The 57,649-nt window shown below is 63.2% G+C and carries 43 protein-coding genes; 23 read left to right on the top strand and 20 right to left on the bottom strand.

The window, feature by feature from the left end:
• The first annotated feature begins 139 nt into the window (after positions 1–139).
• The 5 genes from OXI69_08210 to dgoD all read left to right on the top strand — a co-directional run bounded on the left by OXI69_08210 (position 140) and on the right by dgoD (position 4,773).
• Positions 140–1,348 carry a type II secretion system F family protein gene (locus tag OXI69_08210; GenBank protein MDE2666119.1) on the top strand — a complete coding sequence of 403 codons (1,209 nt, stop codon included), beginning with the start codon at positions 140–142 and terminating at the stop codon, positions 1,346–1,348.
• An 87-nt stretch (positions 1,349–1,435) separates the two neighbouring features.
• Positions 1,436–1,834, top strand: coding sequence for a hypothetical protein (locus OXI69_08215; protein MDE2666120.1), 399 nt, complete (start codon positions 1,436–1,438; stop codon positions 1,832–1,834).
• A 195-nt stretch (positions 1,835–2,029) separates the two neighbouring features.
• A complete protein-coding gene (locus tag OXI69_08220) occupies positions 2,030–2,257 on the top strand; it encodes a cold-shock protein (protein MDE2666121.1) in 228 nt (75 codons plus the stop codon).
• Positions 2,258–2,755: 498 nt separating this feature from the next.
• Entirely contained in the window at positions 2,756–3,424 is a 669-nt protein-coding gene (locus OXI69_08225) for a uracil-DNA glycosylase (protein MDE2666122.1), read from the top strand.
• Positions 3,425–3,501: 77 nt separating this feature from the next.
• The gene (gene dgoD / locus OXI69_08230) at positions 3,502–4,773 is read left to right on the top strand and encodes a galactonate dehydratase (protein MDE2666123.1); all 1,272 of its coding nucleotides are present in this window, start codon (positions 3,502–3,504) and stop codon (positions 4,771–4,773) included.
• 116 nt (positions 4,774–4,889) lie between these two features.
• Here dgoD and OXI69_08235 read toward each other — a convergent pair whose 3' ends face one another.
• From OXI69_08235 to OXI69_08245, 3 genes are all read right to left on the bottom strand, one after another.
• Positions 4,890–7,067 carry a glutamine synthetase III gene (locus OXI69_08235; protein ID MDE2666124.1) on the bottom strand — a complete coding sequence of 726 codons (2,178 nt, stop codon included), beginning with the start codon at positions 7,065–7,067 and terminating at the stop codon, positions 4,890–4,892.
• 324 nt (positions 7,068–7,391) lie between these two features.
• Complete coding sequence (locus OXI69_08240) at positions 7,392–8,774, bottom strand: replication-associated recombination protein A (protein ID MDE2666125.1); 1,383 nt, start codon at positions 8,772–8,774, stop codon at positions 7,392–7,394.
• 1 nt (position 8,775) lies between these two features.
• Positions 8,776–9,609, bottom strand: coding sequence for an RNA methyltransferase (locus OXI69_08245; protein MDE2666126.1), 834 nt, complete (start codon positions 9,607–9,609; stop codon positions 8,776–8,778).
• Between the two features lie 193 nt (positions 9,610–9,802).
• Here OXI69_08245 and OXI69_08250 point away from each other — a divergent pair, with 193 nt between their 5' ends.
• Together OXI69_08250 and OXI69_08255 are read left to right on the top strand one after the other, a co-directional pair.
• On the top strand, positions 9,803–10,441 hold the full coding sequence (locus OXI69_08250; protein MDE2666127.1) for an L-threonylcarbamoyladenylate synthase: 639 nt from the start codon (positions 9,803–9,805) through the stop codon (positions 10,439–10,441).
• A 4-nt stretch (positions 10,442–10,445) separates the two neighbouring features.
• Positions 10,446–11,078 (top strand): YdcF family protein, encoded by a 633-nt coding sequence (locus OXI69_08255; protein MDE2666128.1) that lies wholly within the window; start codon positions 10,446–10,448, stop codon positions 11,076–11,078.
• 473 nt (positions 11,079–11,551) lie between these two features.
• Here OXI69_08255 and OXI69_08260 read toward each other — a convergent pair whose 3' ends face one another.
• On the bottom strand, positions 11,552–12,430 hold the full coding sequence (locus OXI69_08260) for a hypothetical protein (protein MDE2666129.1): 879 nt from the start codon (positions 12,428–12,430) through the stop codon (positions 11,552–11,554).
• Between the two features lie 85 nt (positions 12,431–12,515).
• On the opposite strand from OXI69_08260, the gene OXI69_08265 reads away from it, so the two are divergent.
• From OXI69_08265 to OXI69_08275, 3 genes are all read left to right on the top strand, one after another.
• Entirely contained in the window at positions 12,516–13,433 is a 918-nt protein-coding gene (locus OXI69_08265; GenBank protein MDE2666130.1) for a Fe-S cluster assembly protein HesB, read from the top strand.
• A gap of 126 nt (positions 13,434–13,559) precedes the next feature.
• A complete protein-coding gene (locus OXI69_08270) occupies positions 13,560–15,158 on the top strand; it encodes a PfkB family carbohydrate kinase (protein MDE2666131.1) in 1,599 nt (532 codons plus the stop codon).
• The gene (locus OXI69_08275) at positions 15,136–16,140 is read left to right on the top strand and encodes a bifunctional ADP-heptose synthase (protein ID MDE2666132.1); all 1,005 of its coding nucleotides are present in this window, start codon (positions 15,136–15,138) and stop codon (positions 16,138–16,140) included. Before OXI69_08270 ends, OXI69_08275 begins: the two co-directional genes overlap by 23 nt.
• Here OXI69_08275 and OXI69_08280 read toward each other — a convergent pair.
• Positions 16,117–16,833: a sulfite exporter TauE/SafE family protein gene (locus tag OXI69_08280; protein ID MDE2666133.1), complete on the bottom strand. Its 717-nt coding sequence runs from the start codon at positions 16,831–16,833 to the stop codon at positions 16,117–16,119. The two genes, OXI69_08275 and OXI69_08280, sit on opposite strands and share 24 nt — an antisense overlap.
• A 264-nt stretch (positions 16,834–17,097) precedes the next feature.
• Here OXI69_08280 and OXI69_08285 point away from each other — a divergent pair, with 264 nt between their 5' ends.
• Positions 17,098–17,313, top strand: a complete 216-nt coding sequence (locus tag OXI69_08285; protein MDE2666134.1) for a BrnT family toxin — start codon at positions 17,098–17,100, stop codon at positions 17,311–17,313.
• Positions 17,282–17,587, top strand: coding sequence for a BrnA antitoxin family protein (locus OXI69_08290; protein MDE2666135.1), 306 nt, complete (start codon positions 17,282–17,284; stop codon positions 17,585–17,587). The genes OXI69_08285 and OXI69_08290 overlap by 32 nt, the downstream gene beginning before the upstream one ends.
• Positions 17,588–17,681: 94 nt before the next feature.
• Here OXI69_08290 and OXI69_08295 read toward each other — a convergent pair whose 3' ends face one another.
• Positions 17,682–18,656 carry a type II CAAX endopeptidase family protein gene (locus OXI69_08295; GenBank protein ID MDE2666136.1) on the bottom strand — a complete coding sequence of 325 codons (975 nt, stop codon included), beginning with the start codon at positions 18,654–18,656 and terminating at the stop codon, positions 17,682–17,684.
• A gap of 160 nt (positions 18,657–18,816) precedes the next feature.
• Here OXI69_08295 and OXI69_08300 point away from each other — a divergent pair, with 160 nt between their 5' ends.
• The 4 genes from OXI69_08300 to OXI69_08315 are packed head-to-tail and all read left to right on the top strand — an operon-like array spanning position 18,817 to position 23,448.
• A complete protein-coding gene (locus tag OXI69_08300; GenBank protein ID MDE2666137.1) occupies positions 18,817–20,922 on the top strand; it encodes an alkaline phosphatase family protein in 2,106 nt (701 codons plus the stop codon).
• A 54-nt stretch (positions 20,923–20,976) separates the two neighbouring features.
• The gene (locus OXI69_08305) at positions 20,977–21,183 is read left to right on the top strand and encodes a hypothetical protein (GenBank protein ID MDE2666138.1); all 207 of its coding nucleotides are present in this window, start codon (positions 20,977–20,979) and stop codon (positions 21,181–21,183) included.
• Between the two features lie 53 nt (positions 21,184–21,236).
• Entirely contained in the window at positions 21,237–22,058 is an 822-nt protein-coding gene (locus OXI69_08310; protein ID MDE2666139.1) for a hypothetical protein, read from the top strand.
• Between the two features lie 13 nt (positions 22,059–22,071).
• On the top strand, positions 22,072–23,448 hold the full coding sequence (locus OXI69_08315) for an alkaline phosphatase family protein (GenBank protein ID MDE2666140.1): 1,377 nt from the start codon (positions 22,072–22,074) through the stop codon (positions 23,446–23,448).
• Between the two features lie 30 nt (positions 23,449–23,478).
• Here OXI69_08315 and OXI69_08320 read toward each other — a convergent pair whose 3' ends face one another.
• The 5 genes from OXI69_08320 to egtB all read right to left on the bottom strand — a co-directional run bounded on the left by OXI69_08320 (position 23,479) and on the right by egtB (position 29,523).
• Positions 23,479–24,537, bottom strand: a complete 1,059-nt coding sequence (locus OXI69_08320) for a dihydrodipicolinate synthase family protein (protein MDE2666141.1) — start codon at positions 24,535–24,537, stop codon at positions 23,479–23,481.
• Between the two features lie 21 nt (positions 24,538–24,558).
• Positions 24,559–25,596: an NAD-dependent epimerase/dehydratase family protein gene (locus tag OXI69_08325; GenBank protein MDE2666142.1), complete on the bottom strand. Its 1,038-nt coding sequence runs from the start codon at positions 25,594–25,596 to the stop codon at positions 24,559–24,561.
• A gap of 458 nt (positions 25,597–26,054) precedes the next feature.
• Positions 26,055–27,074, bottom strand: coding sequence for a GNAT family N-acetyltransferase (locus OXI69_08330; GenBank protein ID MDE2666143.1), 1,020 nt, complete (start codon positions 27,072–27,074; stop codon positions 26,055–26,057).
• Positions 27,075–27,163: 89 nt separating this feature from the next.
• The gene (gene egtD, locus OXI69_08335; protein ID MDE2666144.1) at positions 27,164–28,231 is read right to left on the bottom strand and encodes an L-histidine N(alpha)-methyltransferase; all 1,068 of its coding nucleotides are present in this window, start codon (positions 28,229–28,231) and stop codon (positions 27,164–27,166) included.
• An 11-nt stretch (positions 28,232–28,242) separates the two neighbouring features.
• Positions 28,243–29,523 (bottom strand): ergothioneine biosynthesis protein EgtB, encoded by a 1,281-nt coding sequence (egtB, locus tag OXI69_08340; GenBank protein ID MDE2666145.1) that lies wholly within the window; start codon positions 29,521–29,523, stop codon positions 28,243–28,245.
• A gap of 781 nt (positions 29,524–30,304) precedes the next feature.
• Between egtB and OXI69_08345 the strand changes: the two genes are divergently transcribed.
• A complete protein-coding gene (locus OXI69_08345; GenBank protein MDE2666146.1) occupies positions 30,305–31,738 on the top strand; it encodes a deoxyribodipyrimidine photo-lyase in 1,434 nt (477 codons plus the stop codon).
• A 7-nt stretch (positions 31,739–31,745) separates the two neighbouring features.
• Here OXI69_08345 and OXI69_08350 read toward each other — a convergent pair whose 3' ends face one another.
• The 7 genes from OXI69_08350 to OXI69_08380 form a co-directional block, all read right to left on the bottom strand.
• Positions 31,746–32,216, bottom strand: a complete 471-nt coding sequence (locus OXI69_08350; protein MDE2666147.1) for a tryptophan-rich sensory protein — start codon at positions 32,214–32,216, stop codon at positions 31,746–31,748.
• 3 nt (positions 32,217–32,219) lie between these two features.
• Positions 32,220–33,746: an SDR family oxidoreductase gene (locus OXI69_08355; protein MDE2666148.1), complete on the bottom strand. Its 1,527-nt coding sequence runs from the start codon at positions 33,744–33,746 to the stop codon at positions 32,220–32,222.
• A 20-nt stretch (positions 33,747–33,766) separates the two neighbouring features.
• Complete coding sequence (locus OXI69_08360; GenBank protein ID MDE2666149.1) at positions 33,767–34,213, bottom strand: SRPBCC family protein; 447 nt, start codon at positions 34,211–34,213, stop codon at positions 33,767–33,769.
• 287 nt (positions 34,214–34,500) lie between these two features.
• Positions 34,501–36,042 (bottom strand): ABC transporter permease/substrate-binding protein, encoded by a 1,542-nt coding sequence (locus tag OXI69_08365; GenBank protein MDE2666150.1) that lies wholly within the window; start codon positions 36,040–36,042, stop codon positions 34,501–34,503.
• Positions 36,039–36,818: an ATP-binding cassette domain-containing protein gene (locus OXI69_08370; protein MDE2666151.1), complete on the bottom strand. Its 780-nt coding sequence runs from the start codon at positions 36,816–36,818 to the stop codon at positions 36,039–36,041. Before OXI69_08370 ends, OXI69_08365 begins: the two co-directional genes overlap by 4 nt.
• Positions 36,815–37,684: a sugar phosphate isomerase/epimerase gene (locus tag OXI69_08375; protein MDE2666152.1), complete on the bottom strand. Its 870-nt coding sequence runs from the start codon at positions 37,682–37,684 to the stop codon at positions 36,815–36,817. The genes OXI69_08370 and OXI69_08375 overlap by 4 nt, the downstream gene beginning before the upstream one ends.
• A gap of 54 nt (positions 37,685–37,738) precedes the next feature.
• Entirely contained in the window at positions 37,739–39,970 is a 2,232-nt protein-coding gene (locus tag OXI69_08380) for a phospho-sugar mutase (GenBank protein ID MDE2666153.1), read from the bottom strand.
• Positions 39,971–40,205: 235 nt separating this feature from the next.
• Here OXI69_08380 and OXI69_08385 point away from each other — a divergent pair, with 235 nt between their 5' ends.
• Entirely contained in the window at positions 40,206–41,846 is a 1,641-nt protein-coding gene (locus OXI69_08385; protein ID MDE2666154.1) for a thiamine pyrophosphate-binding protein, read from the top strand.
• 264 nt (positions 41,847–42,110) lie between these two features.
• Here the strand turns inward: OXI69_08385 and OXI69_08390 are convergent, their stop codons facing one another.
• The gene (locus tag OXI69_08390; protein MDE2666155.1) at positions 42,111–42,962 is read right to left on the bottom strand and encodes an SDR family NAD(P)-dependent oxidoreductase; all 852 of its coding nucleotides are present in this window, start codon (positions 42,960–42,962) and stop codon (positions 42,111–42,113) included.
• A gap of 484 nt (positions 42,963–43,446) precedes the next feature.
• On the opposite strand from OXI69_08390, the gene OXI69_08395 reads away from it, so the two are divergent.
• On the top strand, positions 43,447–44,874 hold the full coding sequence (locus OXI69_08395; GenBank protein MDE2666156.1) for an MFS transporter: 1,428 nt from the start codon (positions 43,447–43,449) through the stop codon (positions 44,872–44,874).
• A 27-nt stretch (positions 44,875–44,901) separates the two neighbouring features.
• Positions 44,902–46,485 carry an amidohydrolase family protein gene (locus OXI69_08400; protein MDE2666157.1) on the top strand — a complete coding sequence of 528 codons (1,584 nt, stop codon included), beginning with the start codon at positions 44,902–44,904 and terminating at the stop codon, positions 46,483–46,485.
• Between the two features lie 64 nt (positions 46,486–46,549).
• On the opposite strand, the gene OXI69_08405 is transcribed toward OXI69_08400, so the two are convergent.
• Positions 46,550–47,548, bottom strand: a complete 999-nt coding sequence (locus tag OXI69_08405; protein MDE2666158.1) for an SMP-30/gluconolactonase/LRE family protein — start codon at positions 47,546–47,548, stop codon at positions 46,550–46,552.
• Positions 47,549–48,464: 916 nt separating this feature from the next.
• Here OXI69_08405 and OXI69_08410 point away from each other — a divergent pair.
• The 3 genes from OXI69_08410 to OXI69_08420 all read left to right on the top strand — a co-directional run.
• Entirely contained in the window at positions 48,465–52,457 is a 3,993-nt protein-coding gene (locus OXI69_08410) for a leucine-rich repeat protein (GenBank protein MDE2666159.1), read from the top strand.
• Positions 52,458–52,469: 12 nt separating this feature from the next.
• Complete coding sequence (locus OXI69_08415; GenBank protein MDE2666160.1) at positions 52,470–56,435, top strand: S8 family serine peptidase; 3,966 nt, start codon at positions 52,470–52,472, stop codon at positions 56,433–56,435.
• Between the two features lie 436 nt (positions 56,436–56,871).
• Positions 56,872–57,649, top strand: a 778-nt coding sequence (locus OXI69_08420; protein MDE2666161.1) for a hypothetical protein, incomplete at its 3' end; no start/stop codon positions are given.

The following is a 57,649-nucleotide window of genomic DNA, read 5'->3' on the forward strand; positions in this document are numbered from 1 at the left end:
CTCGACCGTAGTGACCGCTACGCTCTTCGCTCCCGAGCACGCGCTGAGGGGAAAATTCCTGCGCCAGGATCACACCCCCTGGTGAGAAATGCGGGCTAACCGGCCTGGACGAAAGCGCCCGGGCCCTCTGGAAGGGTCAATGCCGGTATACCTCTATCGCGGAAGATCCCGGACCGGAACCGAAGTACGCGGCCGGCGCCGGGCAGCTTCCAGGCAGGCGTTGGCCAATGTGCTGCGAAGAGAGCAGGTCAGGCCGGTGATGATCAAGGAAGAGGTCGACCGCCGCTTCTTTTCCCGAAGCCGGGGCCGTGTCAAACCCAAGGAGCTCGCAGTCTTCACCCGGCAATTCTCGGTCATGATCGACGCCGGATTGCCTCTGGTGCAGTGCCTGGATTCCTTGGGACAGCAGCAGGAAAACAGTGCCTTCCAAAGCGTGTTGCAGGCGGTGAGGGAGGACGTAGAGAGTGGGACTTCCCTGGCGTCGGCACTGGAACAACACCCCAGGGTCTTCGATCCCCTCTACAGCAGCATGGTGGCCGCAGGAGAGGCCGGAGGCATCCTGGACACCATTCTCCGGAGGCTGTCCACCTACATTGAGAAGGCGGTCAAGTTGAAGCGCGCGGTGGTGTCAGCCATGGTCTATCCGGCCGTGGTTCTGGCGGTCGCCATGGCAATCGTGCTTCTGGTCTTGTGGAAGGTGGTTCCGATGTTCACCACTCTCTTCGTCAGCCTCCAGGCCGAGCTTCCCTTGCCGACCCGGGTGGTTATAGCCATCAGCCAACTGGTCGGCCACACCATTCCTTTCCTCATGCTCGGCGCCATCGGGCTTGCTTACACCTTCCGGCGTTACTACGCGACCCCGGGCGGCCGCCATGCCATGGACCGGGCCCTGCTGAGGATTCCCGTCCTGGGAGGCGTGATGCGCAAGATCGCCATCTCCAGGTTCTCCCGAACTCTGGCCACGCTCCTTTCCGGCGGAGTGCCGATCCTGGAATCTCTGGCCATCACTGCCGGAACGGCAGGCAACGCGGTGGTGGAGGAAGCCGTCCTCAAGACTCGCGGCGCCGTCCAGGAGGGGAAGGCCATGGCCGAGACTCTTCGGTATTCCCGGATATTCCCTCCCATCGTCACTCAGATGGTGAGTGTAGGGGAGCAGACGGGCGCCCTGGACGCCATGTTGACCAAGCTGGCCGAGTTCTATGAAGACGAGGTCGACGCCGCCGTATCCGATCTGTTGACCGCCTTGGAGCCTCTGCTGATCCTGCTGTTGGGACTGCTGGTCGGCGGGATTGTCATCTCCATGTACCTGCCGCTATTCTCGCTGATCTCCAAGCTGTCGGTACTGTAGGGTGTCGAGAAATCCGGTTTTTCGTTGACACGGGAACCCGCGTCATATATTCACCCGAAGACCCTTGCTGGGAGGCTGCAGATTCCTATGTTCTTCACATTACTGATCATCACTTTCCTGATTGCCTTGGCGGTATCCTATGGCGTGGTGCGACTTTTTGACCGGCCCATCGCTTCAATACTCGATCGGATCGTAGCCGAGGACCTGGGCGGGGCGTGGCACCGCTACATCAAGTTCGCGGCCTACGTTGTCGGTATCTCGTCAGGCGTTCGCATCCACCAGTTGGAACGCTACATCTCGGCATCCCGGAAGGACGAAGAGATTCTGGTCCTGACGTCGGAGCGGTGGACGCTGGAGGTCTATCGAACCATCATCGAGACGCTCCAGGGCATTGCCTGGATGCTCCTGGTGGTCTTTGTGGTGGCGCTGGTGGCGTACGTATTTGCGAAGGGTTTCGAGTTGAAGCAGTCTCGATCAAAATCTTGACAGTTTGGGTGGTTTCCGTATACTTTCGCATCCGTTGTAATGTTTTTAGGGATTTGAGTTGTAAGCATGTCGAAAATGAGGTTGCTCCCCTTGGCGGTCCGATTGTCTGTAGGCTCCCCTTTTTTTCGAGGCTTCTTCAAGTTGTAAAAACATCTACGACACCTCCCACACGATGCGAAAGGAGTCTCGAAGTCCATGAGTAGAGAGACCGGAAAAGTCAAATGGTTCAACAATTCCAAGGGTTACGGCTTTATTGAGCGCAGTCAGGGCGGTGACGTCTTCGTCCATCACACTGCGATTCAGTCCGAGGGCTACCGCACCCTGGAAGAAGGACAGTCGGTGGAATTCACGGTTGTGCAGGGACCCAAGGGTCTGCAGGCACAGGAAGTGGTCAAGTCCGACGAAGAAGAGACGGCCATATAGACTGGTTTCCGTCACAACGTTCGTTTCCCGGCCCTGAAGCTGATTCAGCTTCAGGGCGTTTTATTTTGGGCGGACCTTGCGGGCAACCCATGTCCCTCTCACCCAAGCAGGGGATCCAGCCGCGCTTCACCTCGCCTCCCTCGACGCCGTTGCCGCGGCTATTCCTTGATTTCCCAATTTTTCGCATCTAGCCCGCATTTCTCACCAGGTCGCTGGTAGCATGACGAAAGGGAGTCTATCTTTCAGTACTTTGATTGGCTCCATGTAAAGGGCTTGCGGGTACCAGACGGCGCTGGGCATGCCCTGGCTTGTCCTTTCCCCTTCAGCGCGCACAGGCTCCCTCGACCGTAGTGACCGCTACGCTCTTCGGTCGCGAGCACGCGCTGAAGGGGAAATTCCTGCGCTATGATCATGCCGCCTGGTGAGAAAATGCAGGCTAGGAGCCGCGACCTTGCCGAGTTCTTGGTGTTGACACCGAATCTTTCCGAGATCGGCGACCTGAACCGCCTGCAGGTGGAGATTCCCGGTTGCCGCCTGTGCCCTCGGCTGAATGCCTGGCGAGAGCAGACCGCCCGGGAGAAGGTGGCCAGATTCCGGCAATGGGATTATTGGGGTCGGCCGGTGCCCAGCTTCGGGCAGGAGGACGCCCGCCTGTTGGTGGTCGGACTGGCTCCGGCCGCTCACGGAGCCAACCGAACCGGACGCATGTTTACCGGGGACCGAAGCGGAGAGTGGCTCTATGGCGCCCTCCATCGACACGGCTTCTCCAGCCATCCGGAATCCACCCACCGCCAGGATCGGCTGAGACTGATCGACTGCTACATCACCGCCGTCATCCACTGCGCCCCTCCGGCCAACAAGCCCAGCCCGGAGGAGATTCGCAGTTGTCGTCCCTACCTGCAATTCGAATGGGAGCGTCTGACGAGGGTTCGGGTGGTGCTGGCGCTGGGCCGAATCGCCTTCGATAACGCCTGGGACCTTTACCGAGGAAACAGCCGCACCAGGCGTCCCCGCTTCAAGCACGGCCTCGAGGTCGCCCTGAGCGGCGACCGCCTGCTGCTGGCCTCCTATCACCCCAGCCAGCAGAACACCTTTACGGGAAAGCTCACTCAGCCCATGTTCGATTCCGTCTTCCGTAGAATTCGGCAGGTGATCGACGTCCGCTGAGGTGGCCAAGTGATAGAATGGCGGAGTTTCTCCTGCGACCTCCAATCTGAAGCTGTCCCTCCCACGGAGATGGAGCCTTGAAGAAAAATTCGCTCGACGACCAAAAACTGCCGCGGCGGTCTCTGCTCAAGGGCACTGCCGGGATGATCGGGTTGGGTGCGGCCCAGGCGACCGGGTCGGGAGGAGCGCCCTCAGCGGCCGCTGCCTCTCCCCCGGAACCCCGGCGAACACGAGCCCGGGAGCTCATGCGCATCACCAGGTTGGAGACCTTTCTGGTGAGGCCCCGCTGGCTGTTCCTGAAGATCCATACCAACGCGGGAATCGCGGGCTGGGGAGAGCCGATCCTGGAGGGCCGGGCCCGGACCTGCGCCACCGCCGTCCAGGAGTTGGAATCCTACCTGATCGGCAAGGATCCGCGGGCGGTGGCCCACCACTGGCAGGCGATCTACCGTCACGCCTTTTACCGTGGAGGACCGATTCTCACCAGCGCACTCAGCGGCGTCGATCAGGCGCTTTGGGACATCAAGGGCCAGGCGCTGCAGGTCCCCGTCTACGAGTTGCTGGGAGGTCCGACCCGACAGCGGATTCGAGTGTATGCCCATGCCGGTACCCCGGAGGCAGTGAAGGACAAGATGCGGCAGGGGTTTACGGCCTTCAAGACGGGACCGGCCAAGAAGCGCCCCGCCCGCCCGGTGGAAACACCGCAATTCGTGGATTACGCGGCCGAGAAATTCGCCGAGCTGCGCCAGGCCGCCGGACCGGAAGGGGACATCGGCATCGACTTTCACGGAGCCATTTCCCCCCAGACGGCCAAACTGCTCATCAAGGCGCTGGAACCCTACCAGCCCATGTTCATCGAGGAACCGGTCAATTGCCAGAACGTGGAAGTCATGGCCGACATCGCCAGGGGCACCCACCTGCCGATCGCCACCGGCGAGCGCATTTTCACCAAGTGGGGCTTCAGAGAAATTCTGGAAAAGGGAGCGGCCTCGATCCTGCAGCCCGACCTGTGCCACGCCGGAGGAATTACCGAAGTCCGGCTGATTGCGGGAATGGCGGAGGCCCACTATGCCACGCTGGCCCCCCACAACCCCCTGGGACCCATTTCGCTGGCCGCCGGACTGCAGATGGCGGCCTCGATCCCCAATTTTCTTTGCCAGGAACAGGTAAGCCTGGGAGAGGGCTACCTCAAGAAACCCTTTCAGGTCAAGGAAGGCTACATTGATCTGCCGACGGGACCGGGGTTGGGGATCGAAATCGACGAGGAGGCCCTGGCCTCAAAGATCGGCCACGACTGGCACAATCCGGAAACCTACGACGCCGACGACGGATCTGTAGTGGATTGGTAGTGAGACCCTCGGCAGTTCCGGATCACTGCTCCCTTAACGGGATGTGGGAGAAACCGGGCCGCCCGGTTGCCGCTGTCGCACACGGTACCCGCGTCTTTGCCGGGACCTGACCCCGCCTATCTCACGAACAGCATGTCCCGATAGTTGGGCAGCGGCCAGAGATCGTCCGGAATCACCTTCTCCATCCGGTCTGCCACTACGCGCACCGCGTTCATCGCGGGAATCACGTTGTTGCGCATGTGGACCACCTTCGACGACACCTCGTCGCCCCCGAGTTCCTCGTTCTGAGCGTCGAGCTCGTCCAGCGCCGCCGTCAGTTCGTCGATGAGTCCCGAAACGCGCTCGATGTTGCTGTCGAGGCCACTCGTTCCAACCTCCGCCGCCCGAGATCCTCCCCGAGCCGAAACCAACTGGTTCAGGTAGTTGACCGCCGCCGGCAGGATCGTGCAGCGTGCCATGTGGGCGGCCGTCTCGCCCTCGATGTTGATCTTGATGAAATACTGCTCGGTCAGCACCTCCAGCCGAGCCTCGAGCTCGCGGGGAGTCATGACTCCGTACTTGTCGAAGAGACGCTGATTCTTGGGCGAAGCGAGCGCGGGAAGCGCCTGCACTGTATTCCCCGTATTGAGCAGTCCCCGCCGCTCGGCCTCCTCCACCCACTCGGGAGCGTAGTTGTCGCCGTTGAAAATGATCCGCTTGAACGAGGGGACCTCGTTGGAGAGCAGCTTCCACAGCGCGGTCTCGACGGATGCCCCGGCCTCGACCACCGCTTCAAGCACGTCGGTCCAGAGGTCGATAGACTCGGCCACGATGGTGTTGAGCACCGTTGCCGGCAGCGAAATGCTCGCCGACGAACCCACCGCGCGGAACTCGAACTTGTTTCCGGTGAAGGCGAAGGGCGATGTGCGGTTGCGGTCGCCGAAGTGGCGCGGCAGGTCGGGCAGCACCGAGACACCCAGAGCAAGGAGGTCTTTCCGTTCCGTCTCCTCCGCCGAGCCCGACTCCTCGATCTGCTGGAAGATGTCCTGCAACTGGTCGCCCAGAAAGACCGAAATGATCGAGGGCGGGGCTTCGTTTGCGCCCAGACGGTGGTCGTTCCCCGCGCTCGAAACGCACGCCAGCAGCAGATCCTGGTGCTTCTCCACCGCGCTCATGACCGCGGTGCAGAAGAAGAGGAACATCAGGTTGTCGTGGGGAGTGTCCCCCGGGTCCATCAGGTTTCGGTCCGCGGTCCCGAAGGACCAGTTGAGGTGCTTGCCGCTCCCGTTGATCCCCTGGAAGGGCTTCTCGTGCAGCAGGCACACCAGTCCATAGTCGCGCGCGTTCCGCTCCAGGATCCGCATCATCAACTGTTGATGGTCGGAGGCCACGTTGGCGTTCTCGTAGACCGGCGCCACCTCGTACTGCCCCGGCGCCACCTCGTTGTGGCGCGTCTTCATCGGGACACCCAGCCGGTAAAGGTCCATCTCGACCGACTGGATGTAGGCCATCACCCGATCGTGGATTGAACCGAAGTAGTGGTCGTCCAGCTCCTGTCCCTTCGGCGGCTTGGCTCCGAAGAGGCTGCGGCCGCAAGTCATCAGGTCCGGGCGGCGGTAATAGAACTCGCGGTCCACCAGGAAGAACTCCTGCTCGGGACCCAGGCTGGCCGTGACCCGTCCGGCCTCCACACCGAAGATCTTGAGCGCGCGGCGCGTGACCCGGTCAAGCGCGTCCATCGACCGCAGCAGGGGAATCTTGGCATCGAGACTTTCGCCCGCCCAACTGGAGAAGGCAGTGGGAATGCAGAGGTAAGTGGCCGACTCGCCGCCCAGAATGAAGGCCGGCGAGGTCGGATCCCAAGCCGTATAGCCGCGAGCCTCGAAGGTGGCGCGGAGCCCCCCGGAGGGGAACGAAGACGCGTCGGGCTCGCCCTGAACAAGCTCGTCGCCCCCGAATTCAGTGATGGCGCGCCCATCGCGATCGACCTTCAAAAAGGAGTCGTGCTTCTCGGCGGTGCTCCCCGTGAGCGGCTGGAACCAGTGTGAATAGTGGGTGGCGCCCCGCGAGAGGGCCCAGTCCTTCATCGCTGCGGCGATCGTGTCGGCACTCTTTGTGTCGAGCGCTTCCGCGTGCTCAATGGTCCTGAATAGCTGCTTGAAGACGTTGTCGGGCAGCCGCGCGCGCATCTCCTTCACCCCAAAGGTGTCTTCCCCGAAGATTCGAGGGAGGAGATCGCGGTCACCCGACCGGGATTCCGATCTGCCGCTCCAGGTATTCACTGCGCTGACGGAGTCGAAGCGTTTCTGTGTCATCGCGGGGTATCCTCTTCTCTAAAGGTTGGGGCTATCCGCAAGCGGCGGCGACACTCCGAACCGGGAACCCATTGGGCCGCAGCCACTCGATGCACACCCACACCGGTGATGCGAAGGGCCGGCTGCATTCTAGAGGTTTCTCAGGGGGAGAGCAAAAGATCTCCAATCGACCGAATAACCCTGTCCCTGGTCTTTGAACCGCAACTCGAAGGAATTCTACCGCATCACGCGTCATATTTTCGACTTTTGTGAGCTATCAGTGATCTTTGGGAGAATATCCAGCACACAATAGTCCCTCTACAATTCGGTTCCCCCAGATTCACTTCAAACCGAGCTCGAACCCTCGTCTTTTTCCGTCCGGCGGAGCCTGGCGATCTTCTCCCGCCAGGTTTGCAGTCGCTGTCGGATGACCTCCTCGAATCCCTCCCCCGAGGGCCGGAAGTACCTTCGACCCTTCAGCGATTCCGGAAGGCAACTCATGGCGGTCAACCGATCGGCGAAATCGTGGGCGTACTGGTAGCCTTTGCCGTAACCCAGAGTCTTCATGAGCTGGGTGGGGGCATTGCGCAGGTGCACGGGGACCGGCTCGGCAAGGGTGTGCTTCACGTCCGCGACGGCCGCGGCATAGGCCTTGTCCAGGGCATTGGACTTGGGAGCAGTGGCCAGGTAGACCGCTGCCTGGGCCAGGGCCAGGGTCCCCTCGGGGAGTCCGATGAAGTGGAAGGCTTCCTTGGCCTGCACGGCCACCGTCAGGGCGTGAGGGTCGGCCATGCCCACGTCCTCGGAGGCGAAGCGGACCATTCGCCTGGCGATGTAGAGGGGGTCCTCGCCGGCCTCCAACATGCGTGCCAGCCAGTAGATTGCAGCGTCCGGATCGCTGTTGCGAAGCGATTTGTGCAGCGCCGAAATGAGATTGTAGTGTTCCTCGCCAGCCTTGTCGTAGAGAAGCACCCGCCGCTGCATCGCGTCTCTGACCAGTTGCTCGCTGATGCTTCTCTGGCCGGCCTCCTCGGCTGGAGCCATCTGAACGGCAATCTCCAGGGTGTTGTAGGCCACCCGGGCGTCTCCATTGGCTAATTGGGCGATAATGGCCAGGTGGGTATCCTCAATCTCGATCGGGTCGGCCCCCATTCCATGCTCCCGGTCGCTCAGAGACCGCCGAAGCAGTTGGACCACCTCCTCGGATGACAGCGGTTCCAGTTGGTAAACCTTGCAACGGGAAAGCAGGGCGGGATTCACCTCGAAGGAAGGATTCTCGGTGGTGGCGCCGATCAGGACAATGGCGCCGGTTTCGACAAAAGGCAGGAAAGCATCCTGCTGGGCCTTGTTGAAACGGTGAATCTCGTCGATGAACAGCAGGGTCCGGCGCCCGGAACGCCGGTTCCGTTCCGCCTCCTGCATCACCGAGCGGATCTCCTTGATTCCCGAAAGGACCGCACTGAAGGGGACGAAGTCCATCCGGGTACCCTGGGCGATGATGCGGGCCAAGGTGGTCTTGCCGGTACCCGGAGGACCCCAGAGGATGAGGGACCCGATACGGTCCTTTTCCAGGAGCAGGCGCACCGGCTTGCCGGGACCGACCAGGTGCTGCTGGCCCACGAAATCTTCCAGCCGGGTGGGCCGCATCCGGTCCGCCAGCGGCGCCCCCTCCCCTGCCGGGACCTGCCGGGGCGAGGCGAATTCTGGAAAGAGATTCATGGTGCTCATGCTACAACGCCTGACTCCGACCTGTCGATTGGGTGAAGCCTCCACGACAATCTCTTTGCCTGGCGGCTTCGCACAAGACGATGGCGGCTGCAGCCGCCACATTGAGCGAGTCGACCCCTTTGGCAGTGGGCACGCGGATCTCGGCATCGAAGGCGCCCAAACCCGGGGGGATTCCCCCACCCTCGCTCCCTACCACCAGGGCCAGACCGCCTCGGTAGTCGGCCTGCCGGAAATCGGTAGTCCCGTCCGGCACGGCCGCCATCAGACGGATCCGGCTCCGGCGCAGTCGTGGGGCCAGCGATGCAGGGGCCAACGGGCCGGCAATGGGAATTCGGAAGAGGGATCCGGCGGAAGCTCGAACGGCCTTCGGGTTGAGCGGACTGACGGTGCCGGTGGTGAGCAATAGCGCGCTGGCCCCGAAGGCCTCCGCCGAGCGGATCAGAGTTCCCAGGTTGCCCGGGTCCTGCACCTGGTTGGCCACCAGCAGCAGCGGCTCGCCGGTCAACAGGGAATCCAAGCATGCGGCGGGGATGCGCACGACGGCCAGGATTCCCTGGCTGGTCACGGTATCGGAAAGGGAGTGAAACAGCTTGTCCGAGACACCGAAGAGCTCGGCCCCTGCCCGTTCGGACCAGTCTTCGTCCCTGAAGGGAGCCAGCTTGCTGGAGGCCACCAGGATCTCCTCGACCTCGAGACCGCTGTCGCAGGCCTCGCGCACCAGCTTGGGCCCTTCCACCACGGCCAGAGCCTCACCATCCAGGGGAGAGCGACGCATCAGCGCCCTCAACCGCTGGATCCTTCGATTCGAGGACGAGGTGATGGTTTCAGAACTCATCGGTGGTCCTCGCCGGGGAAACCGGTAAAGCCCAAGGCGTCGTCGCGAGGCGCCTGAGGGGCAGGTGGAGAACGTATTCCGAGGGCACCGGTGATGGAGGATTCAGGCCTCTCAAACGTGGGCTCTTCCCGGCTGTTCCACACCCTCTGCGCCCGCGTTGACCCACCAGGGTGTTTATGTTAGTTTCAGCCTGATGCTAACGCAAAGAATCAAACTTCACGGAGCAGGCGCGGACCAGACCGCGCTCGAGACCGCCTCGGCTGCTATTCTCGACGGCAACCTGATCGCCCTCCCGACCGAGACATTCTATGCGCTGTCCGCGGACGTCTATAACCTGCGAGCCGTAGAGCGAATCTTTCAAATCAAGGGAAGGCCGGACTGGAAAGCCCTGCTGGTGCTGATCGATTCGGTGGATCAAGCCGAAGGGATCAGCGACAGCATTCCACCGGTATTCTACGAAATCGCGGCGCGCTATTGGCCCGGCCCACTTACCCTCATCCTTCCGGCAGCCAAAAGGGTTCCCCTGAAGGTGACCGGGGGAACGGGAACGGTGGGCATGCGGATTCCAAACCAACCCTTCACCCGGAGCGTCATTGACAGGGTTCGCCTTCCCATCGTCGGCACCAGCGCCAACCTGTCCGGACATCCCTCCTGTTCCACGGCAGAGGACGTGTTGAGCCAGCTTGGGGGCAAGATCGAGCTGGTGGTGGACGCCGGCGACTCTCCGGGAACGGCCGCTTCGACCGTTCTGGACCTGACCTCGAAACCGGCCCGAGTGGTTCGAGAAGGAGCTATCCCCAACGAAGTTCTGGCGGAATACCTCTCCCATTAGAGTCATGAAAGCCCGACGGAAGCGGTTTGCGTTCAAAGTCCTTGCCGGTTATCTTCCCTCCGCCATCCTGGTCTATGCTCTGGCGATCTTCGCGCTGGTCCGGACCGAGGCCAACCGGGACGACGCCCGGCCTGCCGGCCGCATTATCGTCTTCGGCGCCGCCCAGTACAACGGCCGGCCCTCGCCCGTCTTCAGGGCGCGGCTGGATCACGGCGTGGAGCTCTTCAAGAGAAAGCTCTCAAACCGGATCATCACTACGGGCGGATACGGTATGGACCCTCGCTTTACCGAGGCCGAGGTCGGCAAGGCCTATCTCATCCAGCATGGAGTCCCCGAGGACAGCATTGAGATGGAAGCCAGAGGGCTGACCACGCTGGCCAGCATTCAGCACATCGTGGAAGTCTTGCGTCGTCAGGGAATCCGGCAGGTCGTAGTGGTCAGCGACGGGTTCCACCTCTTCCGGATCAAGCAGATCTTCCAGGACCGCCAGGTCGTCGTCTTCGGATCCCCCGTGCCCAACAGTCCCATCGAGTCGAACTGGAAGCGCCGCCTGCAGGCTTCGCTGCGGGAGGTGGTGGGATACACCGTCTACGCGGCCCGAGAAAAACTCCACCTCCCCATTCCCGCCGGGGCCTGATCTGGGACATCCCTGTTTCCTCCCTTATGAACCGCCCAGTGGTAGGGGACGGTAGCGCGGCCAGGTGAAGAGTGAATAGTGGCGAGTGAAGAGTGAAGAGCTATTTGATCGACACGCAAAGCATCCAGTCGGCCTCGGCGCAATCCTTCAAATTAGTCCCGTCCCTGCCGTGCAGATCATTCGAGGAAGAAACTGCCGATGGTTTTTGAAGACAAACCACGAATGGACACGAATACCGATGGAGCTCCTTTGGTGGGACGCGTCAGGGGATGAAGTCCTCCCATCACTCTTGCTCCTCAAGGCGGCGCGCGCCGGCTTGCCAGGCCGCAGCCCTGCCGATGCGGCAGAGCCGTCACGCTTGGTGGTCCTTCGTGGATCGCTCTTTTTTCGTTTGTTTCAGGTAGGCTCAGTCACGTCATCAGGGGCTTGGCTGTTCCCAAACCCTCGGCTAACAACTTCCCACTCTCCACTCTTCACTCTTTACTCTCCACTGAACCGCCGTCGGTCGGAGGATCCGCCGGCACCATCCGCACACTGGTTCCAAAACGCCGGTAATCGGAGAACTCTCCGGTCATCCTCATGTTGAGTCCCTTGAGCAGAAAAATCCGGCCGTTCATGATCATCTCGAACCGCCGCGGAAACCAGACATCGTCCCGTACTTTCTCCTGTCGCACCCACAGCGTCGATCCCTTGTACAACCTGGCCACCAGACCTCCAGCGATCTTCACGGGCTTGACGAATTCCAACTCGACCTGATTCAACTGCAGGTCCTGCCTGTCGATCCAGACCCGCCCCTTGAGCTTGTCCAGAATCCACAAGTCCTTCTCGGCGGGACGGTATTTCTCGTGGGGCAGCAGATCCACCACGACCACGGGTCGACCATTCAGCACTTCCTCACCCCGGTAGTGAAAATGAAAGGCCCGAACCGCATCCTCCCAGAATAGGGCCTCCTTGCGGCGCCGCTCGGCATGCTTGCGCTCCAGTTTGGCGCGGCCCGCAGGGGAAAGGTTTCTTTGGCGGCGCAGCCGAGCCTCGGCCTTTCTCTCTTGTTTTCGGGCTTCTTTCTCCGAAAGAGGTTCGCCGTTCCTCCGGATCAGCTTTCGGTAGACACCGTCGTCCAGTGGGATCACCTCGTAAGTGGAAGAGGTTCTTTTCTTTTCGCGGCCCTTGCGGTCGAGTATGATTCTGTGATTTTGCAGCCGGTAGAAATAGCCCATCTCCCGAAATCTGTTCTTGCGCTCGTTCTCGGCCACCTGGGCGACCAATCGGCGCAGGTCGTTCTCCCGGTTCAAGTCAACCGCTGCAAGCAGGATCGGGTTGGCCAGCAGAACCGCCAGAACGGTTTTGAACACGTTGCCCTCCAAAGAGTCGTCAAACCCAATTATGCCACGGGTGGCGCACCCCGGTTGAACTTGGTGTCCCTGTGAGAACCCACCCATGACCCAACCGACCTTGATTCTCGACGTGCCGCCGGACTTCAGTTTCTGGAGAACCGTGCTGAGCCACGGCTGGTCTACCCTGCAACCCTTCGTTATGGATCGTCGTCGGCGCCGGCTATTGCGGGTCCTGCAACTCGACTCCCAGCCGGCACTGGCCGAGATGCGGGAACAAACGGATGGCAAAGTCCGGGTGGGCGTACACTCCTCCGGTCCGCTGTCCGGTCGGGACCTGAGATCGGTCAAGGAGGCCGTGGCCCACATGCTGCGGTTGGGAGAATCCCTGGCCGAGTTCCATAGGGAACTGGCACGGCGGGACCGTTCGGGCCGGTTCCACTGGGTCCCCCGGGCCAAGGCGGGGCGGTTGCTGCGGGCCCCCTCCTTCTTCGAGGACATGGTCAAGATGATCTGCACCACCAACTGCTCCTGGAAGGCCACCCAGCGCATGGTGACCGGGATGGTTCAGAAGCTGGGGACACGACTGGATTCCGACTACTGCTGCTTTCCCAGCCCCGAGCAACTGGCGGGGACCACTTCCCGGTTCCTGAGACGGGAGATTGGCTGCGGATACCGCAGCGGCTATCTCATTGAGCTGGCCGAGAGAGTGGCCACGGGCAGGCTGCCGAACGGTGAATGGGAGGATCTGACCGGGGAGGAAGCCTACCGCCGACTGCTGGCCATCAAGGGAATCGGTCCCTATGCCGCCGGGAATCTGCTGAAGCTGCTGGGTCACCACGACCACCTGAGCCTGGATAGCTGGGTCCGACCCCGGTTTGGGGCCGTTTATGGACTGAAGAAGGCCCCCAAGGACTCCGCCATCCAGAGGCACTACCGGCCTTTCGGCCGCTGGCAGGGGCTGGTGCTCTGGCTCGATCTGACCCGGGACTGGTTCGAGGACGGGGATTCGCGGTCTTCCTGATGTACGGTTTGCCCGGCGGCCCCGGGTCCCGGGAATTGCCGGCCCGGGTATAATGGGGCATTCCGCAGAGAGCATGGGCGGCTCGATCGCCAAGAGATGCCGTAACCGGGAATCCTCCGAGGGAACATGCTGCCTTTGTCACTGGTAAGTCAATTCAAGGACCAATGCGTCCTGATCGCCGGCGACACCCACATCGACCGTGAGGTCTACGGGGACGTGCACCGCCTGGCGCCCGAAAGTCCCGTTCCGGTGCTGCAGATCACCTCGAAGCGGGCCATCCCGGGTGGGGCCGCCAATGTCGCCAGGAACATCTCCAGGCTGGGCGGCCAGGCGGCCCTCTACGGCTTCTTCGAAGGGGATGAGGCCAGCCGGGAGATTTTGGGTGAACTGCGGGAGGAGGGCGTTCAGGTGCTGAGCGCCCCGCCGACCGCCCCCTATCGCCTGCCGGAGCGTCGGCGCTTTTTCGCCTCAAACCACCAGCTCATCCAGATCCTTCAGCGGCCGGCCATCGACCACTATGCCGACTCGCTACCCCCCCTTGGCGAGTTCACCTCCGAACTCCCCGGCAGGCCCCGAACCGTAGTGGTCTACGATCAGGGCTACGGCTTCGTGACACGATCGCTTCTGGACTCGGTGGAAGCCCTGGCCCGGGACCAGGGGCTGAAGGTCGTCATCGACGCCCATCCGGAGCATGTCCGCTGGTATCCCCGGGCCGACCTTTTCACCTTCAACGCCGGAGAAATCGTGGCAGCGGCGGCTCAACTGGGGGAGTCCGACTCCAGCCCGGAGCGGGCGGGCCGGCGGGTGGCCGAGAGGCTGGACTCGAATGTTCTGGTTACCCGCGGAAGCCAGGGGATGACCATCTTCCCCACCTCGGGCCGGCCGCAGACCATTCCCGCCGACCCGGTGCCACTGGCGGACCGCGCGGGAGCCGGCGACAGCGTGACCGCCGTTCTGGCCCTGAGCCTGTCTGCCGGCGCCGACCTGAAATCGGCGGCAGCCCTGGCCAACAAGGCCGCGGCCACGGTGGTTTGCAAGCCCGGCATCGCCTACCTGAATCCGGAAGAGCTGCTGAATCTCTTTCACCCCCAGATCAGCAGCCTGCTGCGCGAGAGCGTCGAGGTGAAACAGCGCCTGATCACCGAGCAACTCCCGGAGATCGAACGGGTGGTGAGGGCCATCATTCAGACCTACCGCGACCACAAGACCGTCTACGCCTTCGGCAACGGAGGGAGCGCCGCCGACGCCAACCACTTCATTACCGAACTGGTGGGCCGTTTCCGCATCGAGCGCAAGGGACTCCCGGCCTTCTCCTTTTCCACCAACGAGATCCTGATGACCTCCATCGCCAATGACTACGGGTACGAAAGCACCTTCACCCGCCAGGTGGACACCTTCGTCAAGCCCGGGGACCTGGTGGCGGCCTTTTCGACCAGCGGAAAGTCGGAGAATGTCGTGCGGGCCATCCAGATGGCCAAGGAAAAGGGGGCCACCACGGTCGGCTTCACCGGATCCTCCGCCGGGAGCTTTCCCGAGCTGTGTGATCTCTGCATTCAGGTGCCTTCCGACAACACCCCCCGTATCCAGGAATCCCACCTGGTGGTCGTCCACATCATCTGTGAACTGCTGGAAAAGGAGTTGGCCCTGACGGACCCGATAAAAGACCCCCCTGTTCCCGTCCGGCCTTCAGGCCAAGACCCCCATGGAAACACGAGTCAAGAATAGCCTGGAATGCATCCGGCAGATCTCCGGCGTGCGGGTGCTGGTGGTCGGCGATGTCATGCTGGACACCTACCTGGCTTGCCGGGCCTTGGGCGTGGCCGACGAAGCCCCCGTCCCCCTGCTGGAAGTCCGAAGCCAGTCCCGGGCGCTTGGGGGAGCCGCCAACGTGGCGCGCAACCTGGCCCGGCTGGGTGCCCACACCGCCCTGACAGGAATGGTAGGAGGCGATTCCGAGGCCGAGGCGGTTAAAAGGCTGCTGCGGGAATCGGGTGTGGAGGGGGCCCTGCTCGAGAGTCATAGGCCGACCACTCTCAAGACCCGCGTGCTATCGGGAGATCACTACTACCTTCGGCTGGACGAAGAAGAACTCTCGCCTTTGACCGAAGCCGAACAGGCTGCTTTGGCTGCCCGAATCGAAGCTCGATTGAGCGAGGTCGATCTGCTGGTGGTCTCCGACTACGACAAGGGGTTGCTCTCTCCGAGCCTGGCCGAGCGGATCGAACGCTTGGCCCGGGAGAGCGGCCGCCGGATCGTGGCCGACCTCAAGCCCCGAAACGCCCTCAACTGGCGCCACCTGCACCTGATCGCCCCCAACCTGAGCGAAGCCCGTTCCCTTAGCGCCCAACTCGATTCCGGAGGGGAACCGGGCGATGACGTCGAGACCATTGCCGAAACGCTCAGATGCCGGATGGGCTGTGCTGTAGTTCTGAAGATGGGCAGCCAGGGCATGCTGATTGCGCCACCCTCCGGCTCCACCTGCCGCCTTGATGCCCTCTGCCCTTCCCCGGTGGAGGTCTCGGGAGCCGGCGACACAGTGCTGGCAACGCTGGCCGCCGCTCTGGCCCAGGGCGCCGATCTGCACCAGGCCGCCCGGCTGGCCAACCTGGCCGCGTCCATCTCCGTCTCCAGGCCCGGCACCCACGCCGTCTCGGCAGCCGAGCTGACGGAGGCGGTGACTCAATCAGAAAAGGCACAAGGTGCCTGACACGAGCAGAAAGACCGCTGCCCACCTCCGAAACACCTTCTCCCCAGCCCGGAGATGGACAAAGTGACCCAACAGGGTCGCCGCCACCAGAGCCGGCAGCAGAGTCAGGGCCAACTGCAACCCCTGAGTGTCCAGCAGCCCCTGGTGGGCATACAATCCGAGCCTCCAGGCGTACTCGACGGCAAACAGCACGATCAGCGTCGCCCGAAATGCTGCCTTGTCCAGGGCCTGGCTCGAGAGGAAGGCCACATAGGCCGGGCCGCTGGTTCCGAACATTCCTCCCAGCAATCCTCCCGCAAGCCCCGCCGCCAGCCCCCATCGGCTGGACACGACCGGGGCTGAGGGCGTATTTCGCAGGAAGAACAAACCGACCCCAATGACAGCTACGCCCAGGACAATCTCCATAGGCCGGTTGCCCCAGGAAGCCAGCAAATAGACTCCCGCAAGGCTACCGGGCACCGCCCCGGCCAACAGCCGCAACAGGTTGGCCCGGTCGACCCTGCGAACGGCGCCGGGCACCAGCAGGATGCTGAGAGCCACCTCCAGGCAGGATTCGACAGGAACGATAAACTTCAGGGGAAAGAGCAGCGCCAGCAGGGGAATGCTGAGCAACGCCCCTCCGAACCCGGAAAAGGATCGGAAGAAAAAGGCAAACAGGATGATGGCCTGAGCAGCCAGCAGGGATGGATTCATGGAATTGCGAGTTTTAAGCCGTCATCGACCAGGAAGAACTCCATTAATTCTACCAACCAATAATCGGCGTCGGTTTGGTCATCCCTGTCTTCGCTATCATCCGCCTTGATGTTTCAGTGCGCCGGTAGTGTTGTGGCCGCCTGCTGTAACAGCGGTCGCCCTTGGATGATTGGTATTGAAATATGCATATTCATATGTATAATTTGGGTGATGCGGCTCCTTTGACGCGAACCCAAGCGGCAAGCCAACCTCAAGAAGCATGGACTGGATTTCGTCGACGCTGAGCATGTCTTCAAGGGTCCTCTGTTCACCTTTGAAGACAACCGCGAGAACTACGGCGAACAGCGTTGGATCACGCTTGGGCTTTTGGGCACGAAGGTCGTAGTAATCGTGCATACTGAAACTGAAGATGCACTCCGTGTTATTTCCATGCGTGAGGCAGACAACGATGAAAAGCTTCTCTTCTTCAGCAACCTGTAATGATCGTGATGAATATCCCAAGGTGACACAAACGGACCTGGACCGGGCCACATTCCGCGTCGGACTCAAGCCCGCCCCACGCAAGCAACGCATCACAATCTCGCTGGACACAAACCTCGTCGAATACTACAAGGCAAAGGCAGGGAAGCGCGGGTATCAAACCCTGATTAACGAGACATTGAGGCAGGCGAAGGAACAGGAAGAGTTGGCCGATACGTTACGGAGAGTCATTCGAGAGGAATTGCATCGCGAAAAGCACTACGGCAGCACCTGACGAAAATGTCCAAGCGGTAGTGGTTCCGCCGCCCGTACAGTGACGGCAATTACCTGACAGTTCCCCTTCCAGGGCAGATACAGCAGCCCCCCCATCACCGGAAAAACCCCCGCCAGGCGACGTCGACCAGGGTGTGGAGCAGGGCCGGGGCCATCAGGTTGCGGGTGCTGGCGTAGGCTCGGCCGTAGACCAGTCCGGCCAGGGTGGCCAGCAGGAAGTAGCGCCAGTCGGGGCTGGGACCGTTGTTGAGATGGGCGGCGCCGAAGATGAGCGCGGCCACTCCCAGAGCCACAGTGGGGCGGCCGATCGCTTTTTCCAGCAGGTTCTGAATGATGCCTCGGAACAGCAGCTCCTCGGGAATGCCGATGAAAATGAAAATTCCCAGCGCCATCGGCAGGAGGGCGCCGGGTGAGGCAAACTCCTCGGCGGGCTGGAGGAAGCCGGTCAGAAGGCCCAGCCCGATGGCTACCGGGGCGTACAGCGCGAAATACCCCGCGGCAACCCGCCAGTCCACCGCCCGCCAGCGCCACCGATAGCCCACCCCATCCAGGCCCTGCAGGCAGACCACGCAGAACACACCCAGGCAGGTCCCGACCAGCGCGCTCATTCCATAAGCCAGGCCCCCAGCGGGCCAGGTCCAGACTCCTTTCATCAAGCCGAAGTCCAGGGGAAGCCACAGCACCAGCGCCACCAGCCACTCCTGCCAGTGAAATCGATTGGCAAGCCTTCGGGTGAACAGGACGATCAGAAGAGGGACAGTCAGGTAAAGGGCCAGTTTGAGATACGGTAAAAATCCCAGCGTATCGGTAGCGCCGCCGTAAATTTGGTAGGGAATCCAGAGAACGGTTGCAAACGGCAGCACCCGGCCTGCGTTGGGCCCAAACCAGTCCCCGAGAGTCTGTTGAAGGGGTGGGTAACCCAAGAGAAGGAAGAGGAAGAAGTAGCTGTTCAGGCAGAGGGCCGCCAGTCCGGTTCGCAGGTCGACAGCGACCTGCCCGCCGGAGAGTCCCCAGGCCAGCAGGTTGATGCCTATCAGAATGAGACAGATCGTCAGGACCGGAAGCTTCATCTATTGAACGTTCCTGGAGCCGTGCGGGGACTGCAAGGGATTGCCCAAACGCCCCATCGATCGGACCGGCGGCGTCCGCCGCCAGAGTTCCGGGACCCCAAACGAGGGGGTTGATGTATTATGCCCTGTCTCCGAGAGGGGAGGCAGCGGCTTTTCTACCATGACCCGGAAACCCAAATCCCTGTGGCCGACTACCGCCTGGGCCCTGATCCTGGGAATCGCCTTTCCCCTGTCCCTGCAGGCCTACATTGGACCGGGGGCGGGTTTTGCCTTCGTTTCCTCCTTTCTGGTGCTGCTGCTGGCCGTCCTGCTGGCTGGCTTTTCCCTCCTCTCCTGGCCCCTGCGGCTCCTGGCGGGCCTCTTCTTCAAGCGCAAGCGAGGGAACCGGCAAAAGACCGACTTTTCCCGGGTGGTGGTTGTGGGATTCGACGGCATGGATCCCAAGCTGGCCGAAGGCTTCATGAAGGAGGGTCTGCTACCCAACTTCCAGAAGCTGAAGGAGCGGGGCGACTTCACCGCACTGGCCACCAGCTTGCCGGCCATTTCCCCGGTGGCCTGGTCCTCCTTCTCCACCGGAGTGGACGCCTCCTACCACAACATCTACGACTTCCTCACCCGGGACCCCTGCACCTACGCCCCCATCCTGTCCTCGGCCCAGATCAGCGCCGCCTCCCGGGTGTTCTCGGTGGGCAAGTACCTGATCCCCCTGGGAAAGCCCCGGGCCAGCCTGAAACAAAAGAGCAAGCCCTTCTGGAATATTCTGGGTGAACGGGGCATCTTCAGTTCCATCATCCGCGTCCCGGTCACCTTCCCGCCGGAGAAGTTTCACGGAGTGCTGCTCTCCGGCATGTGCGCTCCCGACCTGAAGGGCTCTCAGGGAACCTTCTCGCTTTACACCAGCAACGGCGACCCCTCCGGATCAGCGCTCGGAGGAACGCGGTACCCGGTCTCCCTCAGCGACAACCCGATCCGCACCGCGCTCCACGGGCCAGAGAACCCGCTGATTCGCGACGGGGGAGAGTTGACCTTGCCCATGGAGATCCGGCTGGACCCCTCCGGAGACCGGGTTCGCATTACCGTCTCGGACCAGGAGTTCGAGCTGGAACAGGGTAGCTACTCTCCCTGGACTCGGGTGGTCTTTCGACCCGGGCTGGGAATGAAGGTCCACGGGATCTGCCTCTTCCACCTGAATCGAATCTCGCCCCACTTCGAGCTCTACGCCTCCCCCGTCCACATCGATCCCGAACGCCCCATCCTGCCGATCTCGCACCCCTTCATCTACTCAGTCTACCTGGCCAAGCTGATCGGGACCTACGGCACCCTGGGGCTGGCGGAAGACACTTGGGCCCTCAACGAGGGGGCCATCGACGAAGAGGCCTTCCTCAAGCAGGCCTACCTGCTGTACGAAGAGCGGGAGAAGATGTTCTTCAAGGTCCTGGAGCGCACCCCCAAAGGAGTCTGCGCCTGCGTCTTCGACACCACCGATCGGGTTCAGCACATGTTCTTCAGGTGCCTGGACGCCGATCACCCCTCCAACCGCGGCAAGGAAACCGAGAAATACCGGAACGTGATCCGCGACCTCTACATTCGAATGGATCGCCTGTTGGGTCGGCTATTCCAGGTCCTCGACGACAAGACCCTTTTGCTGGTCATCTCCGACCACGGGTTCACCCAGTTCAAGCGGGGACTCAATCTGAATGCCTGGCTTCGGGACAACGGCTATCTCTTCCTCAAGGAGGGTCGCAACGAGAGCGGCGATTGGCTGCAGGGAGTCGACTGGGAACGAACCCGAGCCTTCGCCCTGGGACTGACCGGAGTGTTCATCAACCGCAAAGGACGAGAAGCCAGGGGAATCGTGGAGGAGGGCGAGCCCCTGGCGGCCTTGAGAAACGAAATCTCCCGGAAGCTGACCGGGCTGGTCGACCCCGAGACGGGCCAAACCGCCATTCGGAGGGTGGTTGAAACGGAGAGAACCTTTACCGGCCCCTATACCCACGAGGCTCCCGATCTGCTGGTAGGATACAATGCCGGCTATCGAACCTCGTGGGCCGGCGCCACGGGACGGGTCACCCCATCGCAGTTCGAGGACAACACCCGGCACTGGAGCGGCGACCACTGCGTGGACCCCGTCCTGGTTCCCGGTGTCCTCTTCAGCAATCGAAAGATCCAACAGGAGAATCCCGGGCTGACCGACATCGCTCCCACCGTGCTCAAGGCGCTGGGAGTGGAGCAGCCGGGCCACATGAAGGGACGCCCCCTGATTTAGACTTCCCGGAGGCGGCCGGTCCGGTCCCGCCCCCCAACGCATGGAGAGAATGTCATGTTTGGCAGCAGGATCAAGCTGGACGGCGAGTTGCTGAGCCGATGCCGCAAGCAGGCGGAACAGCTCGGCTACAGCTCGGTCGAGGAATTCATCACCCACGTCCTGGAAAGGGAGTTGAGGGCCATGGAGGGAACCGGGGGCGAGCCCGCGGCAGATGAAGAGGAGATCGCCAACCGCCTGAAGGGGCTCGGGTATATCGAATAGTCCGACTCCCCCGGCTTGCTTCGATCCAGATCGGAACCTCAATCCGACCCACCATGGAGCTGTTCAACCGCACATTGAGCCTGGCGACCGACCTGGTGATGGCACCCTTAAGGGGGCTTTCGCCCTCGACCTCCCTGCTGTTGCTGTCAGCCGCCATGGGCCTCCTGTTTCTGCTGGTTTTCCGTCTGACCTCCAACCAGGACGCCATCGGAAGGCTGCGGCGGCGGATGGGGGCCCACCTGCTGGAATTCCGTCTCTTTCAGCACAGCCTCGGCATCCAGTGGTCGGCTCTGTCCCGCATGCTGCTGGCCAACCTGATTTACTTGAAGTATGCCGTACGGCCCCTGTTGGTCATGCTGGTTCCGCTCGGCCTGCTGCTGATCCAGTTGGACCAGTGGTATGGATACCATCCCCTCAAACCGGATGAGACCGTCCTGGTGTCGCTGAAACTGTCGGGAGAGGGAGATCTCACCAAGGTGCGGCTGGAGACCGGCGACCACCTGGAACCGGTGGGAAGACCCCTGCGCAGCCCGCACTCCGGAGAGGTGAACTGGAGCGTCCGCCCGCAGCGGCAGGGGAACCAACTGTTGACCTTTCTGTTCGAGGGCCGGCAGGTGCACAAGCGGATCGTCATCTCCAACCAGGGGCTGGCGAGGGTCTCGGCGGTCACTCCGTCCCGAAATTTCTGGGAAGTCCTGCAGCACCCGGGAGAGCCGCCTCTGCCGCCGGACTCCTTCGCAGAACGCATCTCGGTGGATTACCCCGCCCGCAGGATCGACCTGCTGGGATGGGAAACCCACTGGCTGATCTTCCTCCTGATCGTCTCCACTCTCGCGGCCCTGGCCTTCAAGCGGCTTCTCCGGGTTCAGATCTAGGAGTGTTCGTTCCATGACCAAGATCCTGGTGATCGGGCTCGACTGCGCCGCCCCCGAGATCCTATTCGGGGATGAAAGACTCACCCACTTTCGACGGCTCATGGCCAACGGCTGCTACGGCAGGCTGGAGAGCGTGATTCCCCCCATCACCGTTCCCGCCTGGATGTGCATGGCCACCAGCCAGGATCCCGGATCGCTGGGCGTGTACGGCTTTCGCAACCGGGCGGACCACTCCTATGACGGCCTCCGCTTCGCCGACGCCCGATCCATCCTGGAGCCGGCCATCTGGGACCAGGTGTGCCGGCAGGGTGGGCGTTCGAACATCATCGGCGTTCCCCCGTCCTATCCGCCCAGGCGGGTTGACGGCATCTGCGTGGGGTGTTTTCTGACTCCCGACACCGCCCGCAACCGGTACACCCATCCCGCCCTCATCCAGGAGAGGATCTCCCAACTGGTCGGGGACTACCCGGTAGACGTGAGTGGCTTTCGCACCCACCGCAAGGACTGGTTGAAGCAGCAGATCGACTCCATGACACACACCCACTTCGAGGTGGTCCGCCACTTCCTGCGCCACTCCAAGTGGGACTACTTCCAGTTCGTGGAAATCGGCCTGGACCGGATCCACCACGGCTTCTGGCAGTATCACGACCCGCGCCATCGCCTCTTCGAGGCGGGCAACCCCTATTCGGAAGTGGTCGGCGATTACTATCGGCTACTGGACGAGGAGGTGGGGAAGCTGCTGGAACTGCTGGACAAGGAGACGGTCATCCTGGTGGTCTCGGACCACGGAGCCAAGCCTCTGGACGGGGGTTTCTGCGTCAACGAATGGCTCATCCGCCAGGGCTGGCTGGTCTTGAACCGCTATCCCGGGGATGCCACGCCCTTCGGCCAATTGGCGGTCGACTGGGATCGGACCCGGGTCTGGAGCGAGGGAGGCTACTATGCCCGGGTCTTCCTGAACGTCAAGGGCCGGGAGCCTCGCGGAATCATTAGCCCGGAGGACTATGATCCCTTCCGCGACGAGGTGGCCGCCAGGCTGGAAGCCATCCCGGATGACCTGGGCCGTCCCATGGGCACCCAAGTCTTCAAGCCCGAACGGGTCTACCGCTCGGTCCGCAGGGTGGCCCCCGACCTGATCGCCCACTTCGGGGGACTGGCCTGGCGCTCCATCGGATCGGTGGGCCGGCCGGAACTGCACTTGCAGGAGAACGACACCGGCCCCGACGGCTGCAACCACGCCCAGCACGGCGCCTTCATTCTCAACGCCCCCGGACTCTCACGGCGTGGAGAAGTCCAGGGTGCCCACCTGCTGGACATGGCGCCAACGCTGCTCCGGCTAGGCGGCTACGACCTGCCGGGTTCCATGCAGGGAACCCCGCTCTTCAGTTGAGTCCCGGCTCGGCAGCAGCCGATCGCCTCCCTATCGGAGCCACTCGTCCCGGTGCTCCCGCACATAGTCGTCGTCGTTGAGATGGGGATAGGCCTGGTAGACGCGGTCGATCTCCTCCAGTTGCCCCGGTCCCAGGGTTTCTTCCGGATCCAGGCACCAGATGCCCTCCAGCAGGCCCTGGCGGCGCAGCACTTCGTGCAACCCCGGGACGCAGCCCCGAAAATCGTTGGCCGCATCGAAAAAGGCCGCATTGCTGTCGGTCACCTCGATGGCCAGCCTCAGCACCGATTCCGGCAGTGTCCCGTCGCCGTTGCGGTAGCCGTGGCACTCCTCCAGGATCTCGACCGCCCGCCGGGTCCACACGGCCCAGTGCCCCAGCAGGCCCCCGACGATCCGCAGCTCCACCTCCTTCCCCCGGATCCGGAAGCGATGAGGGGTGATGAGGTCCATCACAATGTTGTCGTCGTTTCCTGTATAGAGGGCGATGTCCTCTCGTCCCGCCTCCGCCACCGCGCGCAGCACCTCCAGGGTGTGGTAGCGGTTGAAGGGCGCCAGCTTGATGGCGACCACCTCCGGAAGTTCCACGAATCGGCGCCAGAACCCGTAGGACAGCTCCCGGCCGCCGATGGTCGACTGCAGGTAGAAGCCGAACACCGGGGTGACCCGGGCCACCTCGCGGCAGTGGTCCAACAGCTCCTGGTCGTCGGCCTGGCTCAGGGCGGCCAGGTTCAGAAGGCCGGCATGGTATCCCAGCTCTTGAATCAGTTCCGCCTCGGCCACCGCTTGAGACGTGGGGCCGCAGATCCCGGCGATCCTCAGCAGGGGCTCCGGCCGGTTGGCGTCGGCCCGATCCATCTCTTCCCGGGTCAACTCCAGCACGGGTCGAAACAGGTCATGCCTGGGATCCCGGATGGAAAATTGGGTCATGTGAACGCCCAGGGCCAGACCTCCCGAACCGGCTGCGATGTAATAGCGGGACAAGGCGCGCTGCCGCCGCTCGTCCAGCTTGCGGCCGGCCGTCAGGGCCAGGGGATGGGCGGGGATGACCACTCCCCTGGAAAGCAGGGAATGCAAGTGTTGACTCAACACGGCTACCTCCTGAAAGGCGGACTAGAATCGGCCGTCACGAACCTGGAAATGGGTGGGCTTGTCCAGGCTGGGACCGCCGCGCATCACCCAGTCGGCGATCCAGCCCAGCAGCCGTTCAATGGCTACCCGGGGCCGGCCGAGCCTCCGATAGCCGCGGCGCCCGTCGCTCAGCAAGGCGTCGGCGGCTTCCTCTCCCACCAGGTTGAGAGAGCGGTTCATCAGCCGGCCCAGCTCCCGGCAGATCCGGCGAACCGAGAGGCGCTCGGGCCCGGCGATGTTCACCACCAAGGGCGGGGCTGCGCAGTGCTCGATCGCCCGCAGGGCCATGGCGTTGGCGTCACCCTGCCATATCACGTTCACATGGCCCATGGTCAGGTCAATGGGCTGCCGCTCCCAGACCTTGCGCGCCAGGTCGACCAGGACTCCGTAGCGCAGCTCACAGGCATAGTTGAGCCGCAGCAGCGCCACCCGGGTCCCCCGGGTCCGGCTGAAATACTCGAACATCCTCTCCCTGCCCAGGCAGCTCATGGCATATTCGCCTTCCGGCACGGGAGGATCCTCCTCGCTGGAACCGCTGCCGGCAGCCGGGGTCATGGGGTAGACGTTGCCGGTCGAGAAGGCCACGATCCGACTCCGGCTGAACCGGCGGCAGACCATTGCCGGCAGGTGGGCGTTGACCGCCCAGGTGCGGGCCTCGTTGCCGGTGGAGCCGAACTTCATGCCGACCATGTAGATCACGGTAGGAACTTCGGGCAGCTCCTCCAGCGCCTGCGGGTCCAGCAGGTCGCAGCCGATGGTCTCAACCCCCTGCGACTCCAGCCGTTCCCGCTCTCTCTGGTTGGAGAAGCGGGAGACGGCAATCACCCTTCCGCGACTCGAGCCCGCTTCCAGGGCCCGGCTGGCCATGCGGGCCAGGGTGGGACCCATCTTCCCCCCCGCCCCCAGGACCAGAAGATCTCCCGACAGCCGGTCCAGGCTGCTGATGACCTCGGCGGTCGGTTCACTCAGCAGGTCCTCGAGCTGATCGATGTCGTCAATACGTTCCGTCATGGGGAACATCGTGACTGAACAACCCCTGTTTTGCTCCGTCTGATCCGTACCGTCGTGTGCGACGGCGGCGCGGCGAAGTGACAAGTGAATAGTGGATAGTGATTAGTGGATAGTTATTTGATCGACACGCAAAGCCTCTTGTCGGTCGCGGCACAGTCCTTCATGTAAGTACCGCCCCCGCCCTACCGGACAGATCATTCGAGGAAGAAACTGTCGATCGAATTTGAAGACGAACCACAAATGGACACGAATAGGGATAAACCTCTAGCCGATTTTCTTCGTGGCCCTTCGTCGTTCTTCGTGTGTCTTCGTGGATTTCTTTTTTTGGCCTTTGTGGTTCACTCGCGTTTGTTTCAGGTAACCGCAGTCAGTTCATCATGCGCTTGCCCGTTCCCGATACCTTCGGCCAACCACCCTTCATCCTTCAAACTTCATCCTTCACCCTTCACTCTCCACTCTCCACTGCCTTACAGGCGTCCCTGGAGCAGGGTCACGTCCACCGGCCGGCCCTTGAGTCGAATCGCCTCCGGCATCGTCGCCACCGGCGTCAGGCCGACAGACCTGAAATGCTCGACTTTGGCGCTGTCGGTGGCGGCAGCGTAGCCCTGAAGCATCGCAATGCCTTTCTGCCGGGCGGTTTCCACCAACCCGGCCAGCAGGTGCTTCACACCCTGGGGATAGTTGTCATGGGCCAGGGCGTCGATCACGGCGCTGTGGCCTCTCAGGGGAGCCGACCCGGGGGTGATGGAACCCAGGCCCAGCACCCGGTGGGGAGCCTCTCCCTCCAGGGTGAGCATCGAGCCGCCCAGGGCCTCCACCCCGTACCAGAGCGAGGTGAAGTTCGACACGCAGCGGAGGGGCGGTGCATACCGCGGCGACACCAGGCCGCGAAGGAAGTCCAGGCAGAGACTCTCCATCGGCTGGGCCATCAGGCAGGCCACCCCGGGGAGGTCGCCCCAGTTGGCCGGGCGGACGGAGGTCTGCTGGCCGGGAGCGAAGAATTCCTTTTCGGGCTCGGTTTCACCTGGAGCCGGTCTGCGCATGACGGCCCCGAACAGTCGCCGGAACCCGATCTTCTCGTAGACCGAAACCTGCCGCGGCGAATTGCCCAGATAGACGACCCGGCACCCTGCTTCCCAGGCCTGCTGAACCAGCCCTTCGGTCAGGGTGGCGGCAATGCCCAACCCCCGGAAGTCCTCCCGAGTCATTACGTCCTCCACAACCCCAACCTGCGGGAGCTCGCAGGCAAAGGCAACCGAGGCCGTCCCCACTGCGTGGCCGTCAACCCTTGCCAGAGCCACCTGAGTTCGCAAGTGTTGGCAGTAGTCCCCCCGCATGGACTGAAGCCAGTCCACATCGGTCCGAGCCCACTCCTGCTGGAGCAGCTCGATGATGACCATTCGGTCGGCGGGCGCGATGGGATAGTTCAGACGGACCACCTCCATGGCCCGATTGTCCCTGAGAGTGACCCTTTCACTCTCGCTCATGAGCCTCCGCCCCCGTTTCCGACCGATTCGCTCAAGCTACCTGCCGCCGCCCTTGGGCACGGCCGCTGGCCGCACAACCCCACGAAGCCTCACAATCGGCCCTCGGAGCCGAGGGGCTGGGCCACGGCTTCCCCCTCTGCGCCCGGCCGAACCGATTCCGCCTTGTCCACGCTCCAGATGGAATCGGAGAAGAAACGGCAGGAATCGAACAGGTGTTCGCGGACCTTGAACCCGGACTGCAGGGCGAACCATTCGATATCCGAAATCGAGTACTTGCAGGAGTGCTCGGTGTGGATCGGTTCCCAGGCCTCGAAGTCAAAGGAGCGTCCGATCTGCTCGATGAAGACCGACTGCCGCTCCTGGCTGACCAGGTAGCTCTCCATGGAGCTGGAGAAGGCATCGTAGGTGCCGAAGTGGCGAAACTTGGCCACATCGAAGCAGCCCCCCAGCTCGCGGTTGATGCGCTCCAGCAGATTCAGGTTGAACCGGCTGGTCAACCCCAGGGAGTCGTTGTAGGCCCGAAGCAGGACGTCAATGTCCTTCTTGAGGTCGAAGCCTATCAGCATCAGATCGTCGTGATTCAGGCACTTCCAGGCGCTTTGCAGAAAGAAACAGGACTCCTCCCGGGTGAAATTACCGATGGAGGACCCCAGAAACAGCACCAGGTTGCGCCGTCGGTAACGATGGTTCAACCACTTCAGGCCATGGAAGTAGTCGCCCACCAGCCCCTGGGTCTTGAGGTCTGGGAACCGGGCCTTGACCATGCCGACCAGCCCACCCATGGACGATGCCGAGATGTCGATCGGTACGTACTGAAAATCCAGCCCCGTTTCCGTAAACCGTTCCAGGAAGTGAGCGGTCTTCCGGCTCAGACCGGAGCCGAGCTCCACCAGGTTGAATGGCTTCCCGGCCACACAGGCGGCGATCCTCTCCCACTGGCTCTCCAGAATCTCCAGTTCGCACCCGGTCAGGTAGTATTCCGGCAAGCGGGTGATCCGGCGGAACAGCTCACTTCCTTGCCGATCATAGAAATACTTGGAGGGGATGGACTTTCGTGCCGCCGAGAGGCCAGTCAGGACATCCAGGGCAAAGGCGTCCCGCTCGTCGAAGGAGTCGGCGTGGTCCTTCGCACCCAGAATGTTGACGCTTACAGGCACGTTTGCCTCCCTCAATGCAGGTCCTTCGCCAGTCGAATGCCCGTGAACTGCCAGCGCTTGTCGCACTGAAAGAAGTTGCGGTAGCTCGGGCGAATGTGGCTTTTGGGCGTGGCGCAGGACCCACCTCTCAGAACCATCTGGTTGCTCATGAACTTTCCGTTGTACTCGCCGAGCGGACCCCGGTCCTGGCGGTACCCGGGATAGGGCAGGTAGGCGCTTCCCGTCCATTCCCAGACGTCCCCGAATAGTTGGCGCACCTCGGGCTGCCCCTCCCCGGACCCGCATCCCCCGGGAGCCGGATGGAAGCGGCCGTCTTCCAGAAAGTTCCCCTGCATCGAACGTCCATGCTGCCGGGCGGCCCTTTCCCATTCCGCCTCGGTCGGCAGGCGCTTGTCCGCCCAACGGGCATAGGCGGCCGCTTCATAGAAGCTGACGTGGGCCGCCGGCTCGTCCAGGTTCAGCGGACGGGACCCGCGCAGGGTGACGATCTCCCAATCGCCGTCGCGCCGCTCCCAGTAGAGAGGCGCGTCCCAGCCGTTTTCGCTGACGGCGTCCCAGCCATCGGAGAGCCACAGCAAGGGGTCCCGATACCCGCCGTCGTTGATGAAATCCAGGTACTCACCGCAAGTCACCAGTCGATCCATCAGGCCGAAGTCGGAGAGCCATGTCTTGTGCCGGGGCCGCTCGTTGTCCCAGGCAAATCCCTGGTCGGGAGCTCCCATCTCGAACATGCCGCCTGCGAACTCGTGAAATGTCGCAGGGGACGGTCGGGCAGGATCGCGGCTTCCCGCTTCATCGCAATCGCGATAGCTAGGTCTCAAGGGATTGCTGGCCAGGATGTGCTTGACATCGGTAACCAGCAGTTCCTGATGCTGTTGCTCGTGGTGCAGCCCCAGCTCCACCAAGTCCGCGAACCCGGCGAAACGCCCCGAGTCCAGCTCCTCCACCAGGTCCACCAGCTTCTCGTCCACGCTGGCGCGGTAGGCATAGACCTCCTCCACCGTCGGCCGGGAGAGGGTTCCTCGAATGTCCCGCGCCACTCGCTCCCCGAAACTCTGGTAGTAGGAGTTGAAGACAAAGTAATAGCGGGGATGAAAGGCCCGATAGCCTTCGGCAAATCGTTCCAGGATGATTCGCTCGAAGAACCAGGTGGTGTGCCCCAGGTGCCACTTGGGAGGACTGACGTCGGGCATGGACTGAATCACGTAGTCCTCGGTGCAGAGGGGCCGGCAGAGATCCCGGGTGGTTTGCCTGACCGTCTGAAAAGCGCTCGAGAGCTCGGATCGATTCATGGGGGATTTGAGTCTGACGGAAATCGATGCGCCGCCGGCCGGCCTGTCACAGGTGAGACAGTGAACGCGGCGAACTCTTGCCGCAAGCTCGAGGCTACGCCCGGCGGCGTCCTGAGTGGCCGAGCCTGCAACAGGTCCTTGCCCGCAAACTTGCTGCAATCGCAAAATGGCAGATCAGCCTACCACACAACCTATCCACGGTCGAGGGAGGTGAAAAGAGATCTCCACGAAGTCACACGAAGGACCACGAAGGGGTCGGAGGAGGCTAAAGAGGGGTCTGCCAAGGGGGAACCAAATCTCAAGAAAAAGATGCCCGCGAAGGGGAAAGACGAACCACGAATGAACACCAATAAACGGATTGAAGAGTTGAGGCGTTTGCAAAATGCGGCAGCGGGATGGTTACCGAAAATGGCCACAAAAGGCACAAAAAGAGCAGAATGATGAGCCAATTGCAAAATTCCGCGGGCACTTGAATAGGGACCGTTGTTGAATTATTGGAATAACCTGTAAAGACCCCGTATGCAACGCTATGGAATCAATGCCATTCAGCAGTAGCGGATCGAAGTTATTCCAGTAATTCAACAACGTCCCCCGCGCTGCACGACGAATTTTGCAAAAGGCTCACGAATCAAACTATTCGTGTTCATTCGTGGTTCGCCTTCATTAACGATAGCCCGTTATTTCCCGAATGCCCCCTGCGAGGGCTTGTCGCCGACTCTCGCCTGAATGGGTAAGGAGTGTTTATTATGTGGGTCGCTATACGGAAAGCAGGAGGCCGCGGTTGCGCACCATCGTCTGGTTTCGGGGAAAAGACCTGCGGGTCGGGGATCACGAGCCCCTTGCCAAGGCGGCCGCCGAGGGTGAGGTGATTCCCCTGTTCGTTCTCGAACCCCGCTTCTTCGGACCGGGCCGGGCGCGCCGCGCGCCCCACCGGATGCAGTTCCTGCTGGAATCGCTGGCGGGGCTTCAGGAGGGTCTGTCGCAGCGGGGCAGCGGATTGGTTCTGCTGGAAGGACCGAGCACGTCGGTGCTGCCGAGAGTAGCCGCCCAGTGGAAGGTCGATCGCGTCTGGGCCCATCGTGGCTCCGAACCCGGCGGCCGCGCTCGGGACGACGAGGTAGCCCGCGCTCTGGAGGTCCCCCTCAGGCTTTTCGAGGGCGAAACGCTCGCCCCTCCGGGGAGCATTCGGACCCGGGCTGGGCGGCCCTTTTTGGTCTTCACAGCCTTCAATCGGGCTTTCCTGAAAGAAGCATCCGCCGGCTGGGCGCGCCCCGCTCCCGAGAGCCTGCCCCCACTGCCTGCCGGCCTCGGCCTATGGACCGGCGGAGTGCCGGATTGCTCCGACATCGGACTCGAACTCAATTCGAGGGTGCGTGAAGGGGGAGAGCAAGCCGGCCGCAAGCGCCTGCGGACGTTTTTCGCCGGCTCGCCCAGCCTCTACGAAACTCTCCGGCACCGTCTGGACGTGGGGGTGACCAGCCACCTCTCGGCGGATCTCAAGTTCGGAACCCTTTCGGCCCGGGAGGTCTGGCAGCGGTCGTGGGAAAACCATCGGGACACCCCCTCGGGCACGGCATTCAGGGATCAGCTCCTGTGGCGGGACTTCGGCTACCACACCTTGTGGGACCGCCCAGAGGTGCTGGAGCGTCCCTTCCGGAATGACTTCCTTGGCTTTCCCTGGGAATTCGACGAAAAGCTCTGGACCGCCTGGACCGAAGGCCGTACCGGCTTCCCCCTGGTGGACGCCTCGTCCCGGCAGTTGCTGCGGGAAGGCTGGGTCCCCAACCGGGCACGGATGGTATCGGCCAGCTTTCTGACCAAGCACCTGCTCATCGACTATCGGCTGGGCGAAGCCCATTACATGAAGTACCTGGTGGACGGCGACCCGGCCCAGAACAACCTGGGCTGGCAATGGTCGGCGGGTTGCGGCTGCGACGCCCAACCCTACTTCCGGGTGTTCAACCCCGTCCTCCAGGGAGATCGATTCGACCCCACGGGAGCCTATGTGAGACGATGGCTCCCCCGGTTGGAGCGGCTACCCGAACGTTATATCCACCGTCCCTGGGCGGCCCCCGCCAGCGTCCTCGAGGAGGCGGGCGTCCGCCTGGGACAGGATTATCCCTATCCCGTGGTGGACCATTCCCTGGCCCGGGACCGGTTTCTCAAGGTAGCGCGGGATTATCTGCACGGCCGGGGAAGCAAGGCGGGAGGGTAGGCCGTCTTCAGGAATTCAATCTCCAGATGCCGTAGTTCAGATAGGTAGCGTATCCCACCCAGGCGAGGTAGGGCAGCAGAAGCAGAGCCGCCACCAGGCTGTGGGGTTTGAAAGCCAGAAGGGTGATCAGGATCGCCACCCAGAGCAGCAGGATCTCGACCAGGGCGGCGCCGGGCTGGCGCAGGCCGAAAAAGAGGAAGGACCAGGCGATATTGAGCAATAGCTGCATCCCGAACAGGGCAAAGGCCAGCCGGGCTCCCTCGAACCCCGACCGGGTCCAGACCTGCCAGGCCGCCACCGCCATCAACACGAAGAGAACGGTCCACACCGGTCCGAAGACGCTGTCCGGCGGCGTCCCGGGCGGCTTAATGAGCCCGGGGTACCAGTCCTTGACCGATTCCGCCGTCGCCAGCGAGCCGAGATAGCCGGCTCCCAGACACACCAGGAGCAGTGCAGCCAGCACGCCCAGAGATTGCATCGGTTAAGCCTCCTCGCGGCATGTCGCCGCTGCCTGTTGTTCACCCGAGAGCCGGGCGATGCGCCTGAGCATGCCCTCGAAGATCAACCGGTGGAGAGGATAGAGAACATACCAGTAGGCCAGGCCCGCCAGTCCCAGGGGTTCGAACTCGGCTGTCTGCCGAATGACCGATCCGGACCCGGAAGTCTCCACCTCGAACTGCAGCCAGGCTCGGCCCGGCAGCCGCATTTCCGCCAACAGTCGCAGCAGGCGATCGGGCTCGTAGGCCTCGACCCGCCAGAAGTCGATGGTCTCCCCCACCGCCGGATGTTCCGGATCCTTGCGGCCGCGCCTCAGTCCCGGTCCGCCGGCCATCAGATCCAGCCACCCCCGTAGCCTCCAGAGCCAGTTGAAGGCGTACCATCCGGCCTTTCCTCCAATCTTGCGGATCGGTGCGAAGGCGGCGCCGGCCCCGGCTTCGACCTTTTGCGCCCGGGAGTCGACCAGCCGGGCGCCGTAGCGCACACCGGCCATTCCCCGGACCGTCCCCGACGAGGAGAGGGCATCGGACCAGCGGGTCTGGGCGAATTGACGATCTTCGTTCACCAGGGCGCGGGCAATCGATTCCCGGAGTGTGCGCGGACGGATGTCGAATCTGTCGAGCGCCTCCGGTTTTTTGACGACGGTTTCGTTTCTGAGGCTGTCGACGAGCTTGCGGCCCACACGAGCATAGACCGGGGTGACCAGGCCAAGCCACAAGCCCGACAGCCTCGGGGACAGAAGGGGAACCGGGATCATCACACGGCGGAGTCCGCGCTGCCTGGCGTATTCCCTCATGATGTCGCCATAGGAAGCCCGGTCCCGACCGCCGATCTCGAAGACGCGGCTCTCGGAACCGGGAAGGTCCAGCGCAGCCACCAGGTATGCGATCACATCCTCGACGGCGATTGGCTGAGACAGGGTTCGCACCCATCGCGGCGTAATCATCACCGGCAGCCGGTCCACCAGGGCGCGAATCATCTCAAACGAAAGGCTGCCCGATCCGACGATGATGGAGGCGCGAAACTCCAGCGTGGGGACGCCGGAATGCCTGAGGATTCGGCCCACCTCCTGGCGGCTGGCCAGGTGGCTGGAAAGATCCTCCTGACCGCCCAGGCCTCCCAGGTACACGATCCGCCCCACCCCTGCCGCGCGGGCCGCCTCCGCAAAGGCTCTGGCGGCAAGCCGGTCCGCTTCGGCAAAGCTGTCCCCCGACGCCATGGAATGGACCAGGTAATAGGCCGTCGAGACGCCTCGCATGGCGGTCGGAAGCGTCCCCGGCCGCGTCAGGTCACCTCCGACCACCTCGGTGCCGGGGCCGACCCGCACCCGGAGAAACTTCGGGTGCCGCGCCAGGCAGCGGACCGACCGGGCTTGCTCCTCGAGTCGCGCCAGCAGCCTGCCGCCGATGTATCCGGTGGCTCCCGTAACCAGTATCCGTCCTCCGGCTTCGACCGAACGCAATCTCGGTTCGCCGGCGTCGACCAAAGGCAATTTCAGTTGCTGCCTAATTGCTTGCAAGGGGCTCCTTTCTAATCCGGAAAGCGCTCGAGCAGCCGTTCCCGGCGATAGCGAAAGATCCGGGACAGATCCGGAGCCACCAACCAGCGGTCGACCAGCCGGCCTCCCCAGACGGCATACCGCACGCGATCCTCGACCAGCGTGCCGCCCTCCACCGGCCGGAAGCGGTGCCGGTGAATCCATCGGCGATAGGGACCCCGGACCTGTTCATCCACAAAGAGACTGGGGGGATTCCAGGCCGTGATGCGGCTCCGCCAACGCAGGGGAACCCCCCGGAGCCGGAGGCGGTAGTCGATTTCCGTGCCTGGCAGGATGGCAGTCGGCGAGGGGTCGACGATTTGAAAGTGCAACCAGGGCGGAGTCAGCAGATCCAGGTTCCGTGCATCCGCGAAAAAGGGAAATATCTCCTCCGGAGTCCGCCGGATCAGGACCGCACTGTGCAATTCGAATAATCTCACGCCGGTCCTCCGCAAAAGCATCGTGGTGCCGCTTGGAGTTGAAGGAGATCCATCTGTTTTCCTGTCTATTCGTGGTTCAACTTCGATAACGATCGGCCGTTTTCCGTCGAATGAGCAGCACGGAGGGTCGGAGGCCGGACTTGTTTGAAGCACCCTGTTGCAACCGGTTTGGACCGCCTTGTCGCACGGTCCGGAGCCGAGCCGGAGGGGAACCCAGTCTCCAACGTAAGAGGCCCTTTTTCTCCCTGCATGATCGGTCCTGTCGTCCGGGACGGGGGCCCCGCAAATCAGGAATCGGCCCCCTCGCCACCCTTGGCCGGGGACGACAACCCGACGGCCTCCAGCAGAAAGCGGGCGGCCTGGGCGGGAGACTCCCCATCCACGTCCACCCGCTTGTTGGCGGCTCTCATGGTCCCGTCATCGATAATCCCGTCAAAGACCTCCAGCGCCTTGACCAGTTCGCCCCTGCGGGCGGCAGCCGGCGAAAGCACCAGCACCGCGTCATAGGGAGGCAGCGCCTGCAGCGGATCGGCCAGGACCGCCAGGTCATACTCGATGATGCGGCCGTCGGTCGTATAGGCGGAGATGACATCCACCACTCCCTCGCGGGCGGCGGCGTACATGAGGCTGGGATCGAAGGTTCGCCGTTCTCTGAAGTCAAGACGGTAAGCCTCTCGCAACGCTACCCATTCGGGCCGGGCAAAGAACTCGAAATCGGCCCCGATCGTCATTTGAGGGGCGTGGCCGGTGAGGTCCTGAATGGAGGCGAGCTTCAAGGCCTCCGCCTTGTGCCTGGGAACTGCCAGGCCGTAGTTGTTCTCGAACCCCAGCGCCCCCAGGACCCGGACCTGGTGCTCCCGCTGGAGCCAGTCCTTCATCTGTTCCAGCAGATCCGCCCGCGGGGGAAGGTCCCGCCGCTTCATGACGTTGGCCCAGATGGTACCCGAGTAGTCCACGTAGCAATCGACGTGGCCGGCGGTCAGGGCGTCGAACAGGATCATGGAGCCCATGCTGGATCGGTTCTCGGCTTGCAGGCCGGCTTGGGTCAATCTCTGGGCGATTGCCTCAGCCAATACGTACTGCTCGGTGAAGGGCTTGGCCCCGACCACCACCGCGGCCGACCCCCTGGCGGTGGGAATCTGCAGAATCAGGGTCGAGAGCAGAATGAACAGCAGGCCGGCCCCCGCCAGCCAGCCCTTGGTTCGGCTGCGGCCGGCCACGGCCATCTCCCCCAGACGAATGAGCTGATCCAGCACGATCGCCAGCACCGCCGCGGCCGCACAGCCGACCAGGACCGCGGTGAAGTTCTGGGTCTGCAGGCCGCTGAAGATGTAGTTGCCCAGGCTGGTGGCGCCGACCGGAGTGGAAAGGGTGGCCGATCCCACCACCCAGACGGTGGCCGTGCGGATGCCGGCGATGATCACCGGAGCCGCCAGCGGCAGCTCCACCCGGAAGAGTCTCTGCCGAGAGGTCATGCCCAGGCCCTCGGCGGCTTCCAGGATGTCCGGGGCCACCCCCAGGATGCCGGTGACGGTGTTGCGCAGGATCGGCAGCATGCTGTAGAGCAGCAGGGCGATGAAGGCGGGCAGGAAGCCGATCTGGCCAAGCAGGGGAACCATCAGCGCCAGCAGGGCCAGCCCGGGGATGGTCTGGGCCACGCTGGCGACCGTGAGCACCGGCCATTGCAGCGATTGTACCCGGGTCACCAGGATGGCCAGGGGCAGGCACAAGGCGATTCCGCTGGACAGGGCCACCAGGGTCAGGGTCAGGTGATGCCCCAGGTAGTCTGGAAGGAGCCTCAACTGGTCGGCCAACGCCGTCTCGGTCATTGCCCCTCCCGCCCGGAGCGCAGCATGGATTCCACCTGGTCGGCCTGGCGCCTGGGGGTCTCCATCAGGGCAGCGATATAGGGGTGACTCGGGTTCCGCAGAATCTGCCTGGGAGTGCCTGTTCCCACCAGAACGCCCTGCTTCATCACGGCAATGCGATCGGCCAGCAGCAGAGCCTCGGTCATGTCGTGGGTGACCATGACCACCGTCAGGTTCAGGGTCTGCTGCAGGCGTTTGAACTCCCGTTGCAGGCCGTCGCGGGTTATGGGGTCCAGGGCGCCGAAGGGTTCGTCCATCAGCATGATCCTGGGACGGGCCGCCAGGGCTCGCGCCAGCCCGACCCTCTGGCGCTGCCCCCCTGACAGCTCATCGGGTTTGCGGTCGCGATGGGTCCGGGGAGAGAGGCCGGTCAGGTGCAGCAGTTCGTCGACGCGGTCCCGGCAGGCGTCGGGTTCCCAGTTGAGAAGCCTCGGCACCACAGCCACGTTCTCGGCCACGGTCATGTGGGGGAAGAGGCCGACCCCCTGAAACACGTAACCGATTCCCCGGCGCAGAACCACGGGATTGACCCGGGAGACGTCCCGATCCTCCACCAGGATCCGCCCCCGGGTGGGCTCCACCAGGCGGTTGATCATCTTGAGCAGGGTCGTTTTTCCACAGCCCGAGTCACCCAGCAGCACCAGCAGTTCCCCGGCGCCAACCTCCAGGTCGACTCCCTCTACGGCGAAGCTCCGGCCCCGGTCGTAGGTCTTGGATGCTTGCTGAATGCGAATCATGACAGTGCGGTCCTGCTGTCGAGGCCGCGTTCTCCGGCCGAACGGACGACGGCCTCCGTCTTTCCCCTACCGGTTCCGGCCACTTCCGCCAAATCCCGCGTCCAGTATCCGGGATTGAAGAGCTCGAGGGAAAGAAAGCCCTCGTACCCGATGGCGTCCAGATCTCTCAGGAAGGCCTTCAAGGGAAGAATGCCGTCTCCCGGATAGACACGGTCGGCGTCAGTCTGCTCAAACTGGGGAGGCGAGGCGGGCGCGTCGTTGAAGTGGCACACGGCAATGGTCTTGGAGGACAGGCCTCCGATGGCTCCGAAGCCGGAGCCACCCCGAAAGAGGTGAAAGGGATCCAGCACCAGGCAGCCGTGAGGGTGGTCGGCCTGCCGCACGATGGCCAGCGCCTGTTCCAGCTGAAAGACGTTGTGCTGGAATCCCAGGAACTCCATTGCCGGACGAACCCCGAAGGCTTGGCCCTCCTCCAGCAGCTCGCGGTAGCGGGCCGCCGCCAGAGGAATGTCCAGGTGAGGAACGTCGGGAACCGGCGAGGCCACAATGTGGGCCGCACCCACGGCTGACGCCTGCTCCAGCCGCCTGCGTGCCTCCCCGTAGGCGGCTTCCTTGTGGAATCCCTGGCTCTGCATCCAGTCCGACAGGGTGATGACGCTGGCCACCGCCAGGCCCGAGTCCTCCAGGATCCGGCGCAGCTCGGCCAGGGGCCGACCCGACTGCTCGAATCCGGTCAACTCCTCGGTCCAGACCTCGATGGCCGAGTAGCCGGTCCGGGCCGCGATGTCGATCTTCTCCAACAGGCCCGCCGGCCGGATAGTGCTGGTATTCAGGCAGAGAGGCCACTGGCGCATGGCGTTTTCCATGGAGGAATGCGGCTCCCGGCTCCGGTCAGCTTCCGGCGCCCGACACACCTCGGTTCATCGGCGTGCCCACCGATCCAGTTCGTCGAAGAGGGGGGCGGCTCCCAGCTCGGCCTTCCATCCATTGCAGAGACAGGCGATGGGAGCCTTGAGAGCGGGCAGCGGGTCCGCTCCCGGGGTCATGCCGGAGGCCTGGCCGCGCAACCAAGCCAGGAGTTCCTGCAGGCTGCGCTTGCCTGAACCGGCCAGCTCCGAATGCAGTTGCGGCTGGATGGTCTGCTCGAACTCACGTTTGCGGTCCACATCCACGATGTCGGGAAGCAGCAGGCCGGCCGGGCCCAGCTCCAGGTCCAGGCGGGCCAGGAGTTCGCGGTACACCAGGCGGGCCAGTTCCTCGGCCCTGCCGCTCACCTCGGTCAACAGATCCATTCCCTTCCGGGACGAACCTCCCCGCGGCGCAAGCTGGCAATAGAACTTCAGCTTGGGCTCGGTTCCGGAGGGCCGGACCGTGACCACGAAGTCGTCCATGGACATCCGGATCACGTTTCTCGGCAGCTTGTCCGACTCGCTGACGAAGGCCCCGAACCGTTCCTGATCCCAGTAATCCAGGACGTGACGCACCGGATGACCTGCCAGGGTCCGCGGAGGCGAGTCTCTCAGAGAGGCCATCAGCCGATCCCTCCTGGACACGCCCCCGGCCCCGGCCATGGCGATGGAGCGGCCCACGTCGGCATAGCCTCCCAACTGCTCAAGGATCCCGATGTAGTAGTCCAGAAGGGTGCGACCCTGCAGCCGCAGCCTCTGGTAGAGGGCCGCCAGCACCATGCAGGCCGGAGCGGCATCCTTGTCCCGTATGGTGGGAACCATGATCACCCCGTGGCTCTCCTCGGCGGCCAGCACCAGATCCCGTGGCCTGGCAACCACCTGGCCGTATCTTCCGGTTCGTTCCAGGGACTTCAGCACGTCGGCGACATATTTGAAGCCGACCAGCAGGTCATCCACGATTTGGGAGCCACCGGCCTTCTCCACGATCCTACCCAGGATGCGGGTCGTCACCAGGGTCTCCACCACCAGCCCCCTCCTGCGCGGTCCCTCGGGATCCAGCATCAGGAAGTATCCCAGAATGGCGGCAATCTGGTTTCCGTCCAGGTGGACCCAGGAGCCGTCGGACTGCCTGACCTCCAGTCCGACCCGGTCGGCATCGGGATCGCTGGAGAGGACCAGGCCCGAGCCGATCTCGTCGGCGAACTCCCTGGCGGGTGCGGTGGCCTGGGGCACCTCCGGATTGGGGGCCTTGAAGGGGATGACAGCGAAGGAGCCGTCGGCGTCCTGACGGGGCGGGGTCCGAACCGGAAAGTTCAGCCGGCCCAGCAGGTCGCCCACCGTCTTCAATCCGCATCCGCAGAGGGGCGTGTAGACCACCGGCAGGTCGGGCCGAGGGGTGAAGGTGTCTCCATACAGCTCCAGGTAAGCGTCCAGATAGTCCTGGTGGAGATCTTCGGGAATGTCCCGCACCAAGCCCTCGGCAAGCGCCTGGGCGAAGGGTATGCTCCGGATGGCGGTAGCCTCCCGCATGGCGTCCATCAGAGCCTGGTCCTCCGGCGCCACCGGCTGGCTGCCGAAGGCGTCATAGACCTTGATCCCGTTGTCGTCGGGGGGATTGTGGGAGGCCGAGAGATTGATTCCCCCGGCAGCGCCCAGGCGGCCGATGACAAAGGACAACTCGGGCGTGCTGATCACCGCATCCTCGGCCCGCGGCTGCGCGAAATAGGCCGTGATGCCGTTGCCGGCGTAGATCTCGCAGGCCAGCCTCCCCAGCGAGCGCGAAGAGGTTCCCAGAAGCGGGTGATCCTCTCCCAGAAAGCGGTAGGTTCCGGCCAGGTCCTTGAAGACTCGAACATCGTTGGCCACCACCACCGCCAAGTCGCGGCGGCCCGGAAAGGCGGCCGCGAGGTAGTGGCAATGACCCTGGACGGTCATGGCCACGGTGGCCGGATTGAGCCGGTTGGCCCCATATCCGACCCTGCCCCTGCGCCCGCCGGTCCCGAAGGGAAGCACCTGCCAGAAGGCGTCGAAGAGCAGGTCCACCTGCCCGGCCTGGAGGTGCCGCTGCAGCACCTCTGGCTCGGCGTAGGGCACCTGCCCCGAAAGCCACTGCTCCAGGTTGTCGCCTGCCTCCCGGCCCCGGTCCCCGTACTTCCGCACCAGCCGGTCAACCATGGATTTCAGTGCGTCGTCTGCCGCCATTTCCTCGATCCCGGGAGACCGTTGGCGCGTCACCGGATTCACAACTCCTTCCTCCCTGCCTCACCCGTCACAGCCTGAACCGGCGGCTCGCCCGTCCCGCCGCCGCAGCCGCCTGAGTATACCGCAACGGGGGTGAACCGGACAGCGGCCACGCCTGTCCGAAACCCCATACCGCCCGGCTTCCGGCGGTAGGATATAATGCCCGGTTCCGCGCGGGCCTGCCCACTGTGTCAAGCCGCGTCGGCGGAGCAACAAGGCCCCTGGAAAGGAGATCCCCATGACCGGCGGTCAGGCCCTGGTTCGCTCCCTGGAAGCCCACGGAGTCACCGCTGTCTTCGGCATCCCGGGCACTCACAACCTGGCGGTTTACGACGCTCTACTGGACAGCCCCATCCGCCACGTCAGCGCCCGTCACGAACAGGGAGCGGCCTTCATGGCCGACGGGTACGCCCGGGCCGGTGGAGAATTCGGCGTCTGTCTCAGCACCACCGGACCGGCAGCGCTCAACACCCTGACCCCGCTGGGCACCGCCTTCAGCGACTCCTCCCGGGTCCTGTGCGTAGCCAGCCAGATCCAATCGGATTATCTGGGCCGGGAAAAGGGCTTGCTGCACGAGTGCTCCGGCCAGTCGGGAGGTTTCCGGGCAGTCACCAAGTGGTGCCAGCAGGCCACCACGGTAGAAGCCATCCCCTGGCTGGTTCGAGAGGCCTTCGCCCAATTGGGTTCGGGGCGGCCGCGGCCGGTGGCCCTGGAGATCCCCTGCGACGTGCTGGACTCCACCGGTCAGCCCGCGCTGCCCGCGCCACTGACGACAGAGCTGGAACAGCCCGGGCAGGAGGAACTCACCCAGGCCTGCCGACTGCTGGAAGAGGCCAGCCGGCCGGTCATCTGGGCCGGGGGCGGCGTTATCCGGGCCGGGGCCTCGGCCGCCCTGACCCGGTTGGCGGAGCGGCTGCAATCCCCGGTCTTCACCACCACCCTGGGCAAGGGAGCCATCCCCGAAGACCATCCCCTCTCCGGAGGCAACACCCTGCTCCATCCGGTTGGCCGGGCTTACCTTGAGACCTGCGACCTGATGCTGGCGGTGGGAACCCGGTTCAAGGAGATCGAGACGGAACGCTGGCGCCTGAAGCTGCCGGAGCAGCTGATCCACATCGACATCGACCCCACCGAGATCGGCCGCAACTACGAGGTGAGCGCCGCCGTGGTCGGCCACGCCAAGCCCTCCCTGGAAGGTTTGCTGGAACGGTGCCAAGGGGCGACGACTTCCCGGGACCGCCCACGGGAGGTCCAGGCGCTTCGAGACCGGATATGGGGCGAATGCCGGCAGCGGGCGCCGGCGGCGGTGGAACTGGTGGAGTGCCTGAGAGCGGAGCTTCCCCGGGACAGCATCCTGGTCTGCGACCTGACCGCGGCCGCCACCTGGTGCCACCACCTGCTGGAGGTCTACCAGCCGGCCGGCTTCCACAGCCCCTGGGGATTCTGCACCCTGGGTTTCGGACTGCCCGCGGCCATCGGAGCCAGGATGGCTCAGCCCCAGCGTCCGGTGGTCCTGCTGTCGGGGGATGGAGGGTTTCTCTTCAACTGCCAGGAGCTGGCCACGGCGGTGGAGTGCGGACTGCCACTGGTGATGGTTGTCTTTAACGACAAGGGTTACGGGGTGCTTCGGCCTCAACAGATGGCCCGCTATGGCCGCACCCATGCGGCCGACCTGGTCGGCCCCGATTTTGCGGCCCTGGCCAGAGCCTTCGGAGCCGCCGCCCTGCGGGTGGAGCGCCTGCAGGATCTATCCCGGAACCTCTTGGAAGCGCTACGACAGCCAGGGCCCTGCCTGGTCGAGTTGACGGCCCAGATCCCCTGGCCGCCCATCGAGACCACCGCCGGCATGTTCGCTCAGGCGGAAGTGCCCACCCAATGAGTCGAATTCATGGACGGCCGAGCCGGGTGGAGGAGTTGGCCGAGGCTGTGCCAGGACGTGTGCGGGCGGGACGCCCGCGCTCCCGGATGGGCTTCATCCCCTGACGTCGTCGCAACTAAGGAGGTCCAACGGTCTTCGTGTTTGTCCGTGGTTCGTCCTCAACAACCATCGGCAGTTTCTTCCTCTTATAATCTGCCCGCAAGGGCGGGGGCGGAACTTACCTGAAACCATTGAATGATCGGTTTCCCAGGGTGGCGGCCCGCCTCACCCGGAGTCGCCGCTCGCGGGCGGCGCCTTGGCTTTTTTGGGGGGAGTGGCTGAGACGCCTTCCAGGCCGCCGCTGACCCTGAGAACTTCTCCGGTGATCCAGGTGGCATCCGGACTGCAGAGAAAAGCCACTCCCTGAGCGATCTCATGGGGCTCTCCCCAGCGCCCCAGGGGAATCGAGCCGGCAACCCGCCGGATCATTTCCTCCTCCGAGACATTCAGGCTCAGAGCCCGTTCCGCCATATTCTGGCGGTTGAAGTCAGTATAGACCGGCCCGGGACTCACGGCGTTGACCCGAACCCCGTAGGGCGCCAACTCCAGGGCCAGCGTCCGGGTCAGGCTGATCACGCCCGCCTTGGCAGCGTTGTAGGCCGCCACCAGGGCTGCAGCGCTCTGCCCGTTCACCGAAGCCATGTTGACGATGCAGCCCGACTCTTGCCGCTGCATAACGGCGGCCGCCGACCGGCAACAGTAGAAGGTTCCCGTCAAGGTCACGCCCATCACCCGGTCCCACTCCCGGTCACCCAGCTCGGCCACCTCGGTCACCGATTGCCTCGAACCGGCATTGTTGACCAGGATGTCGAGCCGCCCCCGGTCGTCCACAAACGCCTCGAAAAACTCCCTCACGGCCCGGCTGTCGGTGATGTCCAGGGTGGCGGGTTCCGCCTGCAGTCCCTTCTCCCCCAGCCCGGCCGCCGCTTTCCGGACCTTCTCCGCTTGCACATCAGCCATGGTCACGTGGGCGCCCCGTCGGCCCAGCTCCTCGGCGATGGCCAGACCCAGCCCCTGGGCAGCTCCAGTGACCACGGCATTCAGGCCCTTCAGGGCATCAGCAGCAGTATCGATCATGATTCGTCCTCAAGATGAAAATTGGAGGGAGTATAGCATTGGCTTCCGCTTCATCTCTCAAGGGTAAGTCGGCCGGGGTTTTTTTGTGGAGGCATTGCGTTCGGGGACGGGTGCTTTCTATGCGCCGCATTCGCGGCTGGGTGGGTGCTGAACCCATACGACCCCGGGCTGCCGCCCGGGGCTACCCTGAGCCGCAGCTACGCAGCTCTATAAGGATGGCTCGTAGGTGGCGTCTTGCCGGGTAACCCACGTCAGCCGCAGCATTCGCAGCTCTCCCCGAACCCACAACGCTGCAAGGGGAAACGTGCTTTTCTATTTGGAATAATGCCCCGGGCCAGAGCCCGGGGCTATCCATCGGGAAACGTCACATAGGGGAGTAGAGCCGCGAAGGCGGCCACAGCACCTATCCACGGAGTGAGCCCGCCTTGCCAGGAGCAATGGTTTGGTTTAGTCTCTGCACCGATTCCTGAAGTGGGTCCAAGCAATGGCGATGCAGACCGAATCCAAGGCCTCTGTGGGCGGCGGCCCACCGGCGAGACCAAGCGGCGTTCGCCACGGCGTGCTGGGCCTGCTGGCGCTGGCGGCTGCCAGCGCCTACCTCACCCGTCACTGCATTGCCGTCGCCAACACCACCATTCAGAGGGAGCTCCACTTCACCACCGAGCAGATGGGCTGGATACTGAGCGCCTTCATGGTGGGCTACCTGGCCTTTCAGGTCCCGGGAGGCTGGCTGGGAACCCGCCTGGGACCAAGGTGGGCCTTGTCCCTCATCAGCCTGCTCTGGTCGCTGTTCAACCTCTGGTCGGCCAGGGTGTATTCCTTTCTTCCCATGCTGGCTTCCCGGATTGCCTTTGGCGCCGCCCAGGCCGGACTGGTGCCCATCGCCACCCTGGTCATCAACAACTGGTTCCCCGAGCGGCGGCGGGGGTTCAGCAGCGCCAGCGTGGAGACTTCCATGTCCATCGGGGGCATCGTCACCATGGGATTGACGGCCTACCTGATGGAGCGCTACCCCTGGCGGGAGGTCTTCGGTCTCTATACCTGGGTGGGCGTGGCCTGGGCGGTGGGCTTTTTCTGCTACTTCCGCAACCACCCCCGGCAGCACCCCTGGGCGAATGAGGCCGAGCGGGACCTGATCACCCGGCAGCCTTTCGCCGGGCAAACGGGGGTGGCCGCCACCGCCTCGAGCCCGACCCGGCCCGAATCGACCGAGGAAGGGAGTCCCCGACCCTACCTTAGCCCGGACAGCCAGTCGACCCTGCTGGCCAGCATGATCGGGAGCCGCAGCCTGTGGGGAATCTGTTCCCAGCAGTTCCTGCGGGCGGCTGCCTATGCCGTCTTCGTCTCCTGGTTTCCCGCCTACCTGGAAAAGGGCTACGGCATCACGCCCGGCCAGGCGGGATGGTTTGCCGTATGGCCTCTGGCGGCGGCGGTGACGGGGTTGATGGCGGGCGGCTTTCTGGTGGACGGGTTGTTCGCGCGGACCGGAAGCAAGCGGATCAGCCGCAGCCTGGTGGCCTGCTTCGGCATCGGCACCGCCGGCCTGCTGACGCTGCTGGCCCTGGGGGCCCCCTCGGCTCCGGTATTGGTGGCGTTGCTGTCGGCAAGCTCCCTGGCGGGCGCCTTTTCCGGTCCCTCCTCCTGGACGGCGACCATGGACATCGCCGGCCGCTACAGCGCCCTGCTGATGGCGGTGATGAACATGGCCGGAATCGCCGGGGCCCTGATGATGCCCATCGCTTTGGGATACCTGATCGGACATATCGAACGGACCGGCGGGGACTGGAACCTGGTGCTCTATCTCATTGCCGGCACGCAGTTGGCGGCTGCGCTCTGCTGGCTGGCCGTCAGGCCCGACCAACCCCTCATGAAGCCGGCGGACCGGCAGGGCCCGCCGCCAATGGAGGCGTAACCAGCCCCCGCGATTTGTCTCAGCGCCATGACCTTCGACCTCATCCTAAGCGGCGGACATCTCCTCGACGGCACCGGAACCCCGGCCGTTGCCGCCGACCTGGGCATCCTCGGGGAGAAAATCGAAGCCATCGGAGACCTCTCCCGGGCCCAGGCCGGCCGAATCGTTCCGCTGCAGGGTCTCACGGTCGCACCAGGATTCATCGACACCCACACCCACTCCGAGGGACCGCTTCTCCACGATCCCCAGCACGCCTACGGGTTGCGCCAGGGAATCACCACCGAGATCGTGGGCCTGGACGGGATGTCCTGGGCTCCCCTGTCCCGGGCCAATTTCCAGCTCTACGCGCGCTACCTGGGTGGGATCCTGGGGAACCCGCCGCCCGACTTGGACATGAGCAGCGTCGCCGCCTTTCGAGCGCACTATCACCGCAAGGTAGCTGTAAACGTTGCCTACCTGATCCCCCACGGGGCGCTCCGCCTGGAACTGCTGGGCTTCCGGGACCTGCCGCTCCGGGGAGAGGCGCTCCGGGCCGCCGGGCGCATGGTGCGGCAGGGGATCGAGCAGGGGGCGGTGGGGTTTTCCACCGGAGCCGCCTACTATCCCGGATACTGGGCCGACACCCGGGAACTGGTGGAACTGTGCCGGGCGGTGCGCCAAGCCGGCGGCGTCTACGTCAACGAGCCCCGGGTGGGGACACCCGCGCGCGCCTTTGCAGGAGGAGGGATCCTGGAGGGACTGGAGGTCGCCCGGCGGTCGGGGGCGCCCGTTCACTTCGCCCATCTCAGGACGACCGAGCAGAGCGCCGGCCGGCTCCAGGAACTGGCAGCCCCCATCGACCGGGCCAAGGACCAGGGGGTGGACTGCAGCATGGACATCTATCCCTATCCCAGCGGGAGCAGCATCGCCGTGAGCTTTCTGCCGGGCGAGATGCAGGAGGGCGGTCCCGATGCGATTCTGGAGCGGCTGGCCGACCCGGGACGTCAGCGGGCCCTTCGGGACCACCTGCAGAACCACCTGTTCGCGCCGCTGGAGCCCGTCACCTTTTCCTACCTGCCCCGCAACCCTCACCTGGAGGGAAAGAGCCTGGCCGAGGCATCCCGGCTCCGGGGGTCTTCCCCTACCCAGACGCTCTGCGACCTCCTGCTGGAGGAGGAACTGAAGGTGGGCTACCTCAACGCACCGCCCTCGAGCCCGGCGCTGCGGGAAGCCATCGACAGGGATTGCCTGCAGTTGCTGGCCCGTCCCGACGCCATGGCCTGCAGCGACATCACCCCCCTGGGAAGCGCACCCCATCCCCGATGCTACGGAGCCTTCCCCAGATTTCTGGGACGGCTGCGGCGGCGCTTGGGGAGTCTGAGCCTGGAGACGATGGTCCAGCGGATGACGGACGGGCCGGCGCGCCGCTTCGGATTGAGCGGGCGGGGCCGGTTGCAGGCGGGGTATTTCGCCGACCTGGTGGCCTTCGACCCGGGCACGGTCACAGATAGCGCTACCTATGAAGACCCCAAGCAGTTTCCCGTGGGCATACCCTGGGTGGTGGTCAATGGTCAGGTGGCGGTGGAAGAGGGGCGATGTACCGGGGTCCTGGCCGGCCAGGCAGTCCCGTGACAAATGGATTCATTGAAGACGGCCCAACATGAGGTTCCGAAGGCTGCGCCATCCCATTGCCGCCTCAACCTTCGGAGGGCTTCTCTTTCCGTTTGGGGCGAATGTCCAGACCGGGCACGCCCAAATCCAATCGGAAGAGCGCTCCGGGCGTGCCTCCCGTGACGAAGAGCTGATCCAGCCTGGGTCCGCCGAAGGCGCAATTGCTGGTGGTGAGGTTTCCCCCGGGATAGCGGCGGATGAGCTTGCCCTCGGGGTCCAGGACCTGAACCTGGCGCATCCCGTAGTGGGCCACGTAGAGGTTTCCGGCAGCATCCAGGCAAATGCCGTCGGGTTGGTTGCCGATCTGCTCTCCCTCCTTCGTGGGCAGATCGGCGAATACCTGCATGGGGCCTACCTTGCCAGGCGAGAGCACCTCGTAAAGCAGTATACGGTTCTTCTGACTTTCGGCGACCAGCAACCGCTTTCGATCGGGAGTCAGGACGATGCCGTTGGGGTAGGCCAGCCCTCCGGTCACCAAGTGGGTGGTTCCCTCAGGATCCACGTAGTGAACGGTGCCGATGGGATTGGACAGGCCGGTTCCCTCCGGGTCGGTAAAATAGAAACCTCCCTCCGGGTCCAGGGTCAGGTCGTTGGGTCCCTTTAGCGGCTTGCCCTCGCATTCCTTGGAGGCCGGTTCCATCATGTTTCCCTCGGCATCCAGACGCAGCACGGCGTGATGGGTGGCGTCGCAGACCAGGTGGGTGCCGTCCGCCAGAATCTTGTGGCCGTTGGGTTCCCCGGTCTCCGCCCACACGCGATGCTTTCCATCGGGGGTCACCACCGTGATCACCCTCTCGTGGGAAAAGTAGATGTTCCCTTCGCGATCGATCACCACCCCCTCGGAATAGTCATTGGTGCGGACGATCTCCACCGGCTGGACAGCCTCGGCTTCCGGGAGCACCGCCTTCTTGTCGGAAGGAGCGATCGCGGAATCCGGCTCTCCGGCGGAGCCGCAGCCCAGGCTCCAACCGCATACTATTGCCAACACAATGACCCCCAACCCGGCCCGGTGCTCGCGAATCATGAGGACCTCCCGTCCTTATCCAAGGGCTCGGGCAGACGCGATTTGCCGTTGCCCTCGCAAGATGCGCCCCCCGGCGATGGTTTTCGACTCTTGTTACCGGCATCCTGAACGCTTCGCGACCAGCCTGTAAAACCTCGTGGTCTCAGATCTCGGGCTTGTCAACCGCGGCGGCTGGCTCGGCTCCGCCAAACACCACTCTTGTCCCGGCAGGAATTTGGATCCTATCGGTTCCCGCTTGCCGGGTCAATGTCGGAGCGCACCGATCCACCGAGTCGAAACAGGCACCTATGATGGCCAGCCTGCCCGCTCCAGACCGCGACCGCAATCGCGCCCTGTTGGCCCTTTACCCCAGGATCGCTGCCCCATGTCGATGGTATTTCCCGGATCCACATGGACAGATGTCGAGCGGTTGTTGGCGGTTCGATCAGAGATAGCGACGGATTCCCCTGACAGTCACCGGTTCACGTGCTGGGCAAGCCGACGTCTCGACGAAGGAGCTTGAAACTGACGCGCCAAACCCACGTGGGTCGAACATCACAGATTGTAATAAGACTCAAAAAATAAACATTTTATACATCTTAATTTACACGCAAGTGTCACGATGGTTTGCGTACCATCAAGAACATTCTTGTATTTGCGATTCCGCTGCGGCGTCCGATAATACGATCCAAGAATTCGTGATGGCCAGCCCCTTGCCGCTACCGCCCGATCAGCCGGCACCTTGTTCTCTGTGATCGTATTGAACATCAACAGGCTTTCATCATGTATCCGGCCACCCGGTGAGAAATGCGGGCCAAGGACAAGCTCCCCGTGCTGGATTGTCCTTGCCTGGCACTTCGCCCTGCTGTGGTTCCTTCCAACCGGCGCGTTCGGGCAAGGTATCTGCGACCGCACGCCTCAGGTGCGGGAAGCCCTATTGGAGGTTACCAGGATATCCACCTGCGGACAGGTCACCGGCGCCCATCTGTCCAGCGTGCGGCGACTGGATCTTTCGGCGTCCGAAATCACCGAGCTCAAGCAGAACGACTTCAGCGGTCTGAACTCCCTGGAATGGTTGCGGTTGAACGAAAACTCCCTGACCGAATTGCCTCAAGGGATCTTCAATGGACTGAATTCGTTGAAAGGCCTGTGGTTGCAGAACAATTCCCTAGCTGCTTTACGCGATACGGTTTTTAGCGGGTTAGGCAGGCTGCGTGAACTGGTGCTGTTTCAAAACTCGCTGAGTGTGCTACCCGAAGGAATTTTTTCCGGTCTGGTCGAGCTGAGAACTTTGCGCCTGCAGGACAACTCTCTGAGGACATTGCCCGAGGGAGTTTTTCAAGGGTTGCACAATCTGAGTGAGATGACATTTCTAGGAAACTCTCTGAGAGACTTACCTGGGGAAATCTTTAGTGGCTTGAGCAATTTGAAACACCTGAATCTAGGTCGGAACTCGTTGGGTTCGCTGCCCAAGGATATCTTCAGCGGGTTGAACGCACTTGCGGATTTGGGTTTATCGGGAAACCAGCTAAGTGAGTTACCCGAAGAGATCTTTAGCGATCTGAACTCGCTGGAAACGCTTTGGCTAGTGGACAACCCTCTGAGCACTCTGCCCGCGGGAATCTTCGACGATGTCCTGGATACGATGGGAAGCAGTCCCCATGGGCCCGGACTCGGAGTAGACAACCACATGAAGGCCAGTTTGGCCTTCGCTGCGACTTCACAAATCGTATTTTCAGGAACTAATGTGACGGTTACCGTGACGCTGAGCCGCGAGTTGCCCGTGGCCGTTCGGCTACCCTACAGCCTGGGAGGCAGCGCCACCGAGAACGACTATGCGAATCTGTCCCCCCAACCGGAATCGGGGCTGCTTTTTCCGGCCGGAGAGACGAGCAAGGAGATTCGTTTTGCGCTGCCGGAAAGCGACGACCGCCCGGGTAAAACGATCGTGCTGACCTTGGGGGAGCTCTCCCGGGTCCGTCTGCGCCGCTCCGACGGCTCGCCCCCTGACGCTCCTTTTCTGAAGGCCGAAACCCTGGTCGACCGTCCCGAGGATCTGGCCGACCATACGGTTACGATTTCTTCCCCTAACCAGCCTACGGGTCTTTGCAACCGTACGCCTCAGGTTAGAGACAAGCTGCTGGAGATCACGGGGATACCCGACTGCGCACAAGTCACACTGGGGCGTCTGGCTGAAGTCACCCGGTTGGATCTTTCAGGCAGCGGACTCACCGCACTTCAAGCGCACGACTTCGGCGGCTTGGTCGCACTGCACAGCCTGTTATTGAACAACAACTCCCTCAGGACGCCGCCCGAGGGCGTCTTCAGCGGTCTGAAATCGCTGCGGGTGCTGTGGTTGCAGGGCAACGGGTTCAACAGCCTTCCCCTTCGAGTTCTGGACGAAGTGATCCACAGGCTGGAGGACCTGCGGGTGGATCCCCGACTGAGCGCCAGCCTTGCCTTTGAGTCGAGTGCGCAGGAAACGGTGACAGGCGCAACCGTGAGGGTTCGGGTGTGGCTGAGCCGTGCCCTGCCGGTGGCGGTGCGCGTACCCTACAGCGTGAGCGGCACTGCCACCGAGACCGACTATGGCGGGTTGTTCCCCTCTCCGGAAGTTGGGCTCTTGTTCCCTGCCGGCGAGACTGGGGGGCAGATTGTATTTACTCCCTTGGAGGACTCGGAAGCCTTGGGGAAGACCGTGGTGCTGACCCTGGGGGAGCTCTCCGAGATCGGACTGCGCCGCTCCGACGGTAGCGGCGACGATGCTCCCGGACTGGACGCCGGGGTGCTGGTGGACCGGCCGGCCGCTGGAGCCGTCCACACCGTGACCATGGCTCACTCCAACCAACCGGCAGACGTCTGCGAACGCACGCCGCAAGTGAGGGATGCGCTGGTCGAAAGGCTTGGCCGGGTCTGCGAGGACATTACGACGGCGCATTTGGCCGAAGTGCGAATCCTGAGTGTGGATGACCCCGAGTTTACTACCCTTCAAGCACACGACTTCAGCGGGCTGATCGCCCTGGAATATCTGCTGTTGGATCGCAACTCCCTGACCTCATTGGCCGAAGAGGTCTTCAGCGAATTAACCTCCCTGAAAGGGCTCCGGTTGCAGGACAACTCGCTAAGCATGTTGCCAGAGGGAGTCTTCCAGGGGCTGAATTCTCTGCGAGAGCTATATTTGTATAGAAACTCTCTGAGCGTCCTGCCTCCCAAGGTCTTTCGCGGCCTGGGCAACCTGCGCGAGTTGCGGTTGTGGGGAAATTCCCTGACCGGCTTGCCGCCGGGTGTATTCCAGGGGCTGAGCAAACTGGAGGACCTCGAGTTGGGCGCTAACCACTTGAACCAACTTCCGGAGGGAATCTTTAGCGGCCTTGACAACCTGCGAAGCTTGTGGTTGTCCTTGAACCCCATCAACGAGTTGCCAGAGGGAGTCTTCGACGGTCTGAGCAAGCTGGAAGAGCTGCGGTTGTTGGGCAACCACCTGGAAGATCTGCCCGTGGACATTTTGGACGGATTGGACAACCTGCGCCTCTTGGTATTGTCCGGCAACCCCCTGAAGGATCTACCCGAGGGAATCCTGGACGATGTGCTCGATACCTTGGGCGGAGAATACACTGTCGATTTCGGAGCAGGCGTGCTGGGCGGCAACCCTAACGTCATACAAGTGCCCTATCGCGGCCATCTGTCCGTGGATTCCGACCTGAAGGCCACGCTCGCCTTTGCTTCAACCGAAACCGAGGCGCCGGAGGGCGCCACCGTGAGGGTGCCGGTCACCTTGAGCCGGGAGCTTCCGGTGTCCGTGAGGGTGCCCTATTCCGTCGGCTTCGGCGGGGCCTCAGCCGGTTACACCAACCTCTCTCCCGCTCTGGACAGCGGGCTTCTCTTTCCGGCGGGAGAGACCCGAGGCCAAATTTCCTTCACATTGTTGCGGGATACCGCCGCCCAGGGAGAAAGAAGCCTGGTGCTGACCCTGGGGAAGCCCACCGAGATCCGCCTGCGCCGCTCCCACGGGGAGCCCCCCGACGCTCCGGACCTAAGGAGCGATAGTCTTGTCCTCCGGTCCAAGCACCAAGCCCTCCACACCGTGACCGTTTCCGACGTCGATCCGGCAGAGCGGGACCCCTTCTGCCTCTCGCTGTGGCAGGATTCGCCCTGCTCCACGGTGGCCATCCTGCCTCATCTCTTCCTGGGCCCCCTGGGCGAGCATCTGGCCAATACTGAAGTGGCTGTCACCCACAAGGACCCCGAAGCGGCTCATTGCGAGGTGGCAGTGTTGTTTGACCAAGGGACCTCGATGGCCTCGGCGGTGTCGTTCAGCGGACGGTTTCCGGACGGTAACCTCTTCCGCACCACCCTTCCCAGGGGAGGGGCCGAGTTGCTGACCCTGACGGCTCCAGATGCCGGACAGCTGACATCCGGAGCTCTATACGTCTTTGCTCGCTCGCCCTGCCAGACCGGCTCCCTTCAGGTCCAGGCGCGCCATCTGCTGGAAAGTCCATCCGATGGAGAAACGGTGGAACTGTTTTCCGTAGACGGCCAATCGGAAAACGACTGGCTGGGAGACGGAGACTGCCGCAGGCTGACCGCAATGTTGAGAAATGGCGACAACGTGGGACTGGCTTCGGTGACCACCCGGCCGGGACAATCGGCCCCGCCCGGCACCCGACTCCGCTTCGCGGAATTCGATCTGAATGGGAACTTGATCGGCAGCCTCGGCAGCCTGGAGATCTACGGGCAGCACCACGCCACATATCCCTGGTCGCTCGATCGGCCCGCAACCATCCAGATGTGCCTGGACGTGCCCGGCGCCAGTGACTTTCAACTGGCCATCGATGCCCTGGGCACCACGGCCGGGGGCGCCAAGGTGCAATTTTCCACCGTGATCATTCCCGGTGACACCGGGCCGGACGACCGCGGCCCGAGTCGATAAAGGTCTGATCGCATGATCGAGAGAGAGCCGTACACGAGCGGTAAGTCCGCAGCCCGGATCGGGCTGAGGCTGTGCGTACCCCTGCTTCTGCTGGCCGATCCCGGATCGGCCGGTTCCCAGGACGGCCTCCCCAATCTGAGACCCGTTCGCCCTGAGGGCTGGTCGGACAGCCTGGTGATCTCCAACCGGCAGGAGACACACACCGAAACCCTCCGGCTGATGGCCCAGGATCGCCTTTTTGTGGACTTCGCCGTCATCAACAGCGGCGGCTCCCCGGCCGCCGCGCGTTTCCGGATCGAGCTCTTCCTGGACGGCCGCTTGAGGGAAACCTTCGATGTGGCCCCTCCCCTGGACCCACAGGTCTTTCGATTTCGCGAGGACTATCCCCTTGGAAGATTGAGCAGCGGCACCCACACGCTTCGAGTCGTTGTCGACGGGGGAGAAGCGGTCCCGGAAAGCGACGAGACCGACAACCAGTACACCAAGACTTTTTTCGTCAGCGGCGCCTGCTTCCCGCTGACCACCAGGGTTTCACCGAGGGGGGCCGGAACCGTGACGCCCAACCGAGAGCCCAACTGCGGCAGCACCACACTCAGTGTCAGAAGCTCGGATGTCGATGATCAGGATTCAAACCAGAAATTGGGCATGGGCGGAGAACCGGTGCTGCAGGCTCAGCGGGACAGGGCGTTTGAGGCACTGAGGGCCAGGGTTCGGGGCGAAGGCAAGGCAAAGGTGATCGTGGGATTGAAGACCGATGGCCAATCGGTGTCAGCGGCGGTCAGCAGCCTGAATGAAGTCCAAGCCCGCTCCCCGCTGATTTCCCGCGTCCAGCAATCGCTGCTGACCCGATTGGGCGGCCACAACCTCTCGTCGGTTCGTCGCTTCAAGTACATGCCCCATGTGGCCATGGAGGTGGACGAGCCCGCTCTGGAGGCACTGGCCTCCGACCCGGAGGTGGTTACCCTGGAGGAGGACATCAGGGTCGAGCCTCTGCTGGAGACGAGCACGACCCTGGTCGGCGCACCCAATGCCTGGAACCTAGGGTATTCGGGAGCAGGCCAGGCGGTCGCCATCCTGGATACGGGGGTGGACGGGAAACACCCTTTTCTGAGGGGCCGGGTGGTGGCGGAGGCCTGTTATTCCGGCGCCGAAAGCCGCTGGACGCCGCTCTGTCCCGGGGGCGTCAGGGAGTCCACCGGCATGGAGTCGGGAGAGCCCTGTTCTTCGTCAAGCAGTTGTTTCCACGGCACCGCCGTAGCCGGGGTGGCCGCCGGGAGAGGGACGATGTTCTCGGGAGTGGCCCCCGAGTCCGGGATCATCGCCATACAAGCGTTTTCCCAGTGCCCGGGCCCCGTCAACTGCCTGGCGTCATCCACCAGCGATTGGGTGGCCGGCCTCGAGCGGGTCCTGGAGCTGAGCGGCGGCTACGACATCGCCGCGGTCAACATGAGCTTCGGTGGGGATCTCTTCTCGGAAGAATGCGACGCCGAATTCCCCGCGGTGAAGGCCGCCATGGACAATTTACGGGCGTTGGGCATCGCGCCCGTTGCCGCTTCCGGGAACAAGGGATCCTCAACCGGAATCGACTTCCCATCCTGTATCTCCAGCGCAGTCAGCGTGGGCTCCACCGACACCGGCGCCGATGAAACGACCGCGGATGAGGTCTCAGTCTTCTCCAACAACTCTCCCTTGCTGGACCTGCTGGCGCCCGGCCGGGGGATCAACACCTCGGTGCCCGGCGAGGATTTCGGTCGCTTCAATGGAACCTCCTTTTCCACACCTCACGTCGCCGGTGCCTGGGCGGTGCTCAAATCGAAGGCGCCCAACGCTTCGGTTGCGGAGCTGCTTTCCGCCTTGAAGAGTACCGGTGTTCCCGTTGTCGATCCCCGGAACCAGCTCATCAAGCCTCGAATCCAGGTGGACGCCGCCCTCGACAAGATCGTCAGAGAAATCCCCTATACCACCGGTACCCGCCTGACACTGACCGCCGGGCCCAATCCCGGCTTCCGCTTCAAGGGCTGGCAAGGGTGCGATTCGCCTTCAGGGAATCGCTGCGCGGTCGAGATAGACTCGAGCAGGCAGGTGGTTGCCCTCTTTGAACCGACGTCAGCAGCCCACCCCGATCTGATCCCCACTTCGCTGGTGGCTCCTCCGACCGCCGACTTCGGGCGTCCGGTCTCGATTTACGCCGCCGTCAGCAATCCGGGCCCGGTGGATGCCGGTCCTTTCCGGGTCGGATTCTATCTGTCGGTCGACGACATCATTACCATCGACGACACCTGGTTTGCCGCCTGCTCCTTCGACTCGGGTCTGGCCGCGGGAGAATCGGAGACCTGCGACCGGCTGTTTCCGCTGCCTCCCCGGCTGAGTGCCGGCCGTTACTTCCTGGGCGCCATCGTAGACGACCTGGACCAGGTGTCCGAGAGCAGCGAGACCAACAATGTCAAGGCCAGCGACGGAGGGCCGCTCGAAGTCTTTGCTCCGCCTCCGGGCGCCCGGTCGTTCATCCCGGTGGTCTTGAGTTCAGCCGGGCTCAGGAATTCCTTCTTCACCTCGGAGCTGACCCTGACCAATCGGAGCGCTCAGGAGACGCGACTCGAATTCATCTACAAGTCCCACCGGGGTGGGGGAAGCGGCCTGGCTTCCGATGTGATCGCCCCCGGCCGGCAGATGATTGTGCCAAATGCCCTCGACTATCTCAGGCAGCAGGGGCTTCCCGTTCCCTCGACCGGAAACCGCATCGGGACGCTGGAGGTGAGGCTTCCCGATTCTTCTTCGGAGATCGGAGCCCTGGTTCGGACCGCCACGGCCGTGCCCGAGGGCCGGGCCGGTCTGGCCTATGCCGGCATCGACGGCGACAGGGGATTCCATGAAGCCGTCTATCTGTGCGGCTTGCGCCAGAACACCCGGGACCGCTCCAATGTGGCTTTCCAGAACATGGGCACCACGGCCGACGGAACGATCACCTTGAAGACCACGGTGTTTTCCGGCGACCCCGGTGATGACACCGTCAGGGACCTTGGGACCATGGAGCTTGGCCCCGGAGAGTTTCACCAGTTTTCGCCGGTGCTGGGGACGGTGGCCAACGGCTACGTCAGGGTGGAGCCGGTTGACGGAGAGGCCCCCTTCTATGCCTACGGCGTCATCAACGACCAGACCAACTCCGACGGCTCCTTCGTCTTCCCGGTCTCAGCCGGTTCGCTGGAGGGCAGCCTGCGCCACACCCTGCCGGTGATCGTCGAGGTCAACGAGTTCTCCAGCGAACTGATAGTGACCAACTTCTCCGAAGAAACCAAGACCCTCGACTTCAGCTTCGTGGCGGAGGGACTCACCACTCCTGACGACACGGCCGGCTTCAGCCTGAGGCTGGAACCCGGCCGGCAGCGGATCATTCCCGATGTCATCCACACCGAATTGCGCCGGAAGGGCGTGCAAGGGGTGCCCGCGGGAAGGGGTGGACTGGCCGGAGCCCTGTTCGCCACGGTGAAGAGCGGCGACATGAGCGGGATCGTGATCGGGGCCCGCACCAGTTCCTCCGACGGCCGCGGCGGGCAGTACGGGGTCTTCTACAATGCCGTGCCCGACGGGGCAGCCGTTACCGGCAGCGCCTGGATCGACGCCCTGCAGCAGAACGAAGAGAACCGCAGCAACCTGGCCCTGGTCAACACCGGAGAAGTCGACGACAGCCCCAGCCTCTTCGAGATCGACATCTACGACGGGGAGACCGGCATGCTGGTCAGGACGGTCTCCATGGACAATGTCAGGCCCGAAGACGCCAACGGCATCAGGCTGGCGGCCAGGCGCTGGCATCAGATCAACGGCATCCTGAGCAAGTACACCCGGGGAACCACCCAGGGCTACGTTCGGGTCCGCCGGATTTCCGGCAACAATCCCTTCCTGGCCTACGGGGTGGTCAACGACGGCGGGGCTCCCGGGCAACGCAGCGGCGACGGGGCTTACGTCCCGGCGCGGGACTAGCACTGATTCGTCGAGTGTTGCTCCTGATTTCCAGCAATAACCTCAAATCGCTTGTAAATTCCCCTACCAGCCACTAGCCCGCATTTCTCACCAGGGGGCGTGATCCTGGCGCAGGCATTGTTCCCTCAGCGCGTGCTCGGGAGCGAAGAGCGTAGCCGTCACTACGGTCGAGCGAGCATGGATGCGCTGAGGGGAAAAGGACAAGCCAGGGCACGCCCAGCGCCGTGTGTAACCGCAAGACGTACCAATCAGACCCATGAGGTGCTGAAAATAGATGGACTTTCCTCTATGAATCGAGCGGCCTGGTGAGAAATGCGGGCTATAGGCATCGTGCGGTTTATTTACTTGACGAATCTACCGCATGGTATAGATTAAATGCCACTCACTGCCTGACTCCAAACAGCAGCGGTTCAACAAAGATCAAGGAGCGATTGCCATGAAACCTCTAACTCGGATGGTTCTCTTGGGATGCGTATTGGTCATGGCTGGCGTCCTGTCCGGTGTGGGTCCCGCCTCGGCCCAGGAAGCACCCGATGTCACGGCCCAGGATGTGGTGGACCGGGATACCCTGAAAGCCTTCGTCCAGGGGGCGATTGCATGGTTGGGGGCGCAATTCGAGAGTGGAGAGGCGGTGGACATTAACGCCCTGAAGGATCTCTTCAGGATGGAACCTGGTCCCTGGAAGCACGGGTCCACCTACTTCGTTGTGCTGGTGAATAATTACTTGGTTGAAGGTGCGGTATTGGTTTTTTTCGACGCGGGCAATCCAGACCGCGATTTCAAGCTCCTCTCGGTGATTGAAGACGCCAATGTGGTGAAGATCATGCAAGATCTCGTCGCTGCGGCAGTCGATAATGCACCCATGATGGAAGGAGGCTTTGTCGCGTATGAAGAGGCAGGTGTGAGTAGAGTCAGCTATGCTCAACTTGTCGTTGCGCCGGAGAACGCAGGAGTTATCGCCAATCAGCAACTTGTCATCAGCGCCGGTTTCGATTCCGCAGACGTTCCAGCCGAGATGGACATGATGACGACCTTCGTACCGGTGGTGCTGGACTTGAGGGGGAAGAGCAACTCCCACTTCACCTCGGAGCTGGCCCTGACCAACCGGGGTGACGAGGCGGCCATGCTCAACTTCACCTACACGGCCGAAGCCGGCGGGGGCAGCGGCACCGCCACCGACATGCTGGGTCCCCACCAGCAGAAGATCGAGGCCA

The sequence above is a fragment of the Acidobacteriota bacterium genome, assembly GCA_028875575.1.
Classification (GTDB): Bacteria; Acidobacteriota; Terriglobia; order Versatilivoradales; family Versatilivoraceae; genus Versatilivorator.

What these genes read in the sequence shown, in the direction of transcription:
- OXI69_08415 (MDE2666160.1), top strand. Translation starts at nt 52,470, where the DNA reads ATGATCGAGAGAGAGCCGTACACGAGCGGTAAGTCCGCAGCCCGGATC.
- OXI69_08240 (MDE2666125.1), bottom strand. Translation starts at nt 8,774, where the DNA reads ATGAGCACCATGAATCTCTTTCCAGAATTCGCCTCGCCCCGGCAGGTC.
- OXI69_08210 (MDE2666119.1), top strand. Translation starts at nt 140, where the DNA reads ATGCCGGTATACCTCTATCGCGGAAGATCCCGGACCGGAACCGAAGTA.
- OXI69_08295 (MDE2666136.1), bottom strand. Translation starts at nt 18,656, where the DNA reads ATGAAGCTTCCGGTCCTGACGATCTGTCTCATTCTGATAGGCATCAAC.
- OXI69_08255 (MDE2666128.1), top strand. Translation starts at nt 10,446, where the DNA reads ATGAAAGCCCGACGGAAGCGGTTTGCGTTCAAAGTCCTTGCCGGTTAT.
- OXI69_08270 (MDE2666131.1), top strand. Translation starts at nt 13,560, where the DNA reads ATGCTGCCTTTGTCACTGGTAAGTCAATTCAAGGACCAATGCGTCCTG.
- OXI69_08245 (MDE2666126.1), bottom strand. Translation starts at nt 9,609, where the DNA reads ATGAGTTCTGAAACCATCACCTCGTCCTCGAATCGAAGGATCCAGCGG.
- OXI69_08265 (MDE2666130.1), top strand. Translation starts at nt 12,516, where the DNA reads ATGACCCAACCGACCTTGATTCTCGACGTGCCGCCGGACTTCAGTTTC.
- OXI69_08215 (MDE2666120.1), top strand. Translation starts at nt 1,436, where the DNA reads ATGTTCTTCACATTACTGATCATCACTTTCCTGATTGCCTTGGCGGTA.
- OXI69_08290 (MDE2666135.1), top strand. Translation starts at nt 17,282, where the DNA reads ATGAAAAGCTTCTCTTCTTCAGCAACCTGTAATGATCGTGATGAATAT.
- OXI69_08250 (MDE2666127.1), top strand. Translation starts at nt 9,803, where the DNA reads ATGCTAACGCAAAGAATCAAACTTCACGGAGCAGGCGCGGACCAGACC.
- OXI69_08220 (MDE2666121.1), top strand. Translation starts at nt 2,030, where the DNA reads ATGAGTAGAGAGACCGGAAAAGTCAAATGGTTCAACAATTCCAAGGGT.
- OXI69_08385 (MDE2666154.1), top strand. Translation starts at nt 40,206, where the DNA reads ATGACCGGCGGTCAGGCCCTGGTTCGCTCCCTGGAAGCCCACGGAGTC.
- OXI69_08235 (MDE2666124.1), bottom strand. Translation starts at nt 7,067, where the DNA reads ATGACACAGAAACGCTTCGACTCCGTCAGCGCAGTGAATACCTGGAGC.
- OXI69_08325 (MDE2666142.1), bottom strand. Translation starts at nt 25,596, where the DNA reads ATGTTCCCCATGACGGAACGTATTGACGACATCGATCAGCTCGAGGAC.
- OXI69_08305 (MDE2666138.1), top strand. Translation starts at nt 20,977, where the DNA reads ATGTTTGGCAGCAGGATCAAGCTGGACGGCGAGTTGCTGAGCCGATGC.
- OXI69_08390 (MDE2666155.1), bottom strand. Translation starts at nt 42,962, where the DNA reads ATGATCGATACTGCTGCTGATGCCCTGAAGGGCCTGAATGCCGTGGTC.
- OXI69_08280 (MDE2666133.1), bottom strand. Translation starts at nt 16,833, where the DNA reads ATGAATCCATCCCTGCTGGCTGCTCAGGCCATCATCCTGTTTGCCTTT.
- OXI69_08375 (MDE2666152.1), bottom strand. Translation starts at nt 37,684, where the DNA reads ATGGAAAACGCCATGCGCCAGTGGCCTCTCTGCCTGAATACCAGCACT.
- OXI69_08330 (MDE2666143.1), bottom strand. Translation starts at nt 27,074, where the DNA reads ATGAGCGAGAGTGAAAGGGTCACTCTCAGGGACAATCGGGCCATGGAG.
- OXI69_08370 (MDE2666151.1), bottom strand. Translation starts at nt 36,818, where the DNA reads ATGATTCGCATTCAGCAAGCATCCAAGACCTACGACCGGGGCCGGAGC.
- OXI69_08310 (MDE2666139.1), top strand. Translation starts at nt 21,237, where the DNA reads ATGGAGCTGTTCAACCGCACATTGAGCCTGGCGACCGACCTGGTGATG.
- OXI69_08350 (MDE2666147.1), bottom strand. Translation starts at nt 32,216, where the DNA reads ATGCAATCTCTGGGCGTGCTGGCTGCACTGCTCCTGGTGTGTCTGGGA.
- OXI69_08275 (MDE2666132.1), top strand. Translation starts at nt 15,136, where the DNA reads ATGGAAACACGAGTCAAGAATAGCCTGGAATGCATCCGGCAGATCTCC.
- OXI69_08395 (MDE2666156.1), top strand. Translation starts at nt 43,447, where the DNA reads ATGGCGATGCAGACCGAATCCAAGGCCTCTGTGGGCGGCGGCCCACCG.
- OXI69_08365 (MDE2666150.1), bottom strand. Translation starts at nt 36,042, where the DNA reads ATGACCGAGACGGCGTTGGCCGACCAGTTGAGGCTCCTTCCAGACTAC.
- egtB (MDE2666145.1), bottom strand. Translation starts at nt 29,523, where the DNA reads ATGAATCGATCCGAGCTCTCGAGCGCTTTTCAGACGGTCAGGCAAACC.
- OXI69_08315 (MDE2666140.1), top strand. Translation starts at nt 22,072, where the DNA reads ATGACCAAGATCCTGGTGATCGGGCTCGACTGCGCCGCCCCCGAGATC.
- OXI69_08300 (MDE2666137.1), top strand. Translation starts at nt 18,817, where the DNA reads ATGACCCGGAAACCCAAATCCCTGTGGCCGACTACCGCCTGGGCCCTG.
- OXI69_08405 (MDE2666158.1), bottom strand. Translation starts at nt 47,548, where the DNA reads ATGATTCGCGAGCACCGGGCCGGGTTGGGGGTCATTGTGTTGGCAATA.
- OXI69_08400 (MDE2666157.1), top strand. Translation starts at nt 44,902, where the DNA reads ATGACCTTCGACCTCATCCTAAGCGGCGGACATCTCCTCGACGGCACC.